The sequence below is a fragment of the Micromonospora sp. URMC 106 genome (assembly GCF_051386395.1).
Classification (GTDB): domain Bacteria; phylum Actinomycetota; class Actinomycetes; order Mycobacteriales; family Micromonosporaceae; genus Micromonospora.
In genome coordinates, this window is record NZ_JBPQTP010000053.1 from 1 (window position 1) to 42,599 (window position 42,599).

The window sequence follows — 42,599 nt, forward strand, 5'->3', positions numbered from 1 at the left end:
CACCACCGCCCCGCCCGCGCCGGTCGCCCCGGCCCCGACCAGTGCGCCGCCGGAGCCCGAGCCCTCCACGGCCGGCCTCTGCCTGGACATCCTGCGGCTGCCCCTGGTGGAGCGGCTCCTCTGCCCATCGACCGGTCCCTGACGCGCGGCTGCCCGCCCGACCGGCCGCGGGCTCCCGCACGCGACTTCCCTTGCGCCGAGAGTTCCCGAGACGCGACCTCCGTGCCGACAAATAATCCTGTCTTGACAGAGAGAATTGTCGGTGGGAGAGTCGTGTCATGTTCGACATCGCAGTGATCGAGGACCCGGCGGCCGCCGAGGCGTCGCTGGACCCCACCCGGGCCCGGCTGCTCGCCGCCCTCGCCGAGCCCGCCTCGGCGACCATGCTCGCCGCCCGCGTCGGCCTGCCCCGACAGAAGGTCAACTACCACCTGCGGGCACTCGAACAACACGGCCTCATCGAACTGGTCGAAGAACGCCGCAAGGGCAACGTCACCGAACGCGTCATGCGCGCCACCGCCGCCTCCTACGTCATCTCACCGCTCGCCCTCGCCGCCGTGCGACCCGACCCCTCCCACACCCCCGACCGGCTTTCCGCGCGGTGGCTGCTCGCCCTCGCCGCCCGCCTCGTCCAGGACGTCGGCTCCCTCATCACCGGCGCCGACCGCGCCAACAAGCGCCTCGCCACCTTCGCCGTCGACGCCACCGTCCGCTTCGCCACCGCCCGCGACCGCGCCGCCTTCGCCGACGAACTCGCCACCACCATCACCGCCCTCGTCGCGAAGTACCACGACGAGCACACCCCCGGCGGCCGCGAGCACCGCGTCGTGCTCGCACTGCACCCCAGCGCCGAGCCCGCCCCGACGACCTCACCCGACACCGACACTCCGACCGAAGGACGCTGAGATGGGACACCGCTTCGAGCTGCACAAGGACGTCGAGCTGGCCGCCACCCCCGAGCAGGTCTGGGAGGCCATCGCCACCGGCCCGGGCATCGACTCCTGGTTCATGGGCCGCAGCGAGGTCGAGCCCGGTGAGGGCGGGCGGACCCGCCTGACCATGGCGGGCCACGTCGAGGAGGCGACGATCACCGCGTGGGAACCCGGGAAGCGGTTCGCGGACCGCACCGAGCCGGGGCCGGACGGCACCTTCATGGCCATGGAATACCTCATCGAGGGTCGTGACCAGGGCAGCACTGTGCTGCGGCTCGTCCAGAGCGGCGTCCTCGGGGACAACTGGGAGACCGAGTACGAGGCGATGAAGGTCGGCTGGGACATGTACCTGGGGACGTTGGCCGCCTACCTCGCGCACTTCCCCGGCCGGACCGCCACCCCGGTCTCGGCGTTCCGTCCCGGCGTCGGCGGCCCCGACAAGGTGTGGGCGGCGGTGACCGGAGCCCTCGGCATCGCCGGCCCAATCGCCGAGGGCCAGCAGGTCCGGCTCGCCGTCGACGGCCTGCCGCCGATCGAGGGTGTCGTCGACCTCGCCGGCCTCCCGACGTACGTCGGTGTCCGCACCTCCGACGCGCTCTACCGGTTCCTCTACTCGGGGGCCGAGCGTGGCGACGCGCTGGTCCTCGGCCACCACGTCTTCGCCGACCAGGATCCGGCCCGGGCCGAGCGGGCCTGGCAGGACTGGGTGACGGCGCTGCCCATCGGCTGACCCGCCCGCGACGCCCGCCCGGCGACCCGGCGGACGACCGGCGGCGGCCCTCCACAAGAACGCGGGAGGGTCGCCGCCGGCCGCCCCGGGTCGCTTCTTGCATATGTCTGGCAATTGCGCAATGCTGGCATCAGCGGCGGAAGATCATGACCGCGTGGCGGGAGCCGTTCCCGCCACGCGGAGCCGATCCCGTCCGCCGCCGGCCACGCCGCACGCCACCGGCTGCGGTCCCGGCCGACCCACCTCACGACCCCCGGCCCGGCGGGCGCCGGGCGGTCGTGCGACGAACAGACCCGGGAGCATGTGATGGGTACGCCTCTGTCCGTGCGTGTGACGGCGATGGCCGTCGGCGCCGTCCTGGCCGTGGCCGGCTGCACGTCCCCGACCACCACGTCGGCGGGCACGGGGGCCGCCGGCACCCTCGTGGTGGCGACGGCGGGGGAGCCGGAGACGCTGAACCCGGTGCTCAACTACGGGGTCGACGGCGGCTCGCTGATCTTCGACGGGCTGGTCGGACGCGACGCGCGCAACCAGTTGGTGCCGGCGCTGGCGCGGGAGCTGCCGGCCGTGTCGGCGGACGGGAGGACCGTCACCGTGAAGCTGCGCGACGGGGTGCTCTTCCACGACGGCAGCCCGCTGAGCGCCCAGGACGTGGTCTTCACCTACCAGGCGGTGCTGGACCCGAAGGTCGACTCGACGCTCCGCTCCGACCTGGACATGCTCGCCTCGGTCACCGCGCCGGACCCGTCGACGGTGGTGTTCACCCTGAGGTACGCCTACGCGCCGTTCCTCCAGCGGCTGACGCTGGGCATCGTGCCGGCGAAGGCCCTGGCCGGCCAGGACGTCAACAAGGCCGAGTTCAACCGCAGGCCGGTGGGCACCGGCCCGTACCGGGTGACGTCGTGGACCCCGGGTGACCGGCTCGTGCTCGCGGCCAACGAGAAGTACTGGGGTGGCCGGCCCGCCAACTCCGGCGTGGTGGTGGCGTTCGTCGCCGACGACAACGTGCGCGCGCAGCGGATGCGGGCGGGGGAGTTCGACGCGGCGGAGTTGGCGCCCAAGCTCGCCGCCGGCTTCGACGGGCTGGCCGGCTACCGCGTGCAGCGGGTGCCCACCGCCGACTACCGGGGCGTGATGCTGCCGATGGGCAACCCGGTCACCGGCGACCCGGCGGTGCGGCGGGCGCTCAACGCCGCGGTGGACCGGGCCGCGATGGTCACCGGCCTGCTCGGCGGCGCCGGCGAGCCGGCGTTCGGGCCGGTCCCGCCGTCGTCGGAGTTCGCCGAGCCGTCGATCGCCGGCAAGCCCACCGCCGACCAGGCCGCCGCGACCGCCGCCCTCGACGCCGCCGGCTGGAAGCCCGGCCCCGACGGCATCCGCGCGAAGGACGGCCGGCCGGCCGCGTTCGCGCTGATGTACCCGGCCACCGACAGCCTGCGCAAGGAACTCGCCCTCGCGGTGACCGCCGACGCGAAGAAGGTCGGCATCAAGGTCACCCCGGAGGGGCTGACCTGGGACGCGATCACCCCCCGGATGAAGAGCGACGCCGTGGTCATGGGCTACGGCACGCCGTACGACCCGGACTTCGTCTCCTACAAGCTCTTCGGCTCCGCCTTCGCCGGCCAGGGCTTCTTCAACCCCGGCAGCTACCGCTCCGCCGTCGTGGACAAGGCGTTGCAGGACGGTCGTGACAAGGCCGACCCGGCCGCCCGCAGGGCCGCCTACGCCACCTTCCAGAAGCAGTTGGCCGCCGACCTGCCGTGGGTGTTCCTCACCTACCTCCAGCACACGTACGTCGTGCGGGACGGCGTCGCCGGCGTGACCCCGCGGGTGGAGCCGCACGAGCACGACGTGGCCAACAGCCTCTGGTGGAACATCCACACCTGGACCAGGCAGTGACCGCGCCCGCCGGCCGCCGCCGACGGCTGGCGGGGGCCGGGACGGTGGTCCGCCGCCGGCTGCTGGTGGCCGTGCCCATCCTCGCCGCCACCAGCGTCGGCATGTTCGCCCTCGGCGCGGCCTCGCCGATCGACCCCGCCCACCAGTACGCGGGCGCGGCGGCCTTTACCACCAGCGAGGAGAACCTGGCGCAGATCCGCGCCAACTGGGGGGTCGACGACCCGCTGCCGGTGCAGTACCTGCGCTGGGTGGGCAACCTGCTCCGCGGCGACCTGGGCTGGTCGACCAGCCGGCACGAGCCGGTCACCTCCGTGCTGGCCGCCCGCGCCGGCTGGACCCTGCTGCTCGTCGGCGCCGCCCTCGCCCTCGTCCTCGTGGCGAGCCTGCTGCTGGGCACCCTGGCCGCGTACCGGCGTGGCGGCTGGTTCGACCGGGCGCTGCGCGCCGGCGCGTACGCGGTGCAGTCGATGCCGGTGTTCTGGCTGGGGCTGGCCGCGATCGCCCTGTTCGCCCTGACCCTGGGCTGGCTGCCGGCCGGCGGGCTGACCGAAGTCACCGCCACCACCACCGACCCGGCCGACGTGGCCCGGCACCTCGTCCTGCCGGTGGCGGTGCTGGCGGTCGCCCAGGCGCCGTGGTTCGTCCTGTTCATCCGCGACGCCGTCGCCGAGAGCCTCCGCGACGACCACGTCCTCGCCGCCCGGGCCCGGGGCCTGCCCGGCCGGACCGTCCTGTTCGGCCACGCCCTGCGTACCGCGCTGCTGCCGTTCCTCACCCTCGTCGGCACCCACCTGCCGGAGCTGATCGGGGGCGCCGTCCTGGTGGAGACCGTGTTCTCCCTGCCCGGCCTCGGCGCGGTGACGGTGCAGGCCGCGTTGGGCAGCGACTTCCCGCTGCTGGCCGCGACCACCCTGGCCACCACCGTCGTGGTGCTGGCCGCGAACCTGGCCACCGACCTCGCCTACGCCGCCGCCGATCCCCGGGTACGCCTCGATGACTGACCTCGCCCTGCCCGCCCGCGTCCGGCGGCCGAGGCGGCGTACCGGCCGGGCCGGTGTCGCCGTCGCGTCCGCCGTGCTCGTCGGCGCGGTCGCCGCCTGCCTGCTCGCCCCCGCCCTCTGGCCGCTCGACGAGAGCGCGGTCGACCTGGCCCGTACCCGGCTCGCCCCGTCGCCCGCGCACCCCGCCGGCACCGACGACCTGGGCCGCGACGTGGCCCACCGCAGCCTCTACGGCCTGCGGGTCTCCCTGCTCGTCGGCGCGGTCGCCGCGCTGGTGGCCACCGTGATCGGCGGCCTCGTCGGGGCGGTGGCCGGCACCCTCGGCGGCCGGGTCGACCGGGCGCTGATGCGGGTGGTCGACACGATCGCGGCGCTGCCGCACCTGCTGCTGGGCATCTTCATCGTCGCGATGCTGCGCCCGAGCCTGGGCGCGGTGATCCTGTCGATCGGGCTGACGCACTGGCTCTCCACCGCCCGCATCGTCAGGTCGGAGCTGCTCAGCCTCCGCACCCGGCCGTTCGTCGACGCCGCGATCTCCGGCGGCGCCGGCCGCGCCCGGGTGATCACGCGGCACCTGCTCCCGCACGTGCTGCCCCGGCTGGCCCTGGCGACCACGCTGATGGTGCCGCACGCCGTCTGGCACGAGACCGCCCTGTCCTTCCTCGGCCTCGGCCTGCCCCCGCACCTGGCCTCGATCGGCAACATGATCAGCGACGGGCAGCGGTCCCTGCTCACCGGCGCCTGGTGGGCCAGCCTCGTGCCCGGCCTGCTGCTCGTCGTCGTCACGCTCGCCCTGGCCACCCTCACCGGCCGGTGGCGCGACCGCCTCGACCCGCGCGTACGAGCGGAGCTGAACCTGTGACCACCACCCGCGAGCACCTCGCCGCCGCGACCGCCGGCGCCACGTCCGGCCCGCGCCCGGCCCTGCTGGACGTCGACGGGCTGACCGTCCGCTTCCACCTCCGCGACGCCGTGGTGCAGGCCGTCACCGACCTGCGCCTGACCGTCCACCCCGGCGAACTCCTGGCGGTGGTGGGGGAGTCCGGCTGCGGCAAGTCGGTGCTCGCCCACGCCCTGCTCGGCCTGCTCCCCGGCAACGCCACCGTCACGGGCCACGCCCGGCTGCGCCCGCCCGGCGGGGAGCAGGTCGACCTGATCGGCTGCACCGAGCGCCACCTCGCCCGCGCCGTACGCGGCCGCGCCGTCGGGCTGGTGCCGCAGAGCCCCGCCACCGCGCTGACTCCCGTACGCACCGGCCGGCGGCTGCTGGAGGAGACCCTGCGCGCCCACGGGCACGCCCGGCGCGACGCGCCCGCGGTCGCCGACCGGCTCGCCGCCGACGTCGGCCTCGACCCCGCCGACCTCGACCGCTACTCCCACGAGCTGTCCGGCGGCATGGCGCAGCGCCTGGCCACCGCCCTCGCCCTCGCCCCCGACCCGCCGCTGCTGCTCGCCGACGAACCCACCACCGGTCTCGACCGGCCCCTGGTCGACCACACCCTCGACCTGCTGCGCCGCCGCTGCGACGCCGGCGCCGCCGTCCTGCTCATCACCCACGACCTGGCCGCCGCCCGCCGGGTCGCCGACACCGTCGCCGTGATGTACGCCAGCCGGATCGTCGAGCGGCGACCCACCGGGGCGCTGTTCGATACGCCCGCGCACCCCTACACCGCGGGCCTGCTCGACGCCCTGCCCGAGCGGGCGTTCCGCCCCGTGCCCGGCCACCCGCCCATGCTCACCGACCTGGCCGCCGGCTGCGCCTTCGCCCCACGCTGCGACCGGGCCACCGACGCCTGCGGCACACCGCCCGCCCCGGGGTCGGACGACGCCGGCCACGTCGCCTGCCACCACCCGCTGCCCGTCGGAGCGCCGGCATGACCGCGGCCACGACCGGCGGCCGGAGCGCCGGACCGGCCACGACCGGCACGGGGCTCGCCGCCCACCAGGTCACCGTCGCGTACGGCCGGCAGCGCGTCCTCGACCGCGTCGACCTGCACGTCGCCCCCGGCGAGACGGTCGGGCTGCACGGGCCCTCGGGCAGCGGCAAGTCCACCCTGGCTCGGGTCCTCGCCCTGCTGCACGCCCCCGACGCCGGGCACGTCACCCTCGACGGCCACCGGGTCGCCGGCGTCCGCCACCGGCTGCCGGCCGCCGTCCGCACCCGGGTCGCGATCCTGTTCCAGAGCCCCCGCGCCGCCACCGACCCGCGACTCAGCCTCGCCGACGTCGTCGCGGAACCGCTGCGTGCCACCGGCGTACCGGCGGAGCGGGCCCGGGCCCGGGCGGTGGAGCTGGCGGATCTCGTCGGCCTCACCCCGGACCTGCTCGCCCGCCGCCCGCACGCGGTCAGCGACGGGCAGTTGCAACGGGCCTGCCTGGCCCGGGCGCTCGTGCACCGGCCGGCCTACCTGCTCTGCGACGAGGCCACCGCCATGCTCGACGCCTCCACCCAGGCCCACCTGGCCGCCGTCATCACCGACTACCAGCGAGAGCACGGCGCCGGCGTCCTGCTCATCACGCACGACCCGGCCCTGATGGCCCGCTGGGCGACCCGGGTGGTCGACCTCCCGCCCCCGCCGGGAGCCTGAACGCCGCCCGCCGTTCCGGCCATTCCGTCGCACGCCGCCCGGCCAGTTCGACGCACGGACGCGCCACCGCACGTCGGCGCCGGGCGGCACCCACCAGGCGCCGCGTGGCCGCGACCGTCCACAGTGCTGGCGCGGCCCACACCTATGGCATCTGTCACCCGTGACGTCCGGGCCGGGCGCGGGCTAGGGTGACGCTGCCGTGGTGTTTCGGGAAGCCGGTGGAAGACCGGTGCGGCCCTCGCCACTGTGATCGGGAAGTCCGCGGCCCTCGTCGTCAGAGGTCACTGGGCGTTGCACGCCTGGGAAGGCCGGCCACGGACGCACCTCCCGTCAGCCAGGAGACCGGCCACGGCACTGCGATGACCCGTCCACGAGGTGCTGGAAGGCGGTCCCGATGCGCGTGCGCGCTCTGCGGTCCACCCTGTCCCGGCGCGTTGCCGCGCCCCTGTCCGTCCTGCTCGTCCTGATCGGCGGCTGCGCCGCGGACGACCCCGCCACGAACTCCCCCTCGTCGGCCGCGTCGGTCACCCTGACCAACTGCGGTACGCCGCTCGGCGTCGTCGGACCACCCCGGCGAGCGGTGACCCTGAACCAGCCCGCCACCGAGATCATGCTGGCGCTCGGGCTGGCCGACCGCCTGGCCGGCACGGCGTACCTCGACGACGCGATCCTGCCCGAGCACGCCGCCGCGTACGCCTCGGTGCCGGTGCTGTCCGAGGAGTATCCGGGGAAGGAGACCCTGCTGGAGGCGGCACCGGACTTCGTCTACGCGTCGTTCCACAGCGCCTTCGGCGACGAGGGTGTCGGTGACCGTGCGGCGCTGGCGGCGCTCGGCATCGGCACCTACCTCTCACCCGCCGGGTGTCCGGGGCAGCACCGGCCGGGGAGACTGACGGTCGAGGACGTGTTCGCCGAGATCCGCGACATCGCCGCCGTCTTCGGGGTCCCCGAGCGGGCCGAGAAGCTCGTCGCCGACCATCGGGCCCGGATCGCCGCCGCTGCCGCGAGCCTCGGCGGCGCGCGGGACGTCTCCCTCCTCTGGTGGGACGCCCGCACCGACGCGCCGAGCGTGGGCGCCTGCTGCGGCGGTCCCAACATGATCATGTCGGCGGTCGGGGTCGGCAACGCGTTCGGCGACCTCACCGGTGCCTGGGCCGACACCAGCTGGGAGAGCGTCATCGCCCGCAACCCCGACGCGATCGTGCTGGTCGACGCCACCTGGGACCCGGCCGCCGCGAAGAAGGCGTTCCTGGCCCGGCACGCCACTCTCCGGGACCTGCCCGCGGTGGCGGGGCAACGGTTCGTCGTCGTCCCGTTCTCGTCCACCACCGCCGGGGTGCGGGCGGTGCTGGGCATCGAGGCGCTCGCCGCGGGAGTGGCGCGGCTCCCCGCCGGCGCGGGCCGCTGACCGCCGTGGCCCGCCGCACCGCCGCGGCTGCCGCCGGCGCCGTCGTCTCCCGGCGTGCCCGCCCGGCCGGGACGGTCGCGCTGCTGGTCACGCTGTTGGTGGGCCTGGTCGTGTCGATCGGCACGGCCGTCACCGTCGGGCCGGCCGACATTCCTGTCTCGACGGTCTGGGCGGTCGTGGCCGACCGCCTGGGCCTGGCCGACGTCGACGTGCCGCTGCTGCGCGAACACGTCGTCTGGCGGCTGCGCCTGCCCCGGGTGCTCGGCGCCGCCGTCGTCGGGGCCGGGCTGGCGGCCGCCGGGGCGGTGATGCAGACCGTCACCCGTAACCCGTTGGCCGACCCGTACCTGCTCGGGGTTTCCTCCGGAGCGTCGCTCGGCGCGGTCGCGGTGCTGGTGCTCGGCGTCGGCGGTGGGGTCGCCGCGCTCACCGGTGGTGCCTTCGCCGGGGCGCTGGCCGCGTTCGCCGTCGTGGCGGGGGTGGCCGGCCGGCGGGCCGCGCTGGCACCCGCCAGGGTGGTGCTGGCCGGGGTCGCGGTCGCGCAGCTGTGCGGGGCGGCGACGTCGTTCGTCATCATCTGGGTCGCGGACCCGCACGCCACCCAGAGCATCACCTTCTGGCTCTCCGGATCCCTGGCCCGCGTCGACTGGACCGCCCTGGCCTGGGCCGGGCCGGTCCTGGTCGCCGTGCTCACCCTCGTGGCGGCACACGCCCGCGCGCTCAACGCCTTCGCCTTCGGCGAGGACGCGGCGTCGACCCTCGGCGTGTCCGTCACCCGGGTCCGCTGGCTGCTGCTGGTCGGCGCCGCGCTGCTCACCGCGGTGCTGGTCGCCGTCAGCGGCGCGGTGGGTTTCGTCGGGCTGATCCTGCCGCACGCCGCCCGGTTCCTCACCGGCCCGGACCACCGGCGCCTGCTGCCCGCCGTCGTCCTCGCCGGCGCGATCTTCCTGGTCTGGGTGGACACCGCCGCGCGGACCCTGTTCGCGCCCCGGGAACTGCCAGTCGGCGTGCTGACCGCGCTGCTCGGGGTGCCCGCCTTCGTGTGGCTGCTGCACCGCCGGAAGGGACGCGACTGATGCTCACCGTCACCGGAGTGTCCTGGACCGTCGCGGCCCGGCCGATCCTCGACGACGTCACCTGCGCGGTGCCGACGGGCAGCCTCGTCGGGCTGCTCGGCCCCAACGGCTGCGGCAAGACCACGCTGCTGCGGATCGTCGCCCGGCTCGTCGCGCCGGACAGCGGCCGCGTCACCGTCGGCGGCGACGACGTCGCCACCCTGCCCCGCTCCGCGCTGGCCCGTCGCGCCGCGCTGCTCGCCCAGCACGCCGACACCGACGTGGACCTCACCGTCGGGGAGGTGGTGCTGCTCGGCCGCACCCCGCACCGCCGCTCGCGGTGGTCGGACAGCGCCGCCGACCGCGCCGCCGCCGCCGACGCGCTGGCCCGGGTGGACCTCGACGGGTACGCCGACCGCCGCTGGCACACCCTCTCCGGCGGCGAACGGCAGCGGGTCCAACTGGCTCGCGCGCTCGCCCAGCAACCGCTCCTGCTGCTGCTCGACGAGCCCACCAACCACCTCGACATCGGTCACCAGTTGCACCTGCTGCACCTGGTCCGCCGGTCCGGGGTCACCACGCTGGCCGCGCTGCACGACCTCAACCTCGCCGCCATGTTCTGCGACACGGTGGTCGTCCTGGCCGCCGGGCGGGTCGTCGCCGCCGGCCCGCCCGCCGAGGTCCTCACCCCGCGGCTGCTCGCCGACGTGTACGACGTCCACGCCGACGTCGCGACGCACCCGACGACCGGGCGGCCCACCATCACCTACCACCCGCCCGCGTCGTGACCGAGCACGTGCCGTCGTCGCGACCGGGAACGAAGGAGTCCGCCATGACCGCCGCGCCGGGCTGCCTGGTCACCGTGTGCCGGGACTGCTGCTGCGGCAGCGCTCGCAAGCACCCCGCCGTCGACCACGACGCGCAACTGCGGCGACTGCGCGCCGCGCTGCCGGCGCCCCACCGGGTACGGGTCAGCGCGTGCCTCGACCTCTGCGCGCAGTCCAACCTGGTCGTCGTCCACCCCGCGTCGGCGGCGCGGCGTGCCGGTGCGCGGCCGGTCTGGTTCGGCCTGGTCCTGCACGACTCGGTGCTCGACGACATCGCCGCCTGGGTGCGCGCCGGCGGGCCGGGCGTCGCGCCGATGCCCGCCGCCCTGGAGTTGTCGGTGGTCACCCCGACGCTCCAGGCGGGCGGGTGAGGCGGCCGGGCCGAGCGCCGTTCGCGGCGGACCTGGCCCGCAGCGGGGTGGGCGCGGTTCCCCGGCCCAGCCCCAACGCCGTGTAGTCAGGCGGCATGGTGCGCCGGCCTGGGCCGCCGGGCTCGAGGAACAGCTCGTGGATGAGGGTTCACGCGCCCGGACCGTCCGACGGATCGTTCCGGCGCTGTTGATCACCTCGTCCACCCCGCGGTCGTAGCCCGACCGGACCAGCAGGGTGTGGGCTCCGGCGCCGAGTGATTCGTTCTGAGATCCCTCGGTATTCAGCGTTGCTATCTACCGGTACCTAGTGTTACCGTCTACTGGTAGTCAGCGTTGCTTAGTAGTGAGGGGGCGATGGCATGGGCAACCAGATGACGGAGATGCTGAAGGGGACTCTCGAAGGCATCGTCCTGGCGATTCTGGCCCGCAGATCCGCATACGGCTACGAGATCACCGCGTGGCTGCGCGACCGCGGATTCTCGGACATCGCGGAAGGCACCATCTACGCGCTGCTCGTCCGCGTCGAGCAACGCGGGTTCGTGGACGTGGAGAAGGTTCCCTCCGAGAAGGGGCCCCCGCGGAAGGTGTATTCGCTCAACGCGAAGGGGCGAGACCAACTCGCCGAGTTCTGGAGGACGTGGAGCGTCCTCGCGGAACGCATCGAGCAACTTCACCACAACGACAACCAGGACGAAGGAGCATGAGGGTGGCCGCGAAGTGGATCGAGATGCTCGTCGGGTCGTTTGAGCAGAAGAAGCAGTACAAGCACCACATGGCCCGCATGGAGGCCCTGCCGGAGCCCCACCGCAGCGCGGCCAAGGCTCTTCAGCGGTACTTCATGTACCAGGGAGGGATCCTCGACGGCGACACGCTCATCACGATGCTCGGCGACTTCGTCGACCTCTGGGAGCGTGCGGTCGCCGATGGAACGCCGGTCCGCGCGATCGTGGGCGGCGACCCGGTCGAGTTCGCCGAGACGTTTCTGCTGGCGTACTCCGGCAAGCAGTGGATAGACAAGGAACGCGAGCGCCTCCGGAAGGCGATCGACGCCGCCGCCGGCGACGACGGCGAGGAGACGAGCGCATGACCACCGGGACGCGCGAACCCGCGATCAGGGTGCGGGCCATCACGAAGTCCTACAAGGACCTGCACGTGCTGCGGGGCGTCGACTTCGACGTGGCAGCCGGGAGCATCTTCGCTCTGCTCGGCTCGAACGGCGCCGGAAAGACCACGCTGGTGCGGATCCTGTCGACGTTGCTGAAGGCGAACACCGGCACCGCGACCGTCCACGGCTTCGACGTCTCCTCGGCCCCGGGCGAGGTACGCAAGTCGATCAGCCTGACCGGGCAGTTCGCCGCAGTCGACGGAGTGCTCACCGGCCGGGAGAATCTGGTCCTGGTCGCGAAGCTCCGCCACCTGAAGAACCCGGGTGCGATCGCCGACGACATGCTCGCCCGTTTCTCGCTCACCGATGCCGGCAATCGCCGGGCGGCGACGTACTCGGGCGGCATGCGCCGGCGGCTGGACATCGCGATGAGCCTTGTCGGCAACCCGCCGGTCGTATTCCTCGACGAGCCGACCACCGGCCTCGACCCGCAGGCCCGCATCGAGGTCTGGCAGACGGTGAAGCAGCTCGCCAAGGATGGCACGACCATCCTGCTGACCACGCAGTACCTCGACGAGGCCGAGCAACTCGCCGACCGGATCGCGATCCTGCACAAGGGCACGATCATCCAGAACGGCACTCTCGCCGAGCTGAAGCAGCTCCTCCCGTCCGCCAAGGTCGAGTACGTCGAGAAGCAGCCGACCCTCGAGGACGTCTTCCTCGCCCTCGTCGGCGACACCAGTGACACCGCCGACAAGGCAGCCGTGTCCGCAGGAGAGGAATCCCGATGACCGCCCACGTCCTCAGCGACACCGGAACCCTCACCGGCCGCTCCCTGCGTCACATCCTCCGCAGCCCGGACACCATCATCACCACAGCGGTCACCCCGGTCGCGCTGATGCTGCTCTTCGTGTACGTGCTGGGCGGAGCCATCAACACCGGATCCGACGAGTCGTACATCAACTACATGCTCCCGGGCATCCTGCTCATCACCATCGCCTCCGGCATCGCCTACACGGCGTACCGCCTGTTCCTCGACATGCAGGGCGGCATCTTCGAACGCTTCCAGTCGATGCCGATCCCACGACCCTCCGTGCTCTGGGCGCATGTCCTGACCTCACTCGTCGCCAACCTGGCGTCGCTCGTGATCGTCACCGGCGTCGCGCTGGTCATGGGGTTCCGCACCGGCGCATCCGTAGTCGACTGGCTCGCCGTCGCCGGCATCCTGATCCTGTTCACCCTCGCCCTCACCTGGGTCGCCGTGATAGCGGGCCTCTCCGCCAAGACCGTCGACGGCGCGAGCGCCTTCAGCTACCCGCTGATCTTCCTGCCCTTCATCAGCTCGGCGTTCGTCCCCACCGACTCGATGCCCGGCCCGGTCGCGTGGTTCGCCGACAACCAGCCGGTAACGTCCATCGTGAACACCCTCCGCGCGCTGTTCGCGCAGCAACCCGTCGGCAACGACATCTGGATCGCCCTCGCCTGGTGCGCCGGCCTGCTCGTCGCCGCCTACGCCGCCGCGACAGCGATCTACCGCAAGAAGATCAGCTAGTGCTCCGACCACGATCGTCGGCGGTGCCGGGGTCAGCCTGCGCGAGTGGCGGGGTGGCCCCGGTGCCGTTGCCGTTCGCGGCGAACGTTCGTGGTCGCGGCACTAGCCCTGGAGATCCGCGCCGAGGTACTTCACCACCGCCGCCACCCGTCGATGCGTGTCCGGGGTGTTGTCCAGACCCAGCTTGTGGAAGATCGCGTTGACGTTCTTCTCCACGGCCGACACCGACAGGTGCAGCGAGCGGGCGATGCCCACGTTGGACTTGCCCAACGCCATCTCCCCGAGCACCTCCCGTTCGCGGGGGGTGAGCCCGGCCGGTTCCGCGCGGCGGCGACTGACCCGGCGAGCGATCAGACCGTCGACCACCTTGGGGTCGACCACGGAGCCGCCGGCGATGACCGCCCTGATCGCGGCCACCAGGTCCTCCAGGTTCCCGATTCGGTCCTTCAACAGGTAGGCGAGCCCTTCGGTACCGTGCCGGAACAGTTCGAAGGCGAACAGCGCGTCCCGGTACTGGGACAGCACGACGACCCCGGTCCGGGAGTGCTCGGCTCGTACGCGGTGCGCCGCGTCGATGCCCTCCAGCCCGGCGCGGAGGCCGGCGCCGGGCATGCGGATGTCGGTGACGATCACGTCGGGCTCGAACCGGCGTACCGCGTCCAGGAGTTCGTCGGCGGTGCCGACGGCGGCGACGACGCTGACGTCGCCGGTGGTTTCGAGCAGCTGCCGCACGCCTTCGCGGACGAGGTAGTGGTCGTCGGCGAGGACGGCGCGCACCATCTCACGCATCGCCCGGTATCCAGGCATTCACGTGCGTTCCCTCCCCGGGCGTACTTGTCACCGTCAGGTGCCCTCCGAGCGCCGTGAGCCGGTCCGCGAGCGGTCCGAGCCCGCGCTGCGGTACGGCGAGAGGGTCGAAGCCCCTGCCGTCGTCGGACACCTCCAGCAGCAGCCGGTCGGGGCGCTGCGCCAGGCGTACCTCGACCCGGGAGGCCGCGGCGTGCTTCAACGCGTTGGCGAGGGCCTCACCGATCGTGAAGTATGCCGCGCCCTCGACGTCGTCGGAGAACCGCCGCCCGCGCAGCGCGTCGTCGACCGTGACGGTGACCGTGACGTCGAGCGGCAGGCGGCCGCACAGCTCCTCCACCGCCTCGACCAGCCCACCCTGGGCCAGCGCGGTCGGGTGGATCCCCGCGGCCAACTCCCGCAGGTCTTCGAGCGTGGCGCGCGCCTGCTCCCGGAGGCGCACCATGGCCTCCGGGCGGGGCCCGGCGGCGCGCGCCAGTTCGAGCCCGGCGATCAGCGCGACGAGCTGTTGCTGGACGCCGTCGTGGATGTTGCGCTCGATGCGTCGGCGTTCGGTCTCCTGGGCGTGCACCAGCCGCGCCGCCAGGCGCGCGCTGCGCAGCGCGAGGCCCGCCTGGGCGCCCAGGGCCAGCAGCAGACCGCGGTCCCGTTCGGCGATCCTGCCCTCGACCTTCGGGCCGCACGAGAGGTGGCCGGTGACCCTCCCGTCGCTGGTGATCGGGACGGTCAGGGCCGGGGGACCGGTCACCGCACCGGCTGCCGCCCGCGTGCCGTCGTCCAGTTCGACGGCGACCCAGGTCGTCGCGAGCGCGGACTGGGCGACGTGCACCAGGTGCTGCAGTTGGCTGCTCGACTCGGTCATCGAGTTGAGCGTCGTGCTGGTCTGCGCGAGCAGTTCGGCGGCCGTGGGGCGGACCCCGAAGACGAGCCGCTCGGCCAGCGTCTCCAGCCGGTTGCGCACCGGTTGGAAGACGAGCGTGACGCCGACGGCGAGAGCCACCGCCACCGTCACCGGCAGCCGTTCGCCGGCGGCGACCCCGAGAGCCATCGCCACCCCCGCGTAGACGAGTGCTATCGCGGACCACAGCAGGCCGTACGCCAGGGACTTCTGGACGACGACGCGGATGTCGAAAAGGCGGTACCGCACCAGCGCCACCCCGACGGCGGCTGGCACGGCGCCGAGGACGGACAGCACGGCGAGCCAGCCGAGATACGCCGGCAGGTACGCGCCGTCGATGGCGAGGATGAGTACGAAGCCGGACAGGTTCACCAGCACGCCGGCCGCCATCCAGCGCAGCTGACGCCGCTCCGCCGGTGTCGCCCGGCGCCAGCGGACGAGCAGCCCGCCCAGCGCGCCCGCCGCGATCACGGGCGTCAGGAGCGTGGTCGCCGAGGCCGCGAGCAACGCCGCGTGGCCGGCGGCGCCGGGGAGCCCGAGCGGATTCGGCAACGGCACGTCCTCGTCGAGGTGGCCCGGGACGAGGACGACGGCGACGGCGTGCACGGCGATGCAGGCGCCGCCCGCCCAGGCGAGCGGGCGCCACCGGCGGGACGGTAGCCGGCCGTCCGGGAAGAGCAGTGGAATGAAGATCCAGATCAGGCCGTAGTGCACGCCGAACAGCGAGGCTCCCACGACCGCGAGGCCGAGCCCCTCGGCGTCCGACCCGGTCCGGGCCGCGTACAACAGGTAGCCCACCGCGAGGCCACCGATGCCGAGGCACGTCGCCGAGGCGAGCATCAGCCAGCCGTACGGGTTGCCCGGGCGGCGACTGGCGATGAGCCAGCCGAGGGCGGGCAGCGGCATCGCGGTCAGCACGAAGAGCCACTGCGCCGGCGGGACGGGTACGCCCGTTTCGAGCACGCTGCCGGTCAGCGTGCCCGCGCCCGCCACCAGTGCGAGCGCCGCGGCGAGCGGGCGAGCCCACCTCCTCGCCGGCGCCGTCGACGCCGCGGGCGGCATGGGGTCGCCGGCCGCGGCCGGAACCGGTGGCCGCTTCGCCGGCGCCGCGGGCGGCGTGGGGTCGCCGGCCGCGGCCGGAACCGGTGGCCGCTTCGCCGACGCCTCGGGCGGCGCGGGGTCGCCGGCCGTGGCCGGAACCGGTGGCCGCTTCGCCGGCGCCTCGGGCGGCGCGGGGTCGCCGGCCGTGGCCGGAACCGGTGGCCGCGCAGGTGGTCGCCGGGCCACGTCCGGCGGGACCGGCGCCGACGACCGGTCGGCCGACGCCGGGACACCCCGCCCGTGGACACCGCCGGCGGCCGGGCCGTCTCGTGTCGGCAGGTCAGGCGAGCGACGCATCGACGACACCGCGTGCCTCCGCCGGCCGCACCGCGCGGAATTCGAGCAGGGCGAAGCCCGTGCCGATCGCGACCACCGTCAGCACCCCCTCGGGCCAGTAGATGTGACTGCCGAGCCAGGACACCGACGCGACGAGCAGCAGCACGACGCCCGGCACCGCTGGGCGCCCGTACCGGGAGATGAGGGCGACGGCGGCGCCCACGGCGGCGACCAGGAAGCCCAGCCCGCCGATCAGCCCCACCGCACCACCGATCTCACTCAGCTCGTCGATCTGTCCCTGAACGTCGATCACGCCCTCCGCGCCGATCATCAGCCGGCCGGCGGCGATCCCCGCGATGGCGTCGAGCCCCGTGTAGAAGATGGCGTAGACGTAGCAGCCGACCCGGGCCACCGTCACCGCCCGTCCGGTCGCAGACCGTAGCAGGGTGAGGAGACCGGCCGCCAGCAGCGGGAACACGGGGAGCAGGACGAGGTGCATGGCCGTCCATCGGTGCGCCGTGTCGGGCATCAGGTGATGGGGGTGCAGCAGGCCGGCCAGCGCGAGGAAGGCCGGCGGACCGAGCAGCAGGGCGAGCCGCGTCGTGCGGCGTGGGATGCGGGGCCGTGCCGGGGCGTCCGCCGGCGAGGACAGGTTGCTCATCGCGTCGTCTCTTCTCGTCGTCTCGTGTCCTGGTGGAGGGGTGGGGCCGGGTGCGGGGTCTGACTACCGCCCGGCCGGGTTCGGCGCGAGGCTGGCGTCGAAGAATCCGACGACACGGCGCTCGTACTCCTGCGGGCGTGCGGCCAACCCGCCGATGTGGCCGGCCTCCGGGATCTCCCAGATGTCGCTGGCGCCCCCGGTGGCCCGGTGGTAGCGGGGGTTGAGGTGCTCCCCACCCTGACCGCGGCGGCTCCAGATCAGCAGGGCTCGCGCGTCGCCGAGCCGCGGCAGCAGGCTCGGTAGCGTCGCGGGCGGTAGGCCACCGGAGAAGACCGCGACGCCGAGCGTGATCGTCACCGACATCGGCGCCAGGACCACGTTCTCCAGGTCCGGGTTGGCGAGATCCTCCGCCGCCCATCGCGTCCCGGCGCCCTCGGCGACCACGGCGCGCAGGCCGGTTCCCCGAGCGGCCGTCTGGAGGAGGATCTCGCCGCCGACCGACAGGCCCAGCCCGCCCACGCGTCGCGGATCGACGTCGGGGCGCCGGGCCAGGAAGGCCAGCGCTGCGCGCACGTCGGTCTCCCCCCGCCACCCGAACAGGTTGACGTCTCCCTCGCTGGCGCCCTGGCCTCGCGGGCTCACCAGCAACACCCCGTACCCGTGCCGGCGGAGCATCCGGGCGTGCCGCAGCCCCCCGTCACCGGGTACGACCACCACCGCGGCGCCGTTGTGGCCGGGCGCGTACCAGGCGGCGAGCGACAGCCCGTCCGCCGTCGGCAGCCGCACCGCCTGCCACGGCAGGCCCGGGGCGAACGACGGCGACGCGCCGCGTGGCGCATGGGTGGCGACGAAGGCGACACCGAGCGGCAGGACCACCTGCACCGCGACGAACGCCGCCACCGCGCCCACCAGGAACCGGCGTACGACACGGGACCGGGTCGAGCCGCCGGTGCGGCGTACCCGCCACGCGCCTCGCACCCCGACGGCGACCAGCGCGGCACCGGCGACCGTGGCCGCGATGCCGGTGTAGTCGTCGCCGGAGGGGCCCGCCGACCTGGCGTGGGCCACCGGCACGGCGAGGCCGACGCCGAGGGCGAGCAGCCCGACGGCGGTGCTGACGGCCGCCCGCGTGGGTGCCCGCCACACCGGATGACGGGCGGCGGCCCACAGCAGCGCCGACACCGGCAGGGCGCCGCTGAGGATGTGGTCCGCGGCCGTCGTGCCCGGTTCCGGGTGCAGCATGGCGTCGTCCAACAGGTACACGGCGACCAGCAGGAACATCGTCCTCGCCAGCCGGGTCTCCGTCCGCCCGGCGGGGTCAGCCGGCGGTGATGGCGGTTTCACGAGGGTCGAGCCTGCCAGCGTGGACCGGCCCACGCCCTGTGGTTGTCCGCAGTTCTGCTGCGGTTGCCCACCTGCTGTTCCTCGGTGGTCAGCACCCTTCGCCGCAGGCGGCCGGATGCCTAGTTTCGGTGGCCGGAGGTGCACTGAATGACGACCACGAACACGCATCCACCGCGTCGGCGCAGGCGTACGACGGTGGTAATCGCGGCTGTCGCGGTAGGGCTGCTGCTCGCCACCCTGGCGATGCCCCGCGGCATCCGCCTCGGCGACGAAGGCACCGGTGACGCCGAGCTGGCCCGGACCGTCCGGCAGGCCGCCTGGCCGTCGGCCGGGCATCTCGGCCTCTCCGTCGCGTTGATCGAGAACGGCGCCGTCCGCACGGCCGGGCTCGGCACGACGCGGTTGTCGGGGGGCCGACCGGTCGACGACCGCACCCGGTTCGAGTTCGGCTCGGTCACGAAGGCGATGACGGCCATGCTCCTCGCCGACATGGTGACCAGGAAGGAGGTGAGCCCGCAGACGACGGTCGGGGAGATCTTCCCCGACACCGCGTTCCGCGACCCGGCGGTCGCGGGCACCTCGCTGGAGGAACTCGCCAGCCAACGCTCCGGCATCCCGAGCATCCCTTCCTCGCTCGATGGTCCCGCAACCCTCCTGGCCAGCATGATCGGCAGCAACCCCTACGGCGGCTTCACCCCACGGGACGTCATCGACGACGCGGCCGGCTCGCGGGCCGTCGACAAGGGCCGGGTCGTCTACTCCAACCTCGGGTTCGCCCTCCTCGGCCAGGCCCTCGCCGCCCGGGCCGGGACCAGCTACCAGGACCTGCTGCGACGCCGGATCCTCGAACCGCTGGGCATGCGGGACACCGTCGTGGTGGGCGACCCCGCCGACGTGCCCGCCGACGGCGCCCGCGGCTACATCACCTCGGGACACGAGACCGAGTTCTTCGCCAGCGACGGGTACGTCCCCACGGGCGCCGGCGGCTGGTCCACCAGCGCCGACCTCGGCCGCTTCCTGGCCGCCACGCTCAACGGGACGGCACCCGGCGCGGACGCCACCCGGCCCCGCTGGGACGCCCCCGACGGCAGCAGGATCGGTTACGCCTGGCGGACCACGGACGGCATCACCTGGCACGACGGCAGCACCGCCGGGTTCTCCAGCTTCGTCGGGTTCGACCCCGCGCTCAAGCGCGGCGCCGTGGTCCTCGGCAATACCTCCGCCTCGGTCGTGTACCTCGGGATGCGGCTGCTCGGCAGGGACGCGCCGACCCCGTCCGAGCGGCTCACCGCCGAACTGCCAATGGCAGCGGTCACCCTGCTGTGCCTCGCCGCGGCCGCCCGTACGCTCGAGGTCACCGCCCGCCGCCGGTCGCGGCGGCTGCTCCCCGAGCCGGACCGGCTGAAGGTCGCCTCGATGACGTGGCGCGCGATCGTGCTGCTGAGCCTCGCCTGGACGATCGGCTCCTGGAAGCTGCTCTGGCCACCGCTGTGGGCGCTCGCCGCGGCCCTGTCGGTCGGTGGCGTCGCACTCGGCGTCCTCCGCTGGTCGCGCCTGCCCACCGCCCGGGGCCCCCGCCCGAGGCTGCGCTGGGTCACCAGCACCGCCTCCGTCCTGCTCTGGACGGCGGCCGGCGCCCTCCTCGCCACGGCGTGGCTCGCGCGCTGAACCCTTCCCGCGGCGTCTCGTGCGGCGGTCCGACCGGTCGCCGCCGCCCGAGCCGTCGCGCCCGGGACTTACTTTCGTGCGTAACGGCGCAGGTGGTGGGCTTTGTAACCTGGGCCGCGTGGCAGGTTTGTGGCGCGGCGCGCGGCAGCGGTGGATGCCCCTCATCCGGTCCGGAGGGCCACCCTCCGGCGACCGGGCCGGCAGCTGGGTGGAGGTGCTGTCCGACGTGTCGCTCTGGGCGATCCTGTCGGCGCCGATCGCCTGGGACCTTCTCGCCGCCCCGACCCACCCGTACGCCGGCTGGCGGCTGGCCGGTTCGCTCCTGCTGATGGCGTTCGCGGTGGTGGCCAGCCGGCACCAGCCGCCGATCTCCCTGCTGATCGTCGTGGTGCCGACCACGTTCGACGGCAACTTCGTGTTCGCCATTCCGATCATGAGCTACCTGATGGGTCTGCGGATGCCCCGGGCTCGCCCGGCCGCGTACACGTTCGCCGTGATCGCGACGGCCGGGACCGCGCTGTCGGTCGGCGTACTCGGCTCGGGCGTGACAACCTGGTTCTTCCTCACCACCACCCTGCTCTTCGTCGGGGTGTTTCCCTGGCTGGTCGGGCGCTACCGCCGGCAGCAGCGGGCGCTCGTCCACGCCGGCTGGGAGCACGCCGACCTGCTCGAACGGCAGCAGCGCGCCGCCGCCGAGCGGGTCCGGATGCGCGAGCGTGCCCGCATCGCGCAGGACATGCACGACTCCCTGGGCCACGACCTGGCGCTCATCGCGCTGAAGGCCGGCGGGCTGGAGGTGTCAGCCGATCTCGACGAGCGGCACCGGCGGGCGGTGGGGGAGTTGCGGGCCAGCGTCACCGCCGCCACCGAGCAGCTCGCCCAGATCATCGGCGTGCTCCGGGAGGACGGCGCGCCGGCTCCCACCCGGCCGGCCGCCGAGGGCGTCGCCGACCTGGTGGAACGGGCCCGCGAGGCGGGGATGTCGGTCCGGCTGCGGTGGGACGGGTCCGCCGCGCCGGCGCCGCCGATGGTCGAGCGGGCGGTGTACCGGGTGGTCCAGGAGGCGCTGACCAACGCGACCCGGCACGCGCCGGGCGCCGCGGTGAGCGTCCGGCTGACCCGCTCGGCGGAGCAGACGGTGGTGAGCGTGGTCAACGAGCCGCCGCCGGCCGGGCTGGCACCCGGAGTGGCATCGACGGGGTCCGGCCTGGTCGGCCTCCGCGAGCGGGTACGGCTGGCCGGCGGTGCGCTGAGCGCCGGACCACGGGGCGGCGGGTTCGAGGTCACCGCGCGGCTGCCGCACGCCGCCGGCGCCGCGGCGGTCGACGCCGACGAGGCCGTACGGTTGGTCAGGCCGGCGTCGGCGACCCGGCTGCGCGAGGCGCGGCGGCGGGTGCGGCGCAGCCTCCTGGTCGCCGTGGCCGCCCCGGTGGTGGTCGCCGGCGTGCTGTCGCTGGCCTACTATCCGTTCGCCACGTTCGGCTCGGTCCTCGAACCGGCGGACTTCGACCGGATGCGGATCGGGCAGCACCGCACCGAGCTGCGGAGCCTGCTGCCGGAGCGGCAGGTCGTCGAACGGCCGGACCCGGCCGACTGGCCGCTGCCGCCGGGCGCCTCCTGCGAGTTCTACACCGACGGCAACTTCCCCCTCGGCCAGGCCGCCTACCGGCTCTGCTTCGTCGAGGACCGGCTGCTGACCAAGGACCGGATGTCCGACTGACGGCCGGCCGACGCCCGGCGCCGTGGCGACGACAGGCGCGGCAGCCAGAGGCTCGGCCACGGCCATGTGTTCCGCGCGGGCGACTGCCGCCCGCGCCCGATCTGCTGAGGAGATGGTGTGATCCCCGTCCTGCTGGCCGACGACGAGGCGATGATCCGGGCCGGGGTGCGCGTGATCCTGGCGGCGGACCCCGAGATCGAGGTGGTGGCGGAGGCCGCCGACGGCCGGGCCGCCGTGGATTTGGTCCGGGCGCACCGGCCGCGGGTGGCGTTGCTGGACATCCGGATGCCGAAGCTGGACGGGCTGGCGGCGGCCGTGGAGATCCGCCGGCTCGTGCCCGAGACCGCGGTGCTCATGCTCACCACCTTCGGCGAGGACGACTACGTCGCGCGGGCGCTCGGCGACGGGGCCAGCGGTTTCCTGCTCAAGGCCGGTGATCCGCGGGAGCTGCTGGCCGGGGTGCGCGCGGCGGCCGAGGGCGGCGCGTACCTGTCACCGCGGATCGCCCGGCGGGTGATCGAGATGGGCGGCGCGCGGATGGCCCGTGGCCCGGCCGCCCGCGACCGCACCGCGACGCTCACCGCCCGGGAACGCGAGGTGCTCGCGCTGGTCGGGGCCGGGCTGTCCAACGCGGAGATCGGCCGGCGGCTGTTCCTGGTGGAGGGCACGGTGAAGAGCTACCTGAGCACGATCTTCGCCCGGCTCGGCGTAAGGAACCGGGTGCAGGCCGCGATCGTCGCGTACGACGCCGGGCTGGTGGACGAGGCCGGGTGACGGCGATCCGCGGGGGACCACCGCCACCCGGCACCGGGTCAGGCGTCCCGCGACCGCAGCACCGCGTAACCGGCGAGCATCGCCGCGAGGGCCCACGCGGCGAGCAGGGCGAGGCCGGCCGCCGGCGGGTACGGGTCGGTGTCGCCGCTCATGAAGTGGGATCCGGCCACCCCCGGCAGCCCGTCGACGAGCCGGTTGACGAACTCGATGTCGAGGGCTCCGAGCGAGATCGGCACCACCATGAGGATCATGAACACGGTGGTCAACGTGCCGACCGCGCTGCGCAGCACCGTCCCCAGCCCGAGGGTGAAGACGCTGATCAGGGACAGGTACGCGGCCACCGCCAGCACGTCGCCGACGGTCTCTCCCGCCCGGAACCGGCCCCACTCACCGAGCACCGGGTGGGCGACGGCGGAACCCAGCGCCCCGAGCAGCCCGCCCACCACGAACGTGACCACGGCGACCACGGCGGTCTTGGCCAGCAGCAGCCGTCCCCGGGACGGGGTCCACTGCAGGGTGGGCCGGATCGTGCCGGTCGCGTACTCGGCGGTGATCACCAGCATCGCCAGGGCGAGCACCGTGAACTGCGCCAGGAGGACCGAGCTGATCGCGACGCTGCCGACGCCGACCACCCCCGGGTCGTCGGCGGGGTCGGTGTTGGTGTTCTCGTTGACCACGTAGATGGCCTCCTGCCCGGCCGCCGCCGCCATCAGCAGGACGCTGGCGAGCAGGTTCCACCAGACCGAGCGCACCGACCAGAGCTTGGTCCACTCGCTGGCGATCGCGCCGCTCAGGCCGCCGCCACCGGCACCGCCGTGCCGGGCCGAACGGTCGGCGGTGGGCAGGGTCGTCGTGGCCGTCGTCATACCCGCGCTCCCGATCCGGTGGTGGTCGGCGCGCCGTACTCGACGTCGCCGGCGGTCAGTTCCATGTACGCCTGCTCCAGCGACGCCTCGCGCACGCTCAGCTCGTGCAGGCGTACGCCGATCTCGTGCGCCAGGTCGCCGACCTGCTCGATGCCGGCGCCGATGACGACGAGCGTGCCGTCGTCCTCCCGCTCGACCGCGACGCCCGCCGCGACCAGCCGGCGCCGCAGCTCGGCCAGGTCGGCGGGCCGAGGGCCGCGCACCAGCACCGCGGTCGACGAACTGCGCCCGATGACCTCGGCGATCGGAGCGTCGGCGATCAGCCGGCCCCTGCCGACCACCACGAGTTGGTCGGCGGTGAGCTGCATCTCGCTCATCAGGTGGCTGGAGACGAAGACGGTCCGGCCCTCGGCGGCCAGGGACCGCATGAGTTCGCGGACCCAGCGCACCCCGTCCGGGTCGAGCCCGTTGACCGGCTCGTCGAACATCAGCACCCCCGGGTCGCCGAGCAGGGCGCCGGCGATGCCGAGGCGCTGGCCCATGCCGAGGGAGTAGGTGCCGGCCCGCTTGCCGGCGACGTTGCTCAGGCCCACCGTGGCGAGCACCTCGTCCACCCGGCGGACGGGGATGCCGTTGCTGCGGGCCATCGCCAGCAGGTGGTTGCGTGCGCTCCGCCCCGGGTGCACCGCCTTCGCGTCGAGCAGCGCGCCGACCTCGCGCAGCGGATGCCGCAGGGTCTCGTACCGCCGGCCGCCGACGAGCGCCTCGCCGGCGGTGGGCCGGTCCAGCCCGAGGATCATGCGCATCGTGGTGGACTTCCCCGCGCCGTTCGGGCCGAGGAAGCCGGTGACCCGGCCCGGCGCGAGGTCCAGGGTCAGGTTGTCGACGGCTGTCGTCGCGCCGAAGCGTTTCGTCAGCCCGCGCAATGTGATCATTGTTCTCCCGGTGGATGTGCCGTTGAGGCGTCGACGGTAGGAGTCCGGCCGGGTGCGGCACAGCCGCCAATCGGCATCGACCTGGCCTGACGAAAGTCAGCACCCCGGGCGCCGGGCTGCCGGCGGTGACCCGCAAATCCCTCCTACGCGGCCCGACGCCCTGGTCGATCGTGGTGTCATCCGCCCCGAGGCTGGTCGTCCCCGAGATTTCTCAGGGCTCACCTGGCTACTTCCGGCAGATGCCGTCGGCGGACGCCGCGGGCGAGCCTTGTCGCATGCGAACAATTTCTCGACGAGGGCTGTTGGGCGGGGTCGCGGTCGCGGTGTCCGCGGCGATGGTGTCGACCGCGTCGGCGGCTCTCGCCCAGACCGCACCAGATCCGGGATCGGTCCGACCGCCGGCCGCGAGCGCGCCGCTGCGGTTGAGCCTCCCCGCACCGACCGGCCCGTACCCCGTCGCCGCCACCGAACTGCACCTGGTCGACCACGACCGGCCCGACCCGTGGGTGGCCGCCAAGCCGCGGGAACTCATGGTCACCGTCTGGTACCCGGCTCGCCCGACGGGCACCGAACCACTCGCGCCGTACCTGCCGCCACTGGCGGCGCAGCGCCACGGCGAGAACCTCGCCGGCATGCTCGGCCTCCCCGCCGGACAGGTCGACTGGGCCGGCCTCACCACCCATGCCCGTGCCGGTGCGCCCGCGCGGGCCAGGCACGGTGGGTATCCGGTGGTCGTGTACTCGCCCGGCGGGGAGAGGCCCCGCGCGGAGGGCACGGTGCTCGTCGAGGAGCTGGCCAGCCGGGGCTACGTCGTGGTGACGGTCGACCACACGTACGAGACGCCGGTCGTCGAGTTTCCCGGCGGGCGGCTGGAGACGCAGCACCAGCCGGACCTGGAACCCGCCGAGCTCATGCGCGCACAGATCCGCACCCGGATCCAGGACACCCGATTCGTCCTCGACCAACTCGCCGTCCTCGACCGCGGCGGCAACCCCGACGCCGGCGGGCGCCGGCTTCCGCGCGGCCTCGGCGCCGCGCTGGACCTGTCCCGCGTGGGCATGTTCGGCCACTCCGCCGGCGGCTTCACCACCGCCGAGACGATGCTCGCCGACCGCCGGTTGGACGCCGGAGCGGACCTGGACGGCAGCATGGCGTACGGCAGGGACGACCTCGGCGAGGTGGCCAAGCGCGGGCTGGACCGCCCGTTCCTGCTGATGGGCGCCGGTCTCATCGGCGGCAAGCCGTACACCCACCTGGACGCCCCCGACTGGCGGTCGTTCTGGGCGAACTCGACCGGTTGGAAACGCGACCTGTACGTCCCCGAGGGTCAGCACTACACCTTCACCGACCACCAGGTGCTGCTGCCGCAGCTCGACGCGGCGTTCCCGCTGCCGGAGGGACTCGTCACCGGGCTGATCGGCACCGTCGACCCGAGCCGGATCGTCGCCTCCCAACGGGCCTACCTCGCTGCCTTCTTCGATCAGCACCTCCGCCACCGGCCCCGGGCGCTGCTCAACCGCCCGTCGCCGAGGCATCCCGACATCACCTTCGTCCGCTGACCCACCCTTCGACGCCGCCGGCCCGTCAAGGCGGGCCGGCGGCGCCGAAGGCGCCAGACGCGGACCGGCACTGGTGCGAACGGCGGGCGCGGCTCGGCAACGAGAACCCCCGGTTGCCACGGGGCGTCCAGGGGCGGTCGACGAAAGGACTCAGAAGAAGATCTTGCGAATGTTCCAGCCGGTGCCACTGTTGCCAGCTCTCGTCGGACAGGTCGAGCGCGCTCACGAGGCGGGTCGACGCAGGCCGCTCCCTGCCACCCGGGTCGACGCGCAGGTCGCTAGACTAGGCGCTCGCGCCCTCGTAGCTCAGGGGATAGAGCAACGGTTTCCTAAACCGTGTGTCGCAGGTTCGAATCCTGCCGGGGGCACCTCGAAGATCAGCAAAAACGCCATCTGAGCAGCGGATACGTTCCCGCGTCGATTGGCCGGCTTGTGCAGCCGGATGCCACCCGTAGCCGCCGTTTGCAGCTCTCCGTGCAAAATGCGTGCAATGATCTTGGACGCTTGAACGGTCATGTTTCCCCAGCTCAGAACCGCTACAACGCGGAAGGGCCGCAGCGTCGCCACGGCCCCGCGCACCTCACCACTGATCATCATCGGTTCAACGCCGCCTCGATCCGTTCGTTCATCCGGCTGCGGTCGCCGTCGAGGCACTTCGCGTACACCTTGAGCAGCACGTCGACCGAGTGCCCGGCGCGTTGCGCGACCTCGGGCGCCGGCAGCCCGGCGTTGAGCCAGAGCGACACCCCGGCGTGCCGCAGGTCGTAGGGGCGACCGGCCAAGGGAGAGGCAACCCGGTCCGGGGTCAGGCTCAGCGTTCGCGCCTTTTCCCAGACCCGGGAGTACGTCGACGACGACACCACGTTGCCCCGGTCGCTGCGGAACAGCCGCCCGTCGGCGCCGACGCCGAACCGGTCGATGTGCGCCCGGAGGATCGCCACCAGCTCCGGCGGGATCGGCACCTCCCGCGCTTCCGTGTCGCCCCGGTGCTTTAGCCCTCGGTCGTCGTGCACCTCTCCGCTGTCGGTGTAGCGCTTCCCGGCCGCCGGCCGTGACTTCTCCACCGTCAGCAGACCCCACCCGGTTGCCGGAAGATGGCAGTCCCGCTCCCGCAGGCCCAGCGCCTCACTCGGCCGCAGCGCCGCGAAGTAGAGGCAGGCGTAGAAGGCGACCAGGCGCTCACCGCGCCGGCCGTTCTTCCCGCGCTGGCCGACGTACGTCACGCCGGTCAGCAGTTCGCGCGCCTGGCGGATGTTGACCACAACGCGGCGGTCCACCTCCCCGGCCACCTTCCGCCGCGACGACCGGACCCGCAGCTTGTCGACCGGGTTGAAGTCCAACAGCTCCAACTCCACGGCGTACTGAAGGACGTTGTAGAAGACCGAGCGCCGCCGCCTAGTCGTCGACGCAGCCGCCGGCCGCCCGTCCATCGTCAGCCCCAGGGTGTCCAACGCCGGACGCACCACCGCGGCTTCCGCCAACGCCGACAACGGCAAGGACGCCTTGCCGAGCCACCGCAACGCGGCAGCGATCTCCGCCGGCCGGTCGAGTTGCCGAGACGCAGGCGGAAACTCCCACTCCCGCAACGCCCGCCGCAGCAACGCCGGATCCGGCCGCCCGGCCAGGTCCCGCACCAACACAGCCGTCACGGTCGCCAGCGCATCCGTCGTGCTCTCCCGGGACTTGGCCGCCGCGCCCGGCCACTTCATGTCGACGTACCGGCGAACGAAGCCGAGCCAGCTCACCGACTCCACCGGCGCCATCAACGACTCAGGCAGCCCGGAGTCACCGTCGAACGCCTCACCCCGGTTCGCCGCCTGCATCAGGTCTGACCGGAAGTTGTCCGCCAGCGCACGGGTGCCAAACGTCCGAGACTTCGGCCCCGTACCCACCACCCAGCGGACGGTGTACGACTTCTTACGACCCGCCAGCGCGTTGACCTGAATTCCCCGGATCCGCACCTCGCGGGACTTCACGCCGCCTCCCGGTGCTGTTCCAGCCATGCCCGCAGGTCGCGCCGCTCGATGCGCAGCTCACCGTTGGGTAGCTTGATGCACTCCGGGGCGATGCCCAGCTCACGCCACCGGTAGAAGGTTCGCCGCGACACACCGTTGAGCACGGCGAGGACTTCCGGAACGGTCAACAGGTCACTTTCCATGAGGGGTCTTTCCTTCGGATCATCAAGCAGCAGGGGTGAAGACAGCAGCGGTTGCCGAAACGGCGGCGGCTGTTCGTATCCGTGCGGTGTCGAGGTCAGCGCGCCAGCGGATGCGGGCGGATATCGCGCGCAGGAGCCGGTGTTCCAGGGGTGGCACGTCAGGGTCTTCCGGTCGGGCAAGTTCGAACCGGTACCGCTTGGTCCCGTCCGCCTCGTCGGCCGCCTGGTCGTGCTCCTCGGTGTCGGCCATGCCGCCGGCGAGGATGGCGCGGACCCAGGCGCGGTTGTCGGCGCGGTGGTCGGCGAGGGTCTTTCCGGACCACTGTCGGGAGACGAGTACGCGCCGGCCGGTGAAGCCGAGGGTGGAGCGTTGGTGGACCTTCCCGGTGCAGCGGCCGGGGGTCAAGCCTGCCTTGACCCCGTCCGGTTGGACGCCGTACAGCAGCCAGTTCGCGCACGTCGGCGAGCACGGCAGCACGGCCAGTTCCGCGTGGAGGCGGACGAAGTGTGCCTTCTGCGCGTCGGAGCGCGGCTTGGCCTGGTCGGTCAGGTCCTTGGTGACGTACTTGGTCACGTAGCGGATGGAGCGCTCGGCGTCTTTGGTGCCCTGCTCGATGCCGCGTGCGTCGATGCGGCCGAGGCGGGCGACGTAGGCGGGGCGGCTGTCGGGCTCCTCTAGAGCGTCGAGGGCTTCGCCCCAGGTGGGCAGCGGCTCGCGCGTCTTGGGGTCGACGTACGCCTGTCGGTCGACGTCCCAGACCGGCGGCTTGTCGACCGGGTAGGCCAAGTCGTCGAACGGTGGCCACCAAACCTGGTGGTAGGTGGCTGCCGCGATCTGCTTGAGCAGCAGACGGGGGAGGGTGCCGCGGATGGCGAAGTGGGCGTGTGGGGCGAGTCGTCGTTGCAGCTCGACGGCGCCGGCGTATTGGACGTTCCAGCCGACGGCGCGGCGCACGTTCTGCCACCACCGGTCGAGAACCCGCGCGAAGTGAATCGCATCCAAGGCCGCCCGCCGGTAGTCGTAACTGGCCGGGTCGACCGGGGTGCCGAGCAGGTCGTCATTCGGGCCGTGCCGGGTGCCGCACTCGCACGGGGCGATGTAGGCGCCGCGCCGAAGGTGGGAGTGCACCGGCCCGTGCGAGCCGAGCGTCAACGTGACCAGCATCGAAGGGCGGTGGGTCTTGCCTGCCTTGCCGGAGTACGCCCGGCCGACCGTGCGCGGGTCGACGGGCAGGCGGGGGAGGTCGGGTGTGTCCTGTCGCCGCCGGGTCGACCGTTTGCGCCGTGGTCGCTCGTCGCGTTCCTTGGGGGTGAGGTGTCCGCGCAGGCTGGTTTCGGCGAGCGCTTCGTCCAGCTCGGCGATCGCGGCGTCTACGTCGGCAATCTGCGCGGCCCGCTCGTCGGGGGTCATCGGCTGGTAGTGCAGCGCTTCCCGTTCGAACTCCAGGTGCGCCCGGACCCGCACGAGGGCGAGCACGTCTTCACCCGGCTTGTCGGGGCGGACGGCGGGTTCGTCGGTGAGGTGCCAGCCCTCGCGGATCTGCTGGATGCGCAGCCGCCGGCCCCGCTCCGCGCACGGCTTGCACTTCGCGGCGAGGGTCGCCCCGCACGGAACCTCCACCACCTCGGTCAGGCCGGTGATGGTGTCTGTACGGCGCAGCGCCAGCGGGCGCACGCACACGCCGTTCTGTTCGGCGAGTTGCTTGAGGGCGTCCTTGGCGAGGGGCTTGCGCATCCGGTCCGCCCGCGACCCCGGTCGGGGCTGCTCGACGGGGGTCGTGGGGATGAGTTCGAGTTGGTTCACCGGTCACGCTCCCCGTCGCCGAAGACGCGGCCGTTGCGGGGCGCGAACGCTGCCGCTGGCACGGGTACCAGTCCGGGCCGCCGCTCCACCGGCATCACGGGCACCGGGCGGAGGGCCGTCGGCCGGGGCTGCTCGCCGGTGGCCTCCACTGGGACGGGCACCGTTTGGTCCTCATCGACGAGGTCGGCGGATGACCGCTCCTCAGCGGGCGGGACGTCGCCCCACCCGTCGGCGTCTGCCTGCTTGTCGACGGGCGGCGCTGCCGGTGGGGTGGTGGAGAAGACGAGCTTGGACAGGCCGAGGAACGCCAGCGCCGGCACGGCCGACAGCAGCCAACCGGACACCCCCGGCTTGGCCACGGCGAGCTGCGCCGACAGGGACAGGGCGACGGCGCAGACGAGCAGGAACATCGGGTACCCGATCGGGCCGCCGGTGCGGCGGCGCCGCCGGATCGTCAGCAACGCCGCCAAGGGCAGAAGTTCGGAGATTGCGGCGTTGGCCCAGCCGAACCAGTCCCCCGTACCGGCCGGGGAGTTGGCCATGGTCCAGTCGTGGACGTGCGTGAACGACGCCGCCCCGGCCAAACCGCCCACCGTCAGGACGATGAGCACCAGGACCACACCCTCCACCCGATCCGCGTTGGTCTTCACTTGGTCACCTCCTGCTCATCGCCGGTGCCGTCGCAGAGCCGCCGGTAGTCACGACCCAGCTCGCGGATGTCGTCGTCGGTGAGGTAGGCGAACCGAACCCGGACGGGTTCGCGGACGCCGTCGAGGACGACGAACCCGACACCGGGCGCCGATTCGGGGATGTGGTCGCACAGCGCTCCCCGGTCCCGAGCGCCGTCGCCGAGAACCATGTCCACCTGCTCCGGCTCGGTCAGCCGCAACCCGATGCGGGTAGGGAACAGGTCCCTAAACGGCAGCACGTCCTTACGCGGGTCCTGCAACGCCGCCACCACATGCACCCCGACCGCCCGCCCTTGGCTGAGGAGGAGGCCGAGGGCTTCCTTGATCCGGTCGCGGACCTTCCGATCGGTGATGTACGCCGTCAACGCCGCCAACTCGTCGACCACCAGCACGATCAACGGCTCATCCGGCGTCGGCGTGTGCTGGCGAGCCACGCCACGCAGCCGGGCCGCCCGCAGGCGCATCCGCTTCACGGCCTCTTCCAAGACGCCGGCCATGCCGTCGGGATCGTCGTAGGAGAACCGGGCGAACAGCGGCACCCCGGCCGCCAACTCCATGCCACCCTTAGGGTCGAACGCCCACAGCTCCACCAACCCCGACCGGACACCGCCGGCCAGCGCGCGGATCAGTGACCACAGCACCGAGCCCTTGCCCGACCCCGTCGCCCCCGCGATCAGCACATGCGAACCGGCCAAGCGCAGCTCATAGGGCTGCCCGTCCTCCCGCACACCGAGCGGCAGCCCGGCCAGGTCCGGCACCACCTGCACCGGCAGCGGACCGACGACGGCGCCGAGCGGGTCACGGCGGAGGAACCGCAGCCTGACCTGATCCGGTCGGTCCGTCAACCGTGCCTGACCCTGGCGGAGGCGGAAGGCGTAGGCGAGGCGTTCCGCGGCCTGCCCCCAATCGTCCGGGATCTGCCCGGGCAGCATCCGGACGATCAGCTCGTCGCCGTGGCGGTCGCAGCGAACCCGCAGCAGTTGCGGCACGTACCGGTCACCGGCGAATGCCGTCGCCAGCCCACACGTCGCCATGACCGACGCCCACCGCCGCCGATACACCGTCAAGGCCCGGACGCGGCTGACGATCGGGTACCAGCCGAACCGCAGCCACGACGACCGGTGCCACCGCCACCAGGCCCCGCAACCGGCGGCGACGGCCAGGACGACGCCGGCCAGGACCCGGCCGTCGTACTCCGCCCGCACCCACAGGGCGAGCACGGTCGGAGCGGTGAGCCACCAGTACCGCACCGCCAGGACCGTGATCCGGCACAGGCCCCGGGCCAGCCACCAGAACACCAGCAGCCAACCCGGAACCCGCCACGCCGGAAGGCGCACGTTCATCGGCGCCACCGGGATCTTCTCGCCCGGAATGATGTTGATCAGAGGCACAGGTCACCACCCCGATCCGGGCGGGCCAGGGTCGAGATGCACGAGCGGCACGACATGCGACGCAGGTCGAACCGACGCGGCTTCACCCACTCCTCACAGCGAGGGCAGCGATTCGCGCACACCCGCGCCGAAGCCGGCGGCAACCGCAGCACGGACCGGACGGCCGCTTCCACCTCCCGGTAGACGTGCCGCAGACCGACCAGACGGGTACGAGACATCAGGACCACCACCCCGACGAGCAGCAGCCCTCAGAGCAGTTCAGGGCAGGGGGAACTACGGTGGGCATCACGCCCTCCTTCATCAGGTGAGGGATGGAAGAGCGCGGGACGGGCCGGGACTCTTGGCGGGGAAACGACCCGCCCCGCGCGCCAAACAACGACCAGTCAGGCCGCCACCGAACCCGGCACCGTCGACGCCGGACGGATCGCGGTCGCCCGCAGCGAGTACGCCATCCGGGACCGGCAGTCACCCGAGGCCCGGCCCGGCTTGCACCGCTGCGAATCCACATACGGGGTCAGGGTCAAGCCCTCGAACTCCACCGCCGGCGGGTAACCCGGCACCGTCGACGGCGGCGGCACCGGCTGCTGCCCGGCGACCACCTTCACCTTCACCTCAGTCGACCGACCGAACTTCCCGGCCTCCGGATCCAGGTCCATCACCCGCACCACCCAAACCCGCTCCCCGGACTCCTTGTCCCGCGCCTGGTTGTCCGCCTCACCACGCCGCTCAAAATCGATCTGCGGCGACACACCCAGGCACAACGCCCCGGCGGGGAACACGTACTCGGACGGCACCGGCACCTTCAACGTCATCGGAACCACGTGGACAGCCTCCTAGCCTTACCAGTCGTCTACCTGACAACCGGTTGAGCTAACAAGCTACGTCAGCTTGTAAATACAAGCAAGGTCGAATGTGCGTCGATCGCGCAATGTGGAGAGTTGTCGACGTAGCGCCGCGGGACCCCAACAAGATGGGCTCTAGCCTGACGGAGTGACCAGGGAGTCAGACTTTCGAGCGCCCATGAAGCGGCTGCTGGAACGCCGGAAGCTGAGCCCTGTTGCCCTCTTTCAACAAGCCGGTGTCGCAGCACACAAGGTCGAAGCGTTCCTCGGCGGCGCAACGCCAAGCCCCTTGCTGCTGCGGCAGCTAGCCTCCACAGTCGACCTACACGCCGCAGACCTGTTCGTGATCACCGGGCTACCGGTACCGGACGATCTGGCCCCGCTGGACGCGGCAGCCGGCAAGCTCGTCGACTCTCTCGTCGGGCACGCGATTCGCCTGCCGGCACCACATAGGTACCGGCTGCGTCAGGCGGTCCGCTCACTGCCGCAGGAGAAGCGGACACAACCGGTCCCGCCGCTGCCGCTGCGCGAGCAGTATCCGCCGGGCCCCGGAGGCATGATCCTGCGCATGCTCCGAAACCGGAATCTGGACTGGGTGGGGTCGGCCAAGTGCCTGGCCCGGCTGACGCCCCACTACCTGGCGGCATCCACGATCGGGCTGGTGGGCCATGGCCGCAAGGAGTTGACCCCCGATCTGTTGGTGAGCTTTGCAACCTTGCTGGCCGTGCCCGCCGACGACCTAGCCGCCATCACCGGTGTCGAACTCGCCGGAGACAGGCCATCACGCGGCCCGGCCGCATCCGATGCCGCCGAGCTGCTCTGGGACGTCCGCCGTCTGACCGCCGGCCAGGTACGACAGATCCTCTACGAGGCGGAATCCATGCTGGCTGAGTGCGCAGCCGAGTAGGAACCCGGTCAGGACAGCGCGTAGGTGTCCTCGATCTCGTGGCGGCTGCCAGGCATCACCAGCACGGACGTCATGATCGGATCGCCGGTTGCCTGATGCACGGTGATGACAACGTTCATCACCGACTCGTCGGCCGGCACATCCAACGCCTCAGCCTCGACCTCGCTCACGCGGCGCGCCGTCATGCGCTCGGTCGCGTAGTCGGCCCGTAGGCCCTTCTGCCTGGCGACGAGGTCGAGCAGGCCGCCCGGGATCGGGTCCCGCTTGGTGATGTCGGTACCGGCCGCGATGTCCACCGGCACGAAGGTGACCACTAGGTCCACCGGTCCCGCCTCCGACACGGTCCGGCGGCGCCGCTCGTAGACCGGCGTACCCTCCGGGATCTGCAACTCCGCCGCGATCCGCGGAGAAGCCAGCACCGGACCGACATACAGGATCTCCGTCTCCCCGGTTTCGTCCAGCTCCACCGCGTCACGGGCGTACTCAGGCGACGTGCGGCCGGCAGCAGGCCGGCCACGGACGAAGCTGCCCTTGCCCTGCTGCGACTCGATCCAGCCGTCCTGCTTGAGGATGCCCAGCGCCTTGAGCACCGTCGGCCGGGACACTCCGAACTCCGTGCAGAGCTGGTTCTCCGACGGCAATGCCGCGCCGGGGGCGTAGTCGCCGTCCTCGATGCGCTTCCGCAGCGTGTTCAACACGCGCAGGTATTTCGGCGTCGGTATCTCGTACGCCATCGCGGGCCACCCCACCTAGGAACGCTGCATGAATCTCAGCAGCTTATGAGTTGTTTGCATGACAGAACAAGCCAGCTAAGCCGTCCGGCGTCACACGCTCCATCGCTGCGGCCAGCCATCCCGACCAGGACAACGGCGCGTCCATCAGCTCAGGCCGGGACGCGCCCGGCCAGCGACGCGGCAGGCAGCCGTACCGCCGAACACCCGCAGCGCCGCCCGCCGTTGTGGGCACGGGCCTTCCTCGCCGCAGCCGGCGCAGCGCCCGTCCGCGCTCTTCGGCGTGTGCCGGTCGAGGTGCGCCTGTGCCGCGCGGAGTTGGTCGCGCACAGCACCAGACAGGTACGTTGTCACCGCGCCGGTCCCTGGGGCGGTAGCAGGCTGGCACGTACCAAAATCTGTGCCTGCGGCCCCCGCTGGCCGGACGGGCTCAGCCTCATCCCCTCGACCCAGATCCACGGCTCGTGCGTCGGGCGGTTGGCCACCAGCCGGACCCCGGTCACCCACAGCGTCACCGGCCCGTCGGAGGGTCGGTAGCGGTCGGCCGCTTCGATCCGCAGCACCGCGCCGAGTCGTACCCGAACGTCAAACACCGCGCCTCCTCATCACCGGCGCCACGTTGCGAGGCGGCGCGCTGTCGGTCGTGCGTGGCCGGATCTGTAGGCCGGCGATCTGTACGAAGACCTCGCGCCGTTCCAGCGCCTTGCCGCTTGCCGGGTTGATGGAGTAGCCGGTGAGCCATACCCAGCCGTGGTATGTCGGTTTGTCGCAGACCGAGGTGACCCGCAGCCACAGCGCGCGGTCGCCGCCGAACTGCACCGATGCCCGTCCGTCGATGAGCACCAGGTCGCCCGGTGCCGGGACGCCCGGCCGGCGCGGCGCCGGTGTGCGAGGCGCCGGGGTGGGCGGGCTATTCACGAGCCGTCGTTCGGGTCGCGGCCCCACGCCAGCACCCACCCCGGCCCAGCCTCAGCGGGTCGCCGAGCGACCGGAACCCGCGCAGTCCAGGCAGGACCGCCGGGCCAGGGAACGAGTCCGCTCCGCCCCCCGCCCCATCCCCCGGATGGCGGTGCGGGCAAGGGTGTACTTCCAGCCCGCGCCCGAGCAGGATTGGCAGTTGCTCGATACGTTCAGCCCCGTCATGCAGACAGGTTGTGGCACATACCGCCCAGCGACCCGGAAAATCCTTCCGGGGTCGCAGCCGACCGAGGGGAGACAGTGAACCGGTGCGCGGGACGACCAACCCCCTGACCATCGGCGAACGCGTCGCCTGGTACCGCAGGCGACGCGGCCTGTCCCAGGAAGTCTTGGCCGGACTCATCGGCCGTACCGCCGACTGGCTGGGCAAGATTGAGAACAACCGGATCGAGCTGGACCGGCTCTCCGTCATCAAGTCCCTCGCCGAAGTCCTGGACATCTCCCTCGGCGACCTGCTCGGCGAACCCTCGCTGCTCGACTGGACCGGCGACAGCGGCACCGAAACCGTGCCCGCCCTCCGCGCCGCCCTGATGAACTACCGCGCCATCGCCCCGTTCGGCGGCAGCACGCACGCGGAGCCGTTGAGCGTTGCTGTGCTCAGGAAGGAGGTGGGCGCCCTCTGGGACGCCTACCAGGACTCTCGGTTCGGATACGTCACCGGCCGCCTGCCTGACTTGCTCCACCGCGCCCAGGCCGCCGCCGACCACCACGACCGCGACGACCAGGACCAAGCCCACCGGCTACTCGGCCTCGCATACCAGCTCGCCGCCACCCAGCTCACCAAACTCGGGGAGAGCGACCTCGCCTGGATCGCCGCCGACCGCGGACTGGCCGCAGTCCGGCCCACAGGCGACCCGCTCGTCACCGGCTCCCTGTTCCGCTCTGTCGGCCACGCCCTGCACGCCACCGGCCGCTACGCCGAAGCCGTACGCCTCACCGAGGACGCCGCCGGCTACCTTGAGCCCCACCTGAAACAGGCGACGCCAGCACTGCTCTCCGTCTACGGCACCCTGTTCCTGTCCGGCTCGATGGCCGCCGCCCGATCCAACGACGCCGCCACCACCCGCTCCTTCCTCGCCGCCGCCGACCGGGCCGCCGGCCAGCTCGGAGCCGACGCCAACTACCTCTGGACCGCGTTCGGCCCGACCAACGTCGCCATCCACCGCGTCGCCACCGCCGCCGAACTGGGCGACCTACAAGTCGCCATCGACCTTGGCCCGCGCGTCGACACCGCCGGCCTACCGATGGAACGCCGCATACGGCACGCCCTCGAAGTCGCCCGCGCCTACAGCTCGTGGAACCGCATCGACGACGCCCAGGCCGTCCTATTGGACGCCGAACAGATGGCGCCCGAACAGGTCCGGCACCACTTCCTCAGCCGCCAACTCGCCCTAACCTGGATCCGCCGGCAGCGCGGCAAGCCCTCGGTCGAACTGGTGAACCTGGCCCGTCGGCTGAAGGTGCTCGACTGATCCCAGCCCATCTAGGCTGCCCTGATGACGGCCAACGAGATGCCACCCATGGCAACCCCACGCGTCGCCGCAGGCGCCCTCTTCTTCGACGACGAAGGCCGGGTACTCCTCGTACGCCCCAGCTACAAGAAGCACTGGGACATCCCCGGCGGCTACGTCGAACCCGGCGAGTCACCCCGAGCCGCATGCGTACGTGAGGTCCAAGAGGAACTTGGCCTCATGCCCGCGCTCGGACCGATGCTGGTGGTTGATTGGGCGCCCGCCGAGCACGAGGGCGACAAGCTTTTGTTCATCTTCGACGGCGGTTCACTCGGCGCCGAGCAAGAGCGTGACATCCGCTTCTCCGACGGTGAACTCACCGAATGGCGCTATGTGGGCGCAGAGTCCTTGGAGCAGTACGGCCCGGCCCGGCTCGTCCGCAGGATCCGCACTGCGATCGCAGCGCGTAGTAGTGGCATCTCCGCGTACGCCGAACACGGCAGCGCCATCTAGCACAGTTTCGGTGCATGATCAAGGCGGCCCTGAGCGGGCCGCGCACGCGCCGCCGCCTGGGCGCGCGCCGGCCGCTGCCGCTGGCGCTCGGGGGCCGTCACGCCGAACGCCCGGCGGCTGGCGCGGACAGCGGGGAACCCGAGCGGGCCGCAGGAATTTTCTGTTAACGGGCCTCGGTGAGTTTGACCTAAGGATGATGGCTAATCTATATCATTCATGATCGTGAGCCATGCGTCGCCATAGGGATGTTACTGAACCGGAAGTTGGTCGTGGAAGGCGTGCAGCATCGGGTATCCCAGTTCTGGCTCGACTGCCGCAATGTAGCAGGCCCAGCCCATCAGGCGCTGAGGAATCATATTGGCGTTCTCTCCGCCAAAATCCGTCATGTAAGCGTCGTAGCCGAACCTCGATATGATGTGCGCAATCCATCGCAAGCGACGTTTTGTTGCACGAGGAATGCGAGGACGATCCGTCGCCCCCACATAAAGTCCGGTCACGTACTGTGGGCCGCCTCTCCGCATGTAGGCGGTTTTACTCGCATTAATGGACCAGCCGGCTTCGTCCAAAATCCTCTCGATGGCCGTAAAGGTGGCGATCAGTCACCTCGCCGGAGAATGCCAGGTCATCTACGTACCGGGTCCGCACCGAGCTACACACCTACGATAGCTGGACGTGGCTGGACGGCTACCGGCTAGACGGAACAGGAACGGCAGTAGCCCGCAGAGAAGTGTACGCACTGAAGGCAGGAATAAGGCTGTTGAGCAGCCTCAACCAGCCAGTCGACCATGTCATGACTGCGCTTACGCTCGAGGCTAACCATTCTTAATAGGGAGTCGCCCCTGGCCAAATCGACCAAGCCTTCGCGCTACCAAATTTCTAAGAGATACTCTTCAACGCCGGAGTTCCTACCCTGAAGCTCTTCCACTTCGGACGGCGTAGCACCACCTGCCATAGCTCTCAAAATGGACGCCCGGGCCGCTTCAGCTCGCTTCCGCCCTCTCCAATAGATTGCCACTGAACAACTCCCTTGCCCGCACGGAATATCGATGCCGGCGAGACCCGATCCCATGATATCGCAAAGCAGAAGTTGCCCACTAGGGCAATGCAGATTGGCGATCGACGGCATGGCCACGTCCGACAACCAGGAACTACGACCTGGTGGAGAGCCATACACATTAACAACGACACGGACAGGAAGGATATCCTGCGACACCTTTACATAAATGTCGCAGTCAGTTGCAGTGACGACCTCACGGTCAGAAGGAAATAGCGCATCGCGAAGTCCCGAATCAGCAGCCATGTCGATGTCACGCAAGGCAAATATCCGGTAACTTGGGATGAATACCAATTCATAGCTGCTTTGAACGATAGCCACTGGAACTCCGCTATTGTGATAGCCTTGCTGGCGTCGACCTGACACCAGCAAGGCTATCACTCGAATCAACGATTGCGATCTGCGAAAGCCGTCCTACCGCACAATTCTCACGCGGAATGGGTCACTCCGCACACCTTGGTTACTGGTGCCACGATTCTCGTCCAAAACCCGGTTCTGCCCGAAGAAGGTGCCTAGCAAGGCGCCACCCTTGGAATTGTGGCTGCCAGTAATGGGCCGAGCCGACCCATGCCATGCGTTGCCATCACCACCGTTCGGGTTCTGTTCTGTCGCACCAGTAGACGTGGCAGATCCCTCATAGGTCGACTGGAACGGATACTCGTCACACTCGAGACCCCCGGTCGGGTATCCTGCACCCCAAACATCGACGCAAATGCCGACTGATGTGCTGTGATTCTTGTTCTTCAACGTGTCGTTCATTAGGCGATGCAGTGGGCGATCACCCTCACCTGGAACTGATTTATTAAAGAGACTCGGAAAGGTACGCCGAGGCGCGACAAGCGCGTCCTCGATGTGAATCGCTTGTTCAAAATGATCGCTGGTAGGAGCGGCGCTAAACTCTACCGTGGGTACGGAATCACTAAAAACCGCGCCGTGATACTTGCCACTGCCCAACGCCGCCCTAGCCGAGTCAAATCTCACTCGCGAGTTGGCCATTGCAGCCTCTTGCCATGGATGCACATCTGGCGCGAGAGTGATGATCGACATATTCATTTGAATTAGTGACCTTACAATCTTGAAGTCTCCGTCACCGGTGTCGTTCGGGGACGTAATGGAGAAATTATAAAGTCGGTTTCCTGCCAGCCATTCAGGAATCGTTGCCGCGCGCATAGTGGGGCTGGGAGCGCATACAACATTTGCTGCGCAGCCAACGAAGTCCACAGTCAGCGTTGTAGTCGGCAACGGCTCGCCCCCCTTCGTATCGAAGGTGTCGAAGTCGAAGACATAGTCGACTCTTCGAGATCCGTCGACCGAGAAAGCAAGTAGAGAATACCCGAATTCAACGGTAGCGACGATTGCTCCATTTTGACGGGACAGCAAGTGTGCGGTACGGCCACCGATGAAACACTGCTCGAACCGACTACGGGCCCACCCTTGAGGAGAGCGCGATTCGAGCCGTGCCATGCATTCGCTCTTAAGATCCTCGGCAACCGTTGCCCGGTGGGCGTCGCTATCACCCGGTCCAATCCGGATTGGGGGCGAAGCAGGACCGATACGCGGACCCATCTGCGGCGTAAGAGCAGGGGGCGTCGAAGTGACTGACCACTCTAACACGTCACTGTTGGAAAGCTCAGTTGGACTTGCGGCGGCAGGCGTTACGGTGGCGAGTAACGCAATAACAGTGGTCCCGACTATATAACGCACGTTTCGAAACATAAAACCCCTGTCTAGCTAGCATTTTTTGGTCTAGGCAACTTTTCAAACCATCGGATAGCTCAAGCAAGCAGCACCGAGGCAAGCATGAAGTAAGGACCCACTGGCCGAATCAAAAGCCAGCGCGTAGCCTCGATATCCGCTGAGTTGCCGACCGAGCAGGCCCCGCACTGTGTCGCCACCCGCGACCACAATGATGTCTGCGCTGTTCTCGGCGTACGCAGACACTCCCACTGTGCGTGCATAATCTTGGGCCGAAAATGTGCGAGCCTTAGCGGTAACTGCAAGGCTGTTACCTGATTTGGTCAGCACCTTCTGCGCTAAACCCAATGCCTGCTTCTCGGTGATCGCGGCGCTCGGATCGCTGCGCTGAGCCGCCGACCACCTTGCGTTCATGTTGCACGACTTGTGCGCCTTGACGCATTCGGCCAAACCCGGCACGTCGTCCATGCAACGACCTGGATCCGCAGCCATGCAGTCTGCCAGCGCACGCTGGTTGACACCGTTGTAAGAGTAATCCCCGCCAGTGGCCGACGAAACGAAGGGAGCACTTTGCAATGGCGCCACCGCCGGCTTGCTGATTTTGAAATAGTCGACCGCTATAGGAGTCGACCCTGATTTCGTAACCGTTGAAGCATTAAGACAGCGGGGCGCAGTGTTCGGGCCCCCTGTGGCTGGCGCGTTGCGGGGAGCGTCGCAGGGGTAAGTTTCTCGTGTCGAAGTCTCCGAAACCCAGGGCCGCCTCCAGACATCATTTCCGTCTAGAAGTTGCACGCGATGCTCGAATGAGCCCGCAAACGCAGCCGCCTCAATCGTTTCGGCAAAAAGGCCTCCGCTACTCTCCCGGATACGAGCACTTTCGGCCTTAGTAGTGTTACCGACCGGATTGAAATCGAAATAGAGTGCACTCTGGGAACCTTCGCCTGGAACAATCATATATGTATACAGGCGTCCGACCGTTCCGCTGCCACCTGGAACACTCGACAAATTATGGTATTCGTATGAGGTTCCGTCATACTCTACCCAATACGCGTTTTCCTCTCTTGGATCCGCAGAGTACCTTGATTCCCAGCCGAACTCAAAACCTTCGCTCCGATTGTTGATCCCCTGGCTATCGGCCGTGCTCCACTCCAGTGAATTCAGCATATTGCTGTAGGTGGTACCGCTATAGTTGATTTCGTGATGCTGCCAGGTGTCCATCAAGCCGTATACCGGCTGTTCGGGACGCACACAGAGAACAGTGCCCTCAGCTGCGCACTCAAACGGTCCGGTACGCAAGACCCAATGCTCTCCGACCCGGCTTCCCGTGGGAAGGTTATAGCAGTTATTTAGGCCGGCGTTGGTACCCGAGTACAATCCATCCAAGCAACGGGTATTATCGTTGTTTCGAAGCCAGAAACCTCCGCCGTACGCCGGGGGTGTCGTATACCATGTCAGTGAGGGGGCCGTACAAGATTTCAACTGGACTTCCGGCCCTCCGGTACCATTCTTACCGAGACACAGGCCGGTTTGTACGTGCTTGATCCGATAGAGGTGCCGCGGTGGATTGTAAGGTTGCGTACTACTGAATTCAAAGGTCCACCGCTGCTTGCTGGCGCCAGCGCCGCCATCTGCAATATATGGAGCAACGCTAACCTGAGAACCGTCGGTGGTCCCTAACGCTGACAGAACCCGCTGTTCGTTGGGCCCGAAGATGCCAATAGCGAAGGCCTTCGAAACGGCAGCCGACGCTGGCTTACTCGGCGAGAGTAAGGCTCCAGCAATCACAAGGAAAATGACCAGCAGTTGGGCCATCTTTCGTCGGACATGCAGAATGCAGATAGTTGTGGACACCTAGCTTTGATCCTCCCCAGGAAAGCGTGGAATAACGCGATCTGGCGGCGTTCACACTCGCAAGGGTGACCACTGTCAGTTACATCAACATCGCGTTACGTAAGAACCAGAACTATGGCACAATCCGTCTTCATCGATCAATGTCATTGGATGTGATCTTTCGCATAGCGCATGACGCTTGACGCTAGGTTGCGGGACAGCCGCTTGGGAGCCAGCCGGTTCAAGCGAACCCGGCTAGCCAGGCACGCTGGCGAGCGTAGATGCCGTCGACATACGGAACCTTCAGGTGCAAGGACTAACCGGCCGCTGCCTTGCTACCTACCCGTAGGGTCGCCGCGTCAAGAACGCCCTGAGGCAGGGCACAGAGGACCTTCGTGCCGCTTCGAGCTCACTGCCGAATCGTCCTTTCTTGTATCAAGGCGGCCCGCAAAGCGGGCCGCGGGGGGGGGGGGGGGGGG

Annotated in this window: 41 protein-coding genes, 1 tRNA gene, 1 pseudogene and 1 riboswitch; of the genes and pseudogenes, 23 read left to right on the forward strand and 20 right to left on the reverse strand. The window is 70.8% G+C overall.

Features of this window, described 5'->3' with window-relative positions:
• Nucleotides 1-278 precede the first annotated feature (278 nt).
• The 15 genes from ACSNOB_RS17675 (at nt 279) to ACSNOB_RS17745 (ending at nt 13,468) form a co-directional block, all read left to right on the forward strand.
• Complete coding sequence (locus ACSNOB_RS17675) at nt 279-905, forward strand: ArsR/SmtB family transcription factor (RefSeq protein ID WP_436687652.1); 627 nt, start codon at nt 279-281, stop codon at nt 903-905.
• 1 nt (nt 906) lies between these two features.
• The gene (locus ACSNOB_RS17680; RefSeq protein WP_436687653.1) at nt 907-1,662 is read left to right on the forward strand and encodes an SRPBCC family protein; all 756 of its coding nucleotides are present in this window, start codon (nt 907-909) and stop codon (nt 1,660-1,662) included.
• A gap of 324 nt (nt 1,663-1,986) precedes the next feature.
• On the forward strand, nt 1,987-3,561 hold the full coding sequence (locus tag ACSNOB_RS17685; protein WP_436687654.1) for an ABC transporter substrate-binding protein: 1,575 nt from the start codon (nt 1,987-1,989) through the stop codon (nt 3,559-3,561).
• The gene (locus tag ACSNOB_RS17690) at nt 3,531-4,562 is read left to right on the forward strand and encodes an ABC transporter permease (protein WP_436687655.1); all 1,032 of its coding nucleotides are present in this window, start codon (nt 3,531-3,533) and stop codon (nt 4,560-4,562) included. Before ACSNOB_RS17685 ends, ACSNOB_RS17690 begins: the two co-directional genes overlap by 31 nt.
• Nucleotides 4,555-5,424, forward strand: a complete 870-nt coding sequence (locus ACSNOB_RS17695) for an ABC transporter permease (RefSeq protein WP_436687656.1) — start codon at nt 4,555-4,557, stop codon at nt 5,422-5,424. Before ACSNOB_RS17690 ends, ACSNOB_RS17695 begins: the two co-directional genes overlap by 8 nt.
• Complete coding sequence (locus ACSNOB_RS17700) at nt 5,421-6,440, forward strand: ABC transporter ATP-binding protein (protein ID WP_436687657.1); 1,020 nt, start codon at nt 5,421-5,423, stop codon at nt 6,438-6,440. Before ACSNOB_RS17695 ends, ACSNOB_RS17700 begins: the two co-directional genes overlap by 4 nt.
• Nucleotides 6,437-7,150 carry an ABC transporter ATP-binding protein gene (locus tag ACSNOB_RS17705; protein ID WP_436687658.1) on the forward strand — a complete coding sequence of 238 codons (714 nt, stop codon included), beginning with the start codon at nt 6,437-6,439 and terminating at the stop codon, nt 7,148-7,150. Before ACSNOB_RS17700 ends, ACSNOB_RS17705 begins: the two co-directional genes overlap by 4 nt.
• 183 nt (nt 7,151-7,333) lie before the next feature.
• Nucleotides 7,334-7,515, forward strand: a riboswitch (cobalamin riboswitch).
• A 29-nt stretch (nt 7,516-7,544) separates the two neighbouring features.
• Nucleotides 7,545-8,558 carry an ABC transporter substrate-binding protein gene (locus ACSNOB_RS17710; protein WP_436687659.1) on the forward strand — a complete coding sequence of 338 codons (1,014 nt, stop codon included), beginning with the start codon at nt 7,545-7,547 and terminating at the stop codon, nt 8,556-8,558.
• Between the two features lie 5 nt (nt 8,559-8,563).
• Nucleotides 8,564-9,634: a FecCD family ABC transporter permease gene (locus ACSNOB_RS17715; protein ID WP_436687660.1), complete on the forward strand. Its 1,071-nt coding sequence runs from the start codon at nt 8,564-8,566 to the stop codon at nt 9,632-9,634.
• On the forward strand, nt 9,634-10,401 hold the full coding sequence (locus ACSNOB_RS17720) for an ABC transporter ATP-binding protein (RefSeq protein ID WP_436687661.1): 768 nt from the start codon (nt 9,634-9,636) through the stop codon (nt 10,399-10,401). Before ACSNOB_RS17715 ends, ACSNOB_RS17720 begins: the two co-directional genes overlap by 1 nt.
• A 44-nt stretch (nt 10,402-10,445) precedes the next feature.
• Entirely contained in the window at nt 10,446-10,811 is a 366-nt protein-coding gene (locus tag ACSNOB_RS17725) for a hypothetical protein (protein ID WP_436687662.1), read from the forward strand.
• A 359-nt stretch (nt 10,812-11,170) separates the two neighbouring features.
• Complete coding sequence (locus tag ACSNOB_RS17730; RefSeq protein ID WP_436687663.1) at nt 11,171-11,515, forward strand: PadR family transcriptional regulator; 345 nt, start codon at nt 11,171-11,173, stop codon at nt 11,513-11,515.
• Nucleotides 11,512-11,898 carry a DUF1048 domain-containing protein gene (locus tag ACSNOB_RS17735; RefSeq protein WP_436687664.1) on the forward strand — a complete coding sequence of 129 codons (387 nt, stop codon included), beginning with the start codon at nt 11,512-11,514 and terminating at the stop codon, nt 11,896-11,898. Before ACSNOB_RS17730 ends, ACSNOB_RS17735 begins: the two co-directional genes overlap by 4 nt.
• Nucleotides 11,895-12,707, forward strand: coding sequence for an ABC transporter ATP-binding protein (locus tag ACSNOB_RS17740; protein ID WP_436687665.1), 813 nt, complete (start codon nt 11,895-11,897; stop codon nt 12,705-12,707). Before ACSNOB_RS17735 ends, ACSNOB_RS17740 begins: the two co-directional genes overlap by 4 nt.
• Nucleotides 12,704-13,468: an ABC transporter permease gene (locus tag ACSNOB_RS17745; protein ID WP_436687666.1), complete on the forward strand. Its 765-nt coding sequence runs from the start codon at nt 12,704-12,706 to the stop codon at nt 13,466-13,468. The genes ACSNOB_RS17740 and ACSNOB_RS17745 overlap by 4 nt, the downstream gene beginning before the upstream one ends.
• A 102-nt stretch (nt 13,469-13,570) precedes the next feature.
• Here ACSNOB_RS17745 and ACSNOB_RS17750 read toward each other — a convergent pair whose 3' ends face one another.
• The 4 genes from ACSNOB_RS17750 to ACSNOB_RS17765 all read right to left on the reverse strand — a co-directional run bounded on the left by ACSNOB_RS17750 (nt 13,571) and on the right by ACSNOB_RS17765 (nt 18,555).
• On the reverse strand, nt 13,571-14,257 hold the full coding sequence (locus ACSNOB_RS17750) for a response regulator (RefSeq protein WP_436687667.1): 687 nt from the start codon (nt 14,255-14,257) through the stop codon (nt 13,571-13,573).
• Complete coding sequence (locus tag ACSNOB_RS17755) at nt 14,250-16,235, reverse strand: GAF domain-containing sensor histidine kinase (RefSeq protein ID WP_436687668.1); 1,986 nt, start codon at nt 16,233-16,235, stop codon at nt 14,250-14,252. The genes ACSNOB_RS17750 and ACSNOB_RS17755 overlap by 8 nt, the downstream gene beginning before the upstream one ends.
• 319 nt (nt 16,236-16,554) lie before the next feature.
• The gene (locus ACSNOB_RS17760; RefSeq protein WP_436687669.1) at nt 16,555-17,211 is read right to left on the reverse strand and encodes a hypothetical protein; all 657 of its coding nucleotides are present in this window, start codon (nt 17,209-17,211) and stop codon (nt 16,555-16,557) included.
• A 63-nt stretch (nt 17,212-17,274) separates the two neighbouring features.
• Nucleotides 17,275-18,555 carry an alpha/beta hydrolase gene (locus ACSNOB_RS17765; RefSeq protein WP_436687670.1) on the reverse strand — a complete coding sequence of 427 codons (1,281 nt, stop codon included), beginning with the start codon at nt 18,553-18,555 and terminating at the stop codon, nt 17,275-17,277.
• Nucleotides 18,556-18,702: 147 nt separating this feature from the next.
• On the opposite strand from ACSNOB_RS17765, the gene ACSNOB_RS17770 reads away from it, so the two are divergent.
• From ACSNOB_RS17770 to ACSNOB_RS17780, 3 genes are all read left to right on the forward strand, one after another.
• A complete protein-coding gene (locus ACSNOB_RS17770) occupies nt 18,703-20,223 on the forward strand; it encodes a serine hydrolase domain-containing protein (RefSeq protein WP_436687671.1) in 1,521 nt (506 codons plus the stop codon).
• A gap of 118 nt (nt 20,224-20,341) precedes the next feature.
• Nucleotides 20,342-21,943 carry a sensor histidine kinase gene (locus tag ACSNOB_RS17775; RefSeq protein WP_436687672.1) on the forward strand — a complete coding sequence of 534 codons (1,602 nt, stop codon included), beginning with the start codon at nt 20,342-20,344 and terminating at the stop codon, nt 21,941-21,943.
• A 117-nt stretch (nt 21,944-22,060) separates the two neighbouring features.
• A complete protein-coding gene (locus ACSNOB_RS17780; protein WP_436687673.1) occupies nt 22,061-22,717 on the forward strand; it encodes a response regulator in 657 nt (218 codons plus the stop codon).
• A gap of 38 nt (nt 22,718-22,755) precedes the next feature.
• Here ACSNOB_RS17780 and ACSNOB_RS17785 read toward each other — a convergent pair whose 3' ends face one another.
• Both ACSNOB_RS17785 and ACSNOB_RS17790 read right to left on the reverse strand, forming a co-directional pair.
• Nucleotides 22,756-23,583 (reverse strand): ABC transporter permease, encoded by an 828-nt coding sequence (locus tag ACSNOB_RS17785; protein ID WP_436687674.1) that lies wholly within the window; start codon nt 23,581-23,583, stop codon nt 22,756-22,758.
• Nucleotides 23,580-24,518, reverse strand: a complete 939-nt coding sequence (locus ACSNOB_RS17790) for an ABC transporter ATP-binding protein (protein ID WP_436687675.1) — start codon at nt 24,516-24,518, stop codon at nt 23,580-23,582. The genes ACSNOB_RS17785 and ACSNOB_RS17790 overlap by 4 nt, the downstream gene beginning before the upstream one ends.
• Nucleotides 24,519-24,793: 275 nt before the next feature.
• Here ACSNOB_RS17790 and ACSNOB_RS17795 point away from each other — a divergent pair, with 275 nt between their 5' ends.
• Both ACSNOB_RS17795 and ACSNOB_RS17800 read left to right on the forward strand, forming a co-directional pair.
• Complete coding sequence (locus ACSNOB_RS17795; RefSeq protein ID WP_436687676.1) at nt 24,794-26,077, forward strand: alpha/beta hydrolase family protein; 1,284 nt, start codon at nt 24,794-24,796, stop codon at nt 26,075-26,077.
• 295 nt (nt 26,078-26,372) lie between these two features.
• Nucleotides 26,373-26,445 (forward strand) — tRNA-Arg (locus ACSNOB_RS17800).
• Between the two features lie 225 nt (nt 26,446-26,670).
• Here the strand turns inward: ACSNOB_RS17800 and ACSNOB_RS17805 are convergent.
• The 6 genes from ACSNOB_RS17805 to ACSNOB_RS17830 form a co-directional block, all read right to left on the reverse strand.
• Nucleotides 26,671-28,053: a tyrosine-type recombinase/integrase gene (locus ACSNOB_RS17805; protein WP_436687677.1), complete on the reverse strand. Its 1,383-nt coding sequence runs from the start codon at nt 28,051-28,053 to the stop codon at nt 26,671-26,673.
• The gene (locus tag ACSNOB_RS17810) at nt 28,050-28,235 is read right to left on the reverse strand and encodes a helix-turn-helix transcriptional regulator (protein ID WP_436687678.1); all 186 of its coding nucleotides are present in this window, start codon (nt 28,233-28,235) and stop codon (nt 28,050-28,052) included. The genes ACSNOB_RS17805 and ACSNOB_RS17810 overlap by 4 nt, the downstream gene beginning before the upstream one ends.
• A 22-nt stretch (nt 28,236-28,257) precedes the next feature.
• Nucleotides 28,258-30,039 (reverse strand): replication initiator, encoded by a 1,782-nt coding sequence (locus ACSNOB_RS17815; RefSeq protein ID WP_436687679.1) that lies wholly within the window; start codon nt 30,037-30,039, stop codon nt 28,258-28,260.
• On the reverse strand, nt 30,036-30,689 hold the full coding sequence (locus ACSNOB_RS17820; RefSeq protein ID WP_436687680.1) for a DUF2637 domain-containing protein: 654 nt from the start codon (nt 30,687-30,689) through the stop codon (nt 30,036-30,038). Before ACSNOB_RS17820 ends, ACSNOB_RS17815 begins: the two co-directional genes overlap by 4 nt.
• A complete protein-coding gene (locus ACSNOB_RS17825; RefSeq protein WP_436687681.1) occupies nt 30,686-32,119 on the reverse strand; it encodes an FtsK/SpoIIIE domain-containing protein in 1,434 nt (477 codons plus the stop codon). Before ACSNOB_RS17825 ends, ACSNOB_RS17820 begins: the two co-directional genes overlap by 4 nt.
• 383 nt (nt 32,120-32,502) lie before the next feature.
• Nucleotides 32,503-32,931, reverse strand: coding sequence for a hypothetical protein (locus tag ACSNOB_RS17830; protein WP_436687682.1), 429 nt, complete (start codon nt 32,929-32,931; stop codon nt 32,503-32,505).
• 208 nt (nt 32,932-33,139) lie between these two features.
• Between ACSNOB_RS17830 and ACSNOB_RS17835 the strand changes: the two genes are divergently transcribed.
• The gene (locus tag ACSNOB_RS17835) at nt 33,140-33,868 is read left to right on the forward strand and encodes an XRE family transcriptional regulator (protein ID WP_436687683.1); all 729 of its coding nucleotides are present in this window, start codon (nt 33,140-33,142) and stop codon (nt 33,866-33,868) included.
• An 8-nt stretch (nt 33,869-33,876) separates the two neighbouring features.
• Here the strand turns inward: ACSNOB_RS17835 and ACSNOB_RS17840 are convergent, their stop codons facing one another.
• From ACSNOB_RS17840 to ACSNOB_RS17850, 3 genes are all read right to left on the reverse strand, one after another.
• Nucleotides 33,877-34,602: a GntR family transcriptional regulator gene (locus ACSNOB_RS17840; protein WP_436687684.1), complete on the reverse strand. Its 726-nt coding sequence runs from the start codon at nt 34,600-34,602 to the stop codon at nt 33,877-33,879.
• A gap of 347 nt (nt 34,603-34,949) precedes the next feature.
• Entirely contained in the window at nt 34,950-35,192 is a 243-nt protein-coding gene (locus ACSNOB_RS17845; protein WP_436687685.1) for a hypothetical protein, read from the reverse strand.
• Nucleotides 35,185-35,442: a hypothetical protein gene (locus ACSNOB_RS17850; RefSeq protein ID WP_436687686.1), complete on the reverse strand. Its 258-nt coding sequence runs from the start codon at nt 35,440-35,442 to the stop codon at nt 35,185-35,187. The genes ACSNOB_RS17845 and ACSNOB_RS17850 overlap by 8 nt, the downstream gene beginning before the upstream one ends.
• A 383-nt stretch (nt 35,443-35,825) precedes the next feature.
• Here ACSNOB_RS17850 and ACSNOB_RS17855 point away from each other — a divergent pair, with 383 nt between their 5' ends.
• Together ACSNOB_RS17855 and ACSNOB_RS17860 are read left to right on the forward strand one after the other, a co-directional pair.
• A complete protein-coding gene (locus ACSNOB_RS17855) occupies nt 35,826-37,049 on the forward strand; it encodes a helix-turn-helix domain-containing protein (protein WP_436687687.1) in 1,224 nt (407 codons plus the stop codon).
• Between the two features lie 24 nt (nt 37,050-37,073).
• Nucleotides 37,074-37,541: an NUDIX domain-containing protein gene (locus ACSNOB_RS17860; RefSeq protein ID WP_436687688.1), complete on the forward strand. Its 468-nt coding sequence runs from the start codon at nt 37,074-37,076 to the stop codon at nt 37,539-37,541.
• Between the two features lie 248 nt (nt 37,542-37,789).
• Here the strand turns inward: ACSNOB_RS17860 and ACSNOB_RS17865 are convergent, their stop codons facing one another.
• The 5 genes and pseudogenes from ACSNOB_RS17865 to ACSNOB_RS17885 all read right to left on the reverse strand — a co-directional run.
• Nucleotides 37,790-38,038, reverse strand: a complete 249-nt coding sequence (locus ACSNOB_RS17865; protein ID WP_436687689.1) for a hypothetical protein — start codon at nt 38,036-38,038, stop codon at nt 37,790-37,792.
• Between the two features lie 368 nt (nt 38,039-38,406).
• Nucleotides 38,407-38,916, reverse strand: a complete 510-nt coding sequence (locus ACSNOB_RS17870) for a hypothetical protein (RefSeq protein ID WP_436687690.1) — start codon at nt 38,914-38,916, stop codon at nt 38,407-38,409.
• A 93-nt stretch (nt 38,917-39,009) separates the two neighbouring features.
• Entirely contained in the window at nt 39,010-40,059 is a 1,050-nt protein-coding gene (locus ACSNOB_RS17875; RefSeq protein WP_436687691.1) for a NucA/NucB deoxyribonuclease domain-containing protein, read from the reverse strand.
• 294 nt (nt 40,060-40,353) lie between these two features.
• The gene (locus ACSNOB_RS17880) at nt 40,354-41,538 is read right to left on the reverse strand and encodes a hypothetical protein (protein ID WP_436687692.1); all 1,185 of its coding nucleotides are present in this window, start codon (nt 41,536-41,538) and stop codon (nt 40,354-40,356) included.
• Nucleotides 41,539-41,658: 120 nt separating this feature from the next.
• Nucleotides 41,659-42,102 (reverse strand): annotated as a pseudogene (locus tag ACSNOB_RS17885) (RICIN domain-containing protein); the annotation flags it as partial.
• Between the last annotated feature and the right edge of the window lie 497 nt (nt 42,103-42,599).

Excerpts from the sequence above, each read along its gene's own strand:
- ACSNOB_RS17675 (WP_436687652.1), top strand. The coding sequence starts at position 279 with ATGTTCGACATCGCAGTGATCGAGGACCCGGCGGCCGCCGAGGCGTCG.
- ACSNOB_RS17680 (WP_436687653.1), top strand. The coding sequence starts at position 907 with ATGGGACACCGCTTCGAGCTGCACAAGGACGTCGAGCTGGCCGCCACC.
- ACSNOB_RS17695 (WP_436687656.1), top strand. The coding sequence starts at position 4,555 with ATGACTGACCTCGCCCTGCCCGCCCGCGTCCGGCGGCCGAGGCGGCGT.
- ACSNOB_RS17705 (WP_436687658.1), top strand. The coding sequence starts at position 6,437 with ATGACCGCGGCCACGACCGGCGGCCGGAGCGCCGGACCGGCCACGACC.
- ACSNOB_RS17710 (WP_436687659.1), top strand. The coding sequence starts at position 7,545 with ATGCGCGTGCGCGCTCTGCGGTCCACCCTGTCCCGGCGCGTTGCCGCG.
- ACSNOB_RS17720 (WP_436687661.1), top strand. The coding sequence starts at position 9,634 with ATGCTCACCGTCACCGGAGTGTCCTGGACCGTCGCGGCCCGGCCGATC.
- ACSNOB_RS17725 (WP_436687662.1), top strand. The coding sequence starts at position 10,446 with ATGACCGCCGCGCCGGGCTGCCTGGTCACCGTGTGCCGGGACTGCTGC.
- ACSNOB_RS17730 (WP_436687663.1), top strand. The coding sequence starts at position 11,171 with ATGGGCAACCAGATGACGGAGATGCTGAAGGGGACTCTCGAAGGCATC.
- ACSNOB_RS17735 (WP_436687664.1), top strand. The coding sequence starts at position 11,512 with ATGAGGGTGGCCGCGAAGTGGATCGAGATGCTCGTCGGGTCGTTTGAG.
- ACSNOB_RS17740 (WP_436687665.1), top strand. The coding sequence starts at position 11,895 with ATGACCACCGGGACGCGCGAACCCGCGATCAGGGTGCGGGCCATCACG.
- ACSNOB_RS17745 (WP_436687666.1), top strand. The coding sequence starts at position 12,704 with ATGACCGCCCACGTCCTCAGCGACACCGGAACCCTCACCGGCCGCTCC.
- ACSNOB_RS17750 (WP_436687667.1), bottom strand. The coding sequence starts at position 14,257 with ATGCGTGAGATGGTGCGCGCCGTCCTCGCCGACGACCACTACCTCGTC.
- ACSNOB_RS17755 (WP_436687668.1), bottom strand. The coding sequence starts at position 16,235 with ATGCCGCCCGCGGCGTCGACGGCGCCGGCGAGGAGGTGGGCTCGCCCG.
- ACSNOB_RS17760 (WP_436687669.1), bottom strand. The coding sequence starts at position 17,211 with ATGAGCAACCTGTCCTCGCCGGCGGACGCCCCGGCACGGCCCCGCATC.
- ACSNOB_RS17770 (WP_436687671.1), top strand. The coding sequence starts at position 18,703 with ATGACGACCACGAACACGCATCCACCGCGTCGGCGCAGGCGTACGACG.
- ACSNOB_RS17785 (WP_436687674.1), bottom strand. The coding sequence starts at position 23,583 with ATGACGACGGCCACGACGACCCTGCCCACCGCCGACCGTTCGGCCCGG.
- ACSNOB_RS17790 (WP_436687675.1), bottom strand. The coding sequence starts at position 24,518 with ATGATCACATTGCGCGGGCTGACGAAACGCTTCGGCGCGACGACAGCC.
- ACSNOB_RS17795 (WP_436687676.1), top strand. The coding sequence starts at position 24,794 with ATGCGAACAATTTCTCGACGAGGGCTGTTGGGCGGGGTCGCGGTCGCG.
- ACSNOB_RS17810 (WP_436687678.1), bottom strand. The coding sequence starts at position 28,235 with ATGGAAAGTGACCTGTTGACCGTTCCGGAAGTCCTCGCCGTGCTCAAC.
- ACSNOB_RS17830 (WP_436687682.1), bottom strand. The coding sequence starts at position 32,931 with ATGACGTTGAAGGTGCCGGTGCCGTCCGAGTACGTGTTCCCCGCCGGG.
- ACSNOB_RS17835 (WP_436687683.1), top strand. The coding sequence starts at position 33,140 with ATGAAGCGGCTGCTGGAACGCCGGAAGCTGAGCCCTGTTGCCCTCTTT.
- ACSNOB_RS17840 (WP_436687684.1), bottom strand. The coding sequence starts at position 34,602 with ATGGCGTACGAGATACCGACGCCGAAATACCTGCGCGTGTTGAACACG.
- ACSNOB_RS17860 (WP_436687688.1), top strand. The coding sequence starts at position 37,074 with ATGACGGCCAACGAGATGCCACCCATGGCAACCCCACGCGTCGCCGCA.
- ACSNOB_RS17875 (WP_436687691.1), bottom strand. The coding sequence starts at position 40,059 with ATGGCACGGCTCGAATCGCGCTCTCCTCAAGGGTGGGCCCGTAGTCGG.